This window comes from Billgrantia ethanolica (assembly GCF_021404305.1).
GTDB classification, from domain to species: Bacteria; Pseudomonadota; Gammaproteobacteria; order Pseudomonadales; family Halomonadaceae; genus Halomonas; species Halomonas ethanolica.
The window spans coordinates 1,765,751-1,823,421 of record NZ_JABFTX010000001.1; the positions used below are offsets into that span (position 1 = coordinate 1,765,751).

Annotated in this window: 47 protein-coding genes (2 of these 47 running past the window's edge); 16 read left to right on the top strand and 31 right to left on the bottom strand. The window is 64.2% G+C overall.

Annotation, left to right across the window (positions count from 1 at the left end):
• Window positions 1-350, top strand: partial view of a PDDEXK family nuclease gene (locus tag HOP53_RS08115; RefSeq protein WP_234269541.1) — the end only. Its footprint begins 901 nt before the window's first position; 350 of the gene's 1,251 nt are visible here — the last part of the coding sequence; its start codon lies off the left edge, out of view; its stop codon occupies window positions 348-350.
• A gap of 88 nt (window positions 351-438) precedes the next feature.
• Here the strand turns inward: HOP53_RS08115 and HOP53_RS08120 are convergent, their stop codons facing one another.
• Together HOP53_RS08120 and HOP53_RS08125 are read right to left on the bottom strand one after the other, a co-directional pair.
• Window positions 439-1,044, bottom strand: coding sequence for a porin family protein (locus HOP53_RS08120; RefSeq protein WP_234269542.1), 606 nt, complete (start codon window positions 1,042-1,044; stop codon window positions 439-441).
• 119 nt (window positions 1,045-1,163) lie between these two features.
• Window positions 1,164-2,099: a DMT family transporter gene (locus HOP53_RS08125; protein WP_234269543.1), complete on the bottom strand. Its 936-nt coding sequence runs from the start codon at window positions 2,097-2,099 to the stop codon at window positions 1,164-1,166.
• Window positions 2,100-2,259: 160 nt separating this feature from the next.
• Between HOP53_RS08125 and HOP53_RS08130 the strand changes: the two genes are divergently transcribed.
• Window positions 2,260-3,438: an acetate/propionate family kinase gene (locus HOP53_RS08130; RefSeq protein WP_234269544.1), complete on the top strand. Its 1,179-nt coding sequence runs from the start codon at window positions 2,260-2,262 to the stop codon at window positions 3,436-3,438.
• Complete coding sequence (gene pta / locus HOP53_RS08135) at window positions 3,435-5,609, top strand: phosphate acetyltransferase (RefSeq protein WP_234269545.1); 2,175 nt, start codon at window positions 3,435-3,437, stop codon at window positions 5,607-5,609. Before HOP53_RS08130 ends, pta begins: the two co-directional genes overlap by 4 nt.
• Here pta and thiO read toward each other — a convergent pair.
• The 5 genes from thiO to HOP53_RS08160 all read right to left on the bottom strand — a co-directional run bounded on the left by thiO (window position 5,535) and on the right by HOP53_RS08160 (window position 11,261).
• On the bottom strand, window positions 5,535-6,725 hold the full coding sequence (gene thiO / locus HOP53_RS08140; protein WP_234269546.1) for a glycine oxidase ThiO: 1,191 nt from the start codon (window positions 6,723-6,725) through the stop codon (window positions 5,535-5,537). The two genes, pta and thiO, sit on opposite strands and share 75 nt — an antisense overlap.
• A 109-nt stretch (window positions 6,726-6,834) precedes the next feature.
• Complete coding sequence (locus tag HOP53_RS08145) at window positions 6,835-7,659, bottom strand: ABC transporter permease (RefSeq protein WP_234269547.1); 825 nt, start codon at window positions 7,657-7,659, stop codon at window positions 6,835-6,837.
• 3 nt (window positions 7,660-7,662) lie between these two features.
• Window positions 7,663-8,928, bottom strand: a complete 1,266-nt coding sequence (locus tag HOP53_RS08150; protein ID WP_234269548.1) for an ABC transporter permease — start codon at window positions 8,926-8,928, stop codon at window positions 7,663-7,665.
• 100 nt (window positions 8,929-9,028) lie between these two features.
• Window positions 9,029-10,090 (bottom strand): ABC transporter substrate-binding protein, encoded by a 1,062-nt coding sequence (locus HOP53_RS08155; protein ID WP_234269549.1) that lies wholly within the window; start codon window positions 10,088-10,090, stop codon window positions 9,029-9,031.
• Window positions 10,091-10,142: 52 nt separating this feature from the next.
• Window positions 10,143-11,261, bottom strand: a complete 1,119-nt coding sequence (locus HOP53_RS08160; protein ID WP_234269550.1) for an ABC transporter ATP-binding protein — start codon at window positions 11,259-11,261, stop codon at window positions 10,143-10,145.
• Window positions 11,262-11,518: 257 nt separating this feature from the next.
• Between HOP53_RS08160 and HOP53_RS08165 the strand changes: the two genes are divergently transcribed.
• Together HOP53_RS08165 and HOP53_RS08170 are read left to right on the top strand one after the other, a co-directional pair.
• Window positions 11,519-12,121 (top strand): class I SAM-dependent methyltransferase, encoded by a 603-nt coding sequence (locus tag HOP53_RS08165; protein ID WP_234269551.1) that lies wholly within the window; start codon window positions 11,519-11,521, stop codon window positions 12,119-12,121.
• 228 nt (window positions 12,122-12,349) lie between these two features.
• Window positions 12,350-13,474, top strand: coding sequence for an aminotransferase class V-fold PLP-dependent enzyme (locus HOP53_RS08170; RefSeq protein WP_234269552.1), 1,125 nt, complete (start codon window positions 12,350-12,352; stop codon window positions 13,472-13,474).
• An 87-nt stretch (window positions 13,475-13,561) separates the two neighbouring features.
• Here HOP53_RS08170 and HOP53_RS08175 read toward each other — a convergent pair whose 3' ends face one another.
• From HOP53_RS08175 to HOP53_RS08185, 3 genes are all read right to left on the bottom strand, one after another.
• A complete protein-coding gene (locus HOP53_RS08175; protein WP_234269553.1) occupies window positions 13,562-14,257 on the bottom strand; it encodes a CBS domain-containing protein in 696 nt (231 codons plus the stop codon).
• A gap of 135 nt (window positions 14,258-14,392) precedes the next feature.
• Window positions 14,393-15,934: a hypothetical protein gene (locus tag HOP53_RS08180; protein WP_234269554.1), complete on the bottom strand. Its 1,542-nt coding sequence runs from the start codon at window positions 15,932-15,934 to the stop codon at window positions 14,393-14,395.
• Window positions 15,935-16,042: 108 nt separating this feature from the next.
• Complete coding sequence (locus HOP53_RS08185) at window positions 16,043-18,391, bottom strand: mechanosensitive ion channel domain-containing protein (protein ID WP_234269555.1); 2,349 nt, start codon at window positions 18,389-18,391, stop codon at window positions 16,043-16,045.
• A 128-nt stretch (window positions 18,392-18,519) separates the two neighbouring features.
• On the opposite strand from HOP53_RS08185, the gene HOP53_RS08190 reads away from it, so the two are divergent.
• Window positions 18,520-19,539 carry an amidoligase family protein gene (locus HOP53_RS08190; protein WP_234269556.1) on the top strand — a complete coding sequence of 340 codons (1,020 nt, stop codon included), beginning with the start codon at window positions 18,520-18,522 and terminating at the stop codon, window positions 19,537-19,539.
• Complete coding sequence (locus HOP53_RS08195; RefSeq protein ID WP_234269557.1) at window positions 19,536-20,207, top strand: gamma-glutamyl-gamma-aminobutyrate hydrolase family protein; 672 nt, start codon at window positions 19,536-19,538, stop codon at window positions 20,205-20,207. The genes HOP53_RS08190 and HOP53_RS08195 overlap by 4 nt, the downstream gene beginning before the upstream one ends.
• 56 nt (window positions 20,208-20,263) lie before the next feature.
• Here the strand turns inward: HOP53_RS08195 and HOP53_RS08200 are convergent, their stop codons facing one another.
• Window positions 20,264-20,695 (bottom strand): OsmC family protein, encoded by a 432-nt coding sequence (locus HOP53_RS08200; RefSeq protein ID WP_234269558.1) that lies wholly within the window; start codon window positions 20,693-20,695, stop codon window positions 20,264-20,266.
• A gap of 156 nt (window positions 20,696-20,851) precedes the next feature.
• On the opposite strand from HOP53_RS08200, the gene HOP53_RS08205 reads away from it, so the two are divergent.
• On the top strand, window positions 20,852-21,742 hold the full coding sequence (locus tag HOP53_RS08205) for an aldo/keto reductase (RefSeq protein ID WP_234269559.1): 891 nt from the start codon (window positions 20,852-20,854) through the stop codon (window positions 21,740-21,742).
• On the opposite strand, the gene HOP53_RS08210 is transcribed toward HOP53_RS08205, so the two are convergent.
• Together HOP53_RS08210 and nfi are read right to left on the bottom strand one after the other, a co-directional pair.
• Complete coding sequence (locus HOP53_RS08210; protein WP_234269560.1) at window positions 21,739-22,308, bottom strand: DUF1415 domain-containing protein; 570 nt, start codon at window positions 22,306-22,308, stop codon at window positions 21,739-21,741. The two genes, HOP53_RS08205 and HOP53_RS08210, sit on opposite strands and share 4 nt — an antisense overlap.
• A gap of 60 nt (window positions 22,309-22,368) precedes the next feature.
• Window positions 22,369-23,064 carry a deoxyribonuclease V gene (nfi, locus tag HOP53_RS08215; protein ID WP_234269561.1) on the bottom strand — a complete coding sequence of 232 codons (696 nt, stop codon included), beginning with the start codon at window positions 23,062-23,064 and terminating at the stop codon, window positions 22,369-22,371.
• 131 nt (window positions 23,065-23,195) lie between these two features.
• Here nfi and HOP53_RS08220 point away from each other — a divergent pair, with 131 nt between their 5' ends.
• From HOP53_RS08220 to HOP53_RS08245, 6 genes are all read left to right on the top strand, one after another.
• Window positions 23,196-24,530, top strand: coding sequence for an exonuclease SbcCD subunit D (locus HOP53_RS08220; protein ID WP_234269562.1), 1,335 nt, complete (start codon window positions 23,196-23,198; stop codon window positions 24,528-24,530).
• Complete coding sequence (locus tag HOP53_RS08225) at window positions 24,527-27,823, top strand: AAA family ATPase (RefSeq protein WP_234269563.1); 3,297 nt, start codon at window positions 24,527-24,529, stop codon at window positions 27,821-27,823. The genes HOP53_RS08220 and HOP53_RS08225 overlap by 4 nt, the downstream gene beginning before the upstream one ends.
• Window positions 27,824-27,904: 81 nt before the next feature.
• Window positions 27,905-28,273, top strand: coding sequence for a YciI family protein (locus HOP53_RS08230; RefSeq protein WP_234269564.1), 369 nt, complete (start codon window positions 27,905-27,907; stop codon window positions 28,271-28,273).
• Window positions 28,274-28,371: 98 nt separating this feature from the next.
• Window positions 28,372-29,250 carry an alpha/beta fold hydrolase gene (locus HOP53_RS08235; RefSeq protein WP_234269565.1) on the top strand — a complete coding sequence of 293 codons (879 nt, stop codon included), beginning with the start codon at window positions 28,372-28,374 and terminating at the stop codon, window positions 29,248-29,250.
• A gap of 98 nt (window positions 29,251-29,348) precedes the next feature.
• The gene (locus tag HOP53_RS08240; RefSeq protein ID WP_234269566.1) at window positions 29,349-29,603 is read left to right on the top strand and encodes a type II toxin-antitoxin system Phd/YefM family antitoxin; all 255 of its coding nucleotides are present in this window, start codon (window positions 29,349-29,351) and stop codon (window positions 29,601-29,603) included.
• Window positions 29,600-29,854 (top strand): Txe/YoeB family addiction module toxin, encoded by a 255-nt coding sequence (locus HOP53_RS08245; protein WP_234269567.1) that lies wholly within the window; start codon window positions 29,600-29,602, stop codon window positions 29,852-29,854. Before HOP53_RS08240 ends, HOP53_RS08245 begins: the two co-directional genes overlap by 4 nt.
• A gap of 17 nt (window positions 29,855-29,871) precedes the next feature.
• On the opposite strand, the gene mauJ is transcribed toward HOP53_RS08245, so the two are convergent.
• The 7 genes from mauJ to katG all read right to left on the bottom strand — a co-directional run bounded on the left by mauJ (window position 29,872) and on the right by katG (window position 43,544).
• A complete protein-coding gene (gene mauJ, locus HOP53_RS08250) occupies window positions 29,872-30,711 on the bottom strand; it encodes a methylamine utilization protein MauJ (RefSeq protein ID WP_234269568.1) in 840 nt (279 codons plus the stop codon).
• Entirely contained in the window at window positions 30,702-32,069 is a 1,368-nt protein-coding gene (locus HOP53_RS08255; protein ID WP_234269569.1) for a restriction endonuclease subunit S, read from the bottom strand. The genes mauJ and HOP53_RS08255 overlap by 10 nt, the downstream gene beginning before the upstream one ends.
• Entirely contained in the window at window positions 32,066-33,709 is a 1,644-nt protein-coding gene (locus tag HOP53_RS08260) for a class I SAM-dependent DNA methyltransferase (protein ID WP_234269570.1), read from the bottom strand. The genes HOP53_RS08255 and HOP53_RS08260 overlap by 4 nt, the downstream gene beginning before the upstream one ends.
• Entirely contained in the window at window positions 33,706-34,866 is a 1,161-nt protein-coding gene (locus tag HOP53_RS08265; RefSeq protein WP_234269571.1) for a Fic family protein, read from the bottom strand. The genes HOP53_RS08260 and HOP53_RS08265 overlap by 4 nt, the downstream gene beginning before the upstream one ends.
• Before the next feature lie 201 nt (window positions 34,867-35,067).
• Entirely contained in the window at window positions 35,068-38,586 is a 3,519-nt protein-coding gene (hsdR, locus tag HOP53_RS08270) for a type I restriction-modification system endonuclease (protein ID WP_234269572.1), read from the bottom strand.
• A gap of 100 nt (window positions 38,587-38,686) precedes the next feature.
• A complete protein-coding gene (locus tag HOP53_RS08275) occupies window positions 38,687-41,191 on the bottom strand; it encodes an EAL domain-containing protein (RefSeq protein WP_234269573.1) in 2,505 nt (834 codons plus the stop codon).
• A gap of 127 nt (window positions 41,192-41,318) precedes the next feature.
• Window positions 41,319-43,544 (bottom strand): catalase/peroxidase HPI, encoded by a 2,226-nt coding sequence (gene katG, locus HOP53_RS08280; RefSeq protein WP_267955223.1) that lies wholly within the window; start codon window positions 43,542-43,544, stop codon window positions 41,319-41,321.
• Between the two features lie 235 nt (window positions 43,545-43,779).
• Between katG and argE the strand changes: the two genes are divergently transcribed.
• Entirely contained in the window at window positions 43,780-44,931 is a 1,152-nt protein-coding gene (gene argE, locus HOP53_RS08285; protein ID WP_234269574.1) for an acetylornithine deacetylase, read from the top strand.
• 21 nt (window positions 44,932-44,952) lie between these two features.
• On the opposite strand, the gene HOP53_RS08290 is transcribed toward argE, so the two are convergent.
• The 9 genes from HOP53_RS08290 to HOP53_RS08330 form a co-directional block, all read right to left on the bottom strand.
• On the bottom strand, window positions 44,953-46,074 hold the full coding sequence (locus HOP53_RS08290; RefSeq protein WP_234269575.1) for an alkene reductase: 1,122 nt from the start codon (window positions 46,072-46,074) through the stop codon (window positions 44,953-44,955).
• 137 nt (window positions 46,075-46,211) lie between these two features.
• A complete protein-coding gene (locus HOP53_RS08295) occupies window positions 46,212-47,099 on the bottom strand; it encodes an SMP-30/gluconolactonase/LRE family protein (protein WP_234269576.1) in 888 nt (295 codons plus the stop codon).
• Window positions 47,100-47,174: 75 nt separating this feature from the next.
• Entirely contained in the window at window positions 47,175-48,068 is an 894-nt protein-coding gene (locus HOP53_RS08300; RefSeq protein WP_234269577.1) for an aldose 1-epimerase, read from the bottom strand.
• On the bottom strand, window positions 48,061-49,224 hold the full coding sequence (locus HOP53_RS08305; protein WP_234269578.1) for a Gfo/Idh/MocA family protein: 1,164 nt from the start codon (window positions 49,222-49,224) through the stop codon (window positions 48,061-48,063). The genes HOP53_RS08300 and HOP53_RS08305 overlap by 8 nt, the downstream gene beginning before the upstream one ends.
• Window positions 49,225-49,235: 11 nt before the next feature.
• Window positions 49,236-50,291 (bottom strand): sugar phosphate isomerase/epimerase family protein, encoded by a 1,056-nt coding sequence (locus tag HOP53_RS08310; protein ID WP_234269579.1) that lies wholly within the window; start codon window positions 50,289-50,291, stop codon window positions 49,236-49,238.
• A 63-nt stretch (window positions 50,292-50,354) separates the two neighbouring features.
• Window positions 50,355-51,305, bottom strand: coding sequence for an ABC transporter substrate-binding protein (locus HOP53_RS08315; RefSeq protein WP_103970294.1), 951 nt, complete (start codon window positions 51,303-51,305; stop codon window positions 50,355-50,357).
• 52 nt (window positions 51,306-51,357) lie between these two features.
• Complete coding sequence (locus HOP53_RS08320; protein ID WP_234269580.1) at window positions 51,358-52,371, bottom strand: ABC transporter permease; 1,014 nt, start codon at window positions 52,369-52,371, stop codon at window positions 51,358-51,360.
• A complete protein-coding gene (locus HOP53_RS08325; RefSeq protein ID WP_234269581.1) occupies window positions 52,352-53,881 on the bottom strand; it encodes a sugar ABC transporter ATP-binding protein in 1,530 nt (509 codons plus the stop codon). The genes HOP53_RS08320 and HOP53_RS08325 overlap by 20 nt, the downstream gene beginning before the upstream one ends.
• Window positions 53,881-54,651 (bottom strand): SDR family NAD(P)-dependent oxidoreductase, encoded by a 771-nt coding sequence (locus HOP53_RS08330; RefSeq protein ID WP_234269582.1) that lies wholly within the window; start codon window positions 54,649-54,651, stop codon window positions 53,881-53,883. Before HOP53_RS08330 ends, HOP53_RS08325 begins: the two co-directional genes overlap by 1 nt.
• A 323-nt stretch (window positions 54,652-54,974) precedes the next feature.
• Here HOP53_RS08330 and HOP53_RS08335 point away from each other — a divergent pair, with 323 nt between their 5' ends.
• On the top strand, window positions 54,975-56,174 hold the full coding sequence (locus HOP53_RS08335; protein ID WP_234269583.1) for an ROK family transcriptional regulator: 1,200 nt from the start codon (window positions 54,975-54,977) through the stop codon (window positions 56,172-56,174).
• 19 nt (window positions 56,175-56,193) lie between these two features.
• Here the strand turns inward: HOP53_RS08335 and HOP53_RS08340 are convergent, their stop codons facing one another.
• Entirely contained in the window at window positions 56,194-56,970 is a 777-nt protein-coding gene (locus HOP53_RS08340; RefSeq protein ID WP_234269584.1) for a FadR/GntR family transcriptional regulator, read from the bottom strand.
• Window position 56,971: 1 nt separating this feature from the next.
• A protein-coding gene (locus HOP53_RS08345; RefSeq protein WP_234269585.1) for an IlvD/Edd family dehydratase crosses the window boundary here: on the bottom strand, window positions 56,972-57,671 show its end. 1,103 nt of this gene lie beyond the right edge of the window; only the last 700 of its 1,803 coding nucleotides appear in the window; its start codon lies beyond the right edge, outside the window; it ends in the stop codon at window positions 56,972-56,974.

Here is a 57,671-nt window from a genome sequence, read left to right on the forward strand (position 1 = left end):
ACATACTCGACCTGAGCGTTCAACACAATCACGAGCCCGTGGTGTCGGACTGCCTGGCGGTCGAGCGCAACCAGCTCCTGTTCGTCGAATGGCTGATCGCCCGCCCTGGGGCAGAAGTCTGCCTCGAGCAGGGCCTGAAGCGGCTGCATGAAATCCTCGATCACTCCGCCGGGCTCTCGGCGACCCGCGTCCTGCTCGCCTGCGGCGAGTTCGACAAGGCCAAGCAGCGACTTACCGAACTGCAGCGCCGACAGGGCTTTCGGGTCGAGGTCGTGGAGGGCCCTGAGCTGAGGCAACTGCCCGCACTGCTGGCCAGGTGGAAGGAACATGGCAGGTGGATCGGCGGCTGAACCTGCGACCAGGCATGACGAACGACAGAAAGCGCCCCGGCCATTGGACCGGGGCGCTTGGCTATCACGACTTGCCTCAGATGGCGGCTTAGAAGCGGAACCGCAAACCGACGCTGGCCGCGTCGAAGGTGTGGTCGGAGCGATCCAGGTAACGCATGTAGTCGGCGCCGACGGAGAAGTTGGGCGCGATGTCGAACTCGGCACCGGCACCGTAGGAGAGGCCATCTTCGCGCCCCACATCGAAGTCGACCTCGGTAATACCGGCCAGGCCGTACAGGCGGAATTCATCGGAAAGCGGCAGGATACCCTTGCCGTAAGCCCCGATCAGGTGATCCAGCTCGACCGGACCGTCCGAGCCACCGGTACCCAAGTGCGCTTCGACACCGAAATAGTCGTTGAACTGAGCGCCGCCACGCAGACGCAGGCCGGCGGAATCGCCCGAGGGGCCGACATCGTTGCTGAGATCCCAGAACATGGCGTCTGCGCCGATATAGCCTTGCGGGTACATCGGCATATAGGCCTGCTGCTGGGTGCGCGGCTGAGCCTGCCCTTGAGCCTGAGTACGCTGCTGGGTCTGGGCTTGCGTCTGGGTTTGAGCTTGAGGTTGGGCCTGAGTCTGAGGCTGCTGAGCCTGGGCCGAGGAAATGAACGTACCTGCCATCAGTGCTGCAGCGGGAACGGCTAGCAGTTTCATATCTTCACCTCCATTAAGAAACGGTGTTTCCATACACCGGGTCCAGTGTGGTACAGGGTTTTCGACCATGCAAGTCGAATAAGCAGAAGATAGTTTCGATTCGTAACGAAGAGCCGCCTTCAGCGTGGAGACAGGCTCAGCGCCACGATGCCGCCCAGCACGATCGCCCCACCGACCAGTTGAGTGCCCGACAGCATCTGCCCCAACACCAGATAGCCGAGCAGCAGCGAGGCCACCGGCTCCACGTTCATCACCGGCGCATTGCGCGCCATCTCCAGCCGCGGCACGCTGATGAACAGCACCGAGAAAGCCACGCTGTAGAGCAGTGCCAGAGCAGCGAGCGCACCCCACCCCGTGGGAGTTGCTGGCATCGTCATGCCGCCCGGCACCAGTTGCAGTACGCCGGCGACGATCATCAATACCAGCACCGTGAGCATGGTCAGCAGGCTGCGCAGGGTGCTGCCCACCTCCCCCAGATGGTGCTCGGTGGTCCACAGCGCCACGGAAAAGGCCGCTGCCGCGCCCAGGCCGAAGGCGATGCCCGGCAGCCACTCCGGACCAAGGGCCTCGGGCGCAGCCAGCCAGGCAGGAATATCGAGCACTACCACCAGACCGACCAGAATCGCCGTCATGATCAGCGCCGCGCGCAGCGTCGGCCGCGGCCCGCCCAGCGCCCAGGTCAGCAGCGCCAGCTGAATGGGAAAGGTATTCATCAGCAGCAAGGCCACGACCACGGGGATGCGCGCCACCGCCGCATAGAGACACAGGCTCTGGATGGCCACCATCAGGCCGGCCAGCAGCTGCCAGCGCCCGGCACCGGCCGGAAAGGAGATGCGCTTGCGCTGCCAGAGAAACAGCACCACCAGCACGGCGAGCGCCGTTGCCGAGCGCACCAGCACGGCCAGCAACAAGCCGGTGCCTTCGTCGAAAGCCAGGCGCGCCGCGACGTGATTGCTGGCAAACAGCGTCGCGACGGCGACCAGGATGGCGATGGCGAGATGGCGGGGCAGCAGGCCAGGGTGGACGGCTGGACGGTCGGATAGCGCAGTGCTCATGACGGATTCTGGTCGGGGCGAAGCGCTCAGCATGCCAGCGTTCTCGTCCTGCCCCAACAGGTTGCCTCGAGATGACTTAACAATAAGCCTGCGAAGCAGGACATGGTAGACTAAAGTCTGACGTCTATGCTGTCCCTACAGCCTACCAACGGGAGAACGGATGGAGACTTCGGTTCTGGTCATCAACTGCGGTTCCTCTTCGATCAAGTACGCCCTCGTGCCCAAGGATCCTGACCGCCCGCGCCTGTCGGGGCTGGCCGAGCGCCTGGGTAGCAGCGATGCACGTTTGAAGGGAACCGACAGCCAGGGCGAGTCGTTCGAACAGCCGCTGGGGGCCGCCGACCATGCCGTGGCATTGGAAGCCATTCTCGCGCGCTTAGATGGGCGCCTGCCGGTGGCAGTCGGCCATCGCATCGTACACGGCGGCGAGCACTTTACCCGCGCCGCGCTGATCGACGACGACGTGGTGGCGGCAATCGAACATACCGCCGCCCTCGCCCCGCTGCACAATCCAGCCAACCTGGAGGGGGTCAAAGCCACTCGCCGCCTGTTTCCCGACCTGCCTCAGGTGGCCGTGTTCGATACCGCCTTCCACCAGAGCCTGCCACCGAGGGCCTACCGCTATGCCCTGCCCGAAGCGCTCTACCGCGACCATGCCATTCGCCGCTACGGCTTCCACGGCACCAGTCACGCCTACGTCAGCCGTCGCGCCGATGCGCTGAGCGGCCTCGAGGGGGGCGGCTGGCTAACCGCCCACCTGGGCAACGGCTGCTCTACCTGCGCCGTCTGGCACGGCCGGAGCCTCGACACCAGCATGGGCCTGACGCCCCTGGAAGGGGTGGTGATGGGCACCCGCAGCGGCGACGTCGACCCAGGCCTGCACGCTCACCTGTCGCGCCAGCTCGGCTGGACCATCGAGCGCATCGACGAGGTCCTCAACCGCGGCAGTGGCCTGCTGGGGCTATCGGGCCTGACCAATGACATGCGTGAACTGGAAGTCGCCGAGTCTGAGGGGCATGCGGGGGCTGCACTTGCCATCGAGGTGTTCTGCTATCGCATCGCCAAGTCGCTGGCGGCGCTCTCCTGCGCCCTGCCCCGTCTCGACGGCCTCGTCTTCACCGGGGGCATCGGGGAAAACTCCGCCATGGTCCGCGAACGGGTTAGCGCCCTGCTGCCGCACTTCGGCCTGCAGCTCAATCACACGGTCAACGCCGAGACGATCCGCGGCCGCGAGGGCCGCATCGATGCCGGTGGCCGCCAGCTGTGGGTCATTCCCACCGACGAAGAGGGGCAGATCGCCACCGAAACCCGCCAGCGACTGGAAGAGACCGCTGCATGACACCACACGATACACGTTCACACACCAAGGTACTGCTGATGGTTCCCACCTCAGTGGGAGTCGGGCTGACCTCCGCCTGCCTGGGGCTGATGCAGGCGCTGGATACCATCGGTCTGAAAACGGGTTTTCTCAAGCCGTTCCGCCAGGACGAGCTGAACGGCCCCGGCCCCGACCGCTCCACCGCCCTGGTAAGCAGCACCCTCGATCTGCGCCCGCCGGCCCCCATCGCCCAGGCCGACATGGAGCGCCTGCTGCGCCAGGACCGCCTCGACGTGCTGATGGAGCAGGTCATCGAGCTCTTCGACCAGGCCATGGACGGCCACGACGACACCACCCCCGATTTGATCGTGGTGGAAGGGGTGGTTCCCACCGCTCACGGCACCTACGCCACCCAGCTCAACGCCCAATTGGCCCATGCGCTCAATGCACGCGTCATTCTGGTCGGCAGCGGCGACGCCGCGGCCCCTGAAGCGCTGGCCGAACAGCTCGACATGCACGCCAGCGCCTTCGGCGGAGTGGGTTCGGCGCGTACCCTAGGCTGCATCCTGATGCGCATGCAGAACCTGCCCGGCGGCGAGGAGCCCACGCTGGCACCCGGTACCAGCAGCGTCATGCTCGACGACACCTTCCTGGACGAACTGCGCCGCCACTCACCGGCGCTGGCCACCGACCGTTTCCACCTGATCGGAGTGGTGCCCTACAACCCGGCACTGATCGCACCGCGGGTGATCGACGTGGCACGGGCGCTCGACGCCAGGTTCCTGCACGAGGGCGACGCCGCCAACCGCCGCGTACTCTCCACCAGCCTGTGCGCCCGCAGCGCCGCCAACGCCCTGCACGTGTTTCGCCCCGGCAGCCTGATCGTGACCTCCGGCGACCGCGACGACATCGTGCTGGCCTCGGCGCTAGCCACCATGAACGGCGTTCCCATGGCCGGCGTGCTGCTGACCAACGGCTTCATGCCCAACGACAACATGATCGAGATGTGCCGCCCGGCGCTGAAGACCGGCATGCCTGTACTGGCGGTAGACACCGACAGCTTCACCACCGCCAAGAACCTGGGCCGGATGGGCAACGACATCCCCATGGACGACCTGGAGCGCGCCGAGCAGGTGGCCCGCTTCGTGGCCGGACATCTGGATCTGCAATGGCTCAAGGACCATCTGAGCCGGGGCTTTGCCCGTCGGCTGTCACCCTCGGCGTTCCGCTATCAGTTGGTCAAGCTGGCTCAGCGCGCCAACCGGCGCATCATCCTGCCCGAGGGCAGCGAGCCGCGCACCGTTGAGGCCGCCGCCATCTGCCAGCGCCGCGGCATCGCCAACTGCGTGCTGCTGGCCCGCCGCGAAGAAGTGGAAGAGGTCGCCCGCAACCGCGGCATCGAACTGCCGGAAGGGCTCGAAATCCTCGACCCTGAGCACATTCGCAGCCGCTACGTGGCGCCCATGGTGGAGCGCCGGCGCGGCAAGGTGAACGAGCTGACCGCAGAGGATCAACTGCAGGACAACGTGGTGCTGGGCACCATGATGCTGCAGCTCGACGAGGTCGATGGCCTGGTATCCGGCGCCATTCACACCACCGCCAACACCGTGCGCCCCGCCTTCCAACTGATCAAGACCGCGCCCGACTATCGCCAGGTGTCGTCGATCTTCTTCATGCTGCTGCCGGAGCAGGTGGTGGTCTACGGCGACTGCGCGGTGAACCCGGATCCGGACGCCGAGGCGCTGGCCGAGATTGCCATTCAGAGCGCGCGCTCCGCCCAGGCCTTCGGCATCGAGCCGCGAGTCGCCATGATCAGCTATTCGACCGGCGAGTCCGGCAGCGGTGCCGACGTCGACAAGGTGCGCCAGGCCACGCGACTGGCCCGCGAGCTGGCACCCGATCTGTTGATCGACGGCCCGCTGCAGTACGACGCTGCCGCGATCGAGAGCGTGGGCCGCCAGAAGGCACCTGACTCGCCGGTGGCGGGCCGTGCCACGGTGTTCGTGTTCCCCGACCTCAACACCGGCAACACCACCTACAAGGCGGTGCAGCGCAGTGCGCGGGTGGTCAGCGTGGGGCCGATGCTGCAGGGGCTCAACAAGCCGGTCAACGACCTCTCACGTGGCGCCCTGGTCGACGACATCGTCTACACCATCGCGCTGACGGCGATCCAGGCCGCCCAGCGCAGCTGAGCCCGGCCGTCCGGAACGCCGTGCCGGACGATAGGGCGCGGGGTCGATGGCCGGTTCCCGCCCGAGCAGCAGATCGACCAGTAACCGGGTCGCCGCCGGCGCCAGTACCAGGCCGTTACGGTAGTGCCCGGCATTGACGAAGAGCCCCTCGATGCCGGGTACGGCGCCGATGAAGGGGATGCCGTCCGGTGCCGCCGGGCGCAGCCCGGCCCAGTGATGCTCGACTCGGCACTCGGCCAGTGCCGGCAGCATCGCCACGGCGCTGTGCCACAGCGACTCGCGTGCCTCCTCGGTGGTGCTCTTGTCGAAGTCGGTCTGCTCCAGGGTCGAACCGACCAGCACCCGGCCATCGCCGCGCGGAATCAGGTAGCGGCCATCGGCCAGCACCACCCGTTCCAGCAGCTGGCGCCCGCCCGGCATGGGCGGGGTGGCGAACAGCATCATCTGGCCTTTCACCGGGCGTACCGGCAGTGCCACGTCATGGTCGGCCAGCAGCACCCCGCTCCAGGCGCCGCTGCACAGGATCACCCGCCCGGCAGCGATGCGCTGCTGTCCGGCAACGGCTCCCAGCACCCGCCCCCGCTCGACGATCAGCCGCTCGACGTCCGCTTCTTCCACCACTCGGGCGTTGGGCAACATCTCCAGTCGCGCGCGCAGCGCCCGGCACAGCCGCGGGTTGCGCACGCTGCCGAGGCTGGGCATCCACAATCCTTCGCCCAGCCCCTCTACCAGCCAGGGCTCCTGGCGGTAGATGAAGTCGGCATCGACCCGCTCCAGCGGCCAGCCCTGACGCTGCGCCCAGTCGCGAGCGCGCTCGGCGTCGTCCACGCTCAGGTAGAGCAGCCCCTTCTGGCGGTATTCGATGTCGACGCCGGTGGCCTCCCGCAGCTGCGCCGCCATCTCGGCATAGCGCTCTCCCGCCCCCCGGGCAAGCTGCGATACCGGCTCGCTGTAGCGCCAGGGGTAGAGCGGCGAGACGATGCCACCGCCGGCCCAGGAGGCCTCCTGGCCGCAGCGGCCTCGCTCCAGCAGGGTAACGCCATGGCCGGCCTCGGCCAGCTGGCAGGCGGTCAGCATGCCGATGACACCACCGCCGACGATCAGGAAGTCGTTCACGCAATGCTCCGATACAGGGTCCCGCCACTGCGGGCGCCCAGGCCTCAGGACACGACTGCGCCCCGTCGAGACGGGGCGCAAAGGCGGCAAGTTGGCAGAATGAGGAGCGTCAGGCATTGCCCCTCAACCTCTCGCTGCGCCGTCGTAACAGTTCCATGGTAACCAATAGCAGCGTCGAGATCAGGATCAGAATGGTGGCCATGGCGGCAATGGCGGGGCTGATGTTCTCGCGAATGCCGGAGAACATCTGGATCGGCAGGGTGCGCTCGGTGGGGCTGGCGATGAACAATGCCACCACCACTTCGTCGAACGAGGTAGCGAAGGCGAACAGCCCACCCGATACCACGCCGGGCACGATCTGCGGCAGCACGATGGTGAAGAACACCCGCATGGGGTTGGCACCCAGGCTCGCCCCAGCGCGCACCTGATTGAAGTCGAAGCCCTGCAGGGTGGCGTTGACGGTGATCACCACGAAGGGTACGCCGAGCACCGTATGGGCCAGCACCAGCCCGGTGTAGGAGTTGAGCAGGCCAACCTGGGCGAAGAAGAAGTACATACCCACCGCGACGATCACCAGCGGTACCACCATCGGCGAGATCAGCAGCGCCACGATCAGCCCCTTGCCGGGAAACTCGGCGCGATTGAGCCCCACCGCCGCCAGGGTGCCGAAAATCATCGCCAGCAGCGTGGCCAGCGGCGCCACGATCAGACTGTTCTTGAGCGCCCCCATCCACGCCGCGGAGGTGAAGATCGCCTCGTACCAGCGCAGCGAGAAACCCGGCAGTGGGTAGGTCAGGAACGAGCCGCTGCTGAATGACAGCGGCACGATCACCAGCACCGGCGCGATCAGGAACAGCAGTATCAGGCCGCAGAAGATGCGAAAGACCCAGAACCACACTTTCTCTACCGGTGAGGCGTAGGGAGGTAGTGACATGGCTCAGCTCCTGATCAGCTGCTTGCGGTTCACCAGGCGGTGGTAAACCAGATAGAGCAGTAGCGTGACCACCAGCAGCAGGCTGCCCAGCGCCGCCGCCATGCCCCAGTTGTTGGTGGTGTTGGTGTAGTAGGCCACGTAGTAGCTCACCATCTGATCGGCCGGCCCGCCCACCAGCGCTGGGGTGATGTAGTAACCCAGTGCCATGATGAAGACCAGGATGGTGCCGGCCGCCACGCCGGAGATGGTCTGCGGCACGTAGACCTGCCAGAAGGCGGCGAAGGGGTGCGCCCCTAGCGATACCGCGGCGCGCTGGTAGCTCGGTGAGATGCCCTTCATCACGCTGTACAGCGGCAGCACCATGAACGGCAGCAGGATGTGCACCATGGCGAAGAACACCCCGATGCGGTTGAACACCAGTTGCAGCGGCGAGTCGATCAGCCCGGTGAAGAGCAGGCTCTGGTTCACCAGGCCGTTGGACTGCAGCAGGATGATCCACGCCGCGGTACGCACCAGCAGCGAGGTCCAGAACGGCAGCAGCACCAGAATCATCAGCATGTTGCTGGTCTTGGCCGGCAGCGTGGCCAGCAGATAGGCCAGCGGGAAGCCCAGTGCCAGGCAGATCAGGGTCACGCCCCCGGCAATCACCAGCGTGCGTTGGAACACGCTCAGGTAGAGGCGGTCGCGCTCGGCGACGCGCTGGATCTCTCCGTCGGCGCCACGCTGCAGATCGAGCGAGGCCAGCAGGTAGCGGTCGGTGGTGGTGGGCGCGGTACGCTGAATGCCGAGCCAGGTCTCGGTCTCGCCCCAGGCGGGATCGATCTCGGCCAGGGTCGCGACCCAATCGGTATCGGGGCCGACCGCATCCACCGTCGGCAGGCCACGCAGGGTATTCATCAGCAGGCTGCGATAGCGGGAGTCCTCGTAGTTGAGGCGCCGGCTGATGCGCCCCAGCCCACCGCCCTGACGTGAATCACGCAGCTCGGCGGCGAAGGCCGCCAGAGTAGCCTCGTCCGGCAGCCCGCTGCCGTCCCAGTGGCGCAGCCCCTCTGCCGTGAGCGGCATCACCGAATCAAGCTCGGTGTTATCGACGCTGCGCCACAACATGTTGCCAATGGGTACGACGAAAACGACGATCAGAAACAGCGCCAGCGGCGCCACCAGGCCGATGGCCTTGAGCTTGCGCAGCCGTTCGGCACGGCGTAGCTGCGCCTTGAGGTTACCGCCAGGCTTGGCTGGCGACATGGTGGCCGTCAGGTTCGCAGACATCGCCTTCCCCATGGATCAAGCGTGTCGGGCCAGCCCATGGCGGGCCCGACGTGGAAGCAGGGCTGGCGGCGACCTCGAGGCCGCCGCCGCTCGACGTCCCTCAGCGGGACGCCCAGGCGCTGAAGCGTTGCTCCAGCTCTTCGCCATGATCGACCCAGAAGCCGGTATCGATGGCCAGCGCCCCCACCATGTTCTCCTCGTAGGTGGGCATGCGTCGCGCCTGGGCCTCGTCCAGTTGGGCGATGGCTTCCGGGTGCACCGGACCGTAGGGAATCTGGCTGGAGTAGGCCGCCTGAGTCTCGGGCTGGCTGGCAAACTCGATGAAGGCATAGGCCTCGTCGACGTGCTCACTGCCGGCGACGATGGCCCAGTAGTCGAGGTCGTAGATGCTCTCGTTCCACACGATCTCGAGGTTACTGCCCTCCTCCTGAGCTGCGGCGATACGGCCGTTGTAGGCGGATGTCATCGCCACGTCGCCGGATACCAGCCACTGCGGCGGCTGGGCACCGGCCTCCCACCACTGGATGTGGCTCTTGATCTCGTCGAGCTTGGCAAAGGCGCGGTCGACCCCTTCGTCCGTGCGCAGCACCTCATAGACCTCATCGGCGGCCACGCCGTCGGCCATGAGCGCGAACTCTAGGGTGTACTTGGCGCCACGGCGCAGCCCGCGGGTGCCGGGGAACTGCTCGACATCCCAGAAATCGGCCCAGGAGGTCGGCGCGCTATCCAGCGCATCGGCGTTGTAGGCCAGCACCGTCGACCACACGAAGGTGCCCACGCCGCACTCGTCGAAGGCTGCATCGATCAATACGCTGCCCAGCCCCAGGCGCTGCCAGTCGATGGGCTCGAACAGGCCCTCGAAGCAGCCGCGCACCAGCTCGGGAGATTCCATTTCCACCAGATCCCAGCTGACGTTGCCGGTTTCCACCATGGCGCGGATGCGCGACAGCTCGCCGTTGTAGTCACCCGGTGTGAGGCGGATGCCCGTCTCCTCGGTAAAGGGGCCGTAGTAGGCCTGCTGCATGGCATCGCCGGAGGCGCCACCGAAGGAGATCACGGTCAGCGCCTGAGCGCTGGCGGAAACCGCCAGACCGAGGGTGACCAGGCCGCCGAGGGCGATGCCGCGGCTGATGCGGGACAATGGGAAGCGCTGTTGAGTCATGTCTATCTCCCGGCCAAAGGCCTTTGTTATTGAATTATTACGTTGTTGTGGATCAGGAGGCGTCGAGTGCGCGCACGTCCTCGTCTCGCCAGCCGAGTTCAATCACATCGCCCGGCTGCATGCTGCTTTCGAAGTCGTCCACCGGCACCCGCGCCATGAACTCGTCGTTTCCGGCCAGTTCGCAGCGGACTCTCAAGTGGTCGCCCAGGTAGATGAACTCACGGATGCGCGCCTGGAGCCGATTGGGCAGGCCCTGGGCGGAGCCGTTGAGCTTGACCCGCTCGGGGCGAATCGACAGCCGCGTGGCATCCCCCACCGCGAGCCCGTTGCCGATCAGCGCACCCGTGCTGAAACCGTCGCCGAAACTGACCCGGCAGTGACGACCTTCCACCGACTGAATGCGCCCTGCCAGGGTGTTGTTCTCGCCGATGAACTGGGCGACGAAGGCATTGGCGGGATGCTCGTAGAGGTTGGTCGGGGTGTCGATCTGCTGAATGACGCCATCGTTGAAGACCGCCACCCGGTCCGACATGGTCAGCGCTTCGCTCTGGTCGTGGGTGACGAAGACCACGGTGAGCCCAAGCCGCTCGTGGAGATGCTTGATCTCCAGCTGCATCTGCTCACGCAGCTGCTTGTCCAGCGCTCCCAGCGGCTCGTCCATCAACACCAGTTGCGGCTCGAAGACCAGCGAGCGGGCCAGCGCCACACGCTGCTGCTGGCCCCCGGAGAGCTGGGTGGGGCGACGCTTGGCAAAGTCGCGCAGCTGGATCATGTCGAGAATGTGAGCCACCTTGCGGTCAGCCTCGGCAGCCGGCATGCGGCGCGTCTTGAGCGGGTAGCGGATGTTCTCCTCTACCGTCATGTGGGGAAACAGGGCATAGTTCTGAAACACCATGCCGAAGTTGCGCTTGTGGGGCGGCACGCTGTTGAGCCGCTGCGCACGTAGGAAGATGTCACCGCTGGTTGGTACTTCGAAACCGGCCAGCATCATCAGACAGGTGGTCTTGCCGGAGCCGGATGGTCCCAGCAGCGTGACGAACTCCCCTTGGCGAATCGTCAGGTTGAGATCCTTGACCACCAGATGCTCGCCGTCGTAGGTCTTCTGGACGCCTGTGAACGTAATCAAGGGCGGCGGATGAAGGTGCGATTCGTTGGTCTTGTCGTGAGGCATCGTTTCACCCGTGGCGATTTCAGAGGGGTGCAGACGTCAAGAATAATGCAAGACGTTCACTGAAAGTTTCAACATTCAAGCTAAACATCGCCCAGATTATCGTCAAGTATATTCCACATCCTTCTTTAGCAGTAATTCAACGCTGAAGCTCGAGATCCGGCGCTTGGCCCACCCCGCCAGGCAAGCCACTCTTTCATGCAGCCCTCGGCTAGCCTAGAGTGGAGGCATATTCAGCTACAACTGAAGGAGGAATGCCCATGGCGGTTCAAGAGCGACCCCCGGTCCTGGCAGGCCCTGAACGACGAGCCCAGCTGACACTCTTTGCACGCAATTTCTTCAAGCATCCCCGCATGCTGGGCTCCATCATCCCCAGCTCGTCATTCCTCATTCGCCGGCTACTGGAGCCCGTGGACTGGGATCGAGCACGTGTGATCGTCGAATACGGGCCCGGCGTGGGCACCATCACCCACGAGATCCTGAGTCGCTTGCACCCCGACGCAACGCTGGTGGTCATCGAGACCAACGACGATTTCGTCGACTTTTTGAACCGCTCCATGACCGACCCCCGCCTCAAGGTGATAGCCGGCTCCGCGGAAAACATCGAGGAGGAACTCGAGCGCCTGGGCCTGCCGGCAGCCGATTACGTGGTTGCCGGCCTGCCTTTCAGTACCATGCCGGCCGACTGCCGCGAGCGTATTCTCCAGCAGAGTCAGAAAGCCCTGGCAACCGGTGGATCCATGCTGATCTATCAGTTCTCGCCCAAGGTCTCTTCCGACCTGCGCCAGATCTTCTCGCGCGTGGAGAGCACCTTCGAACCGATCAACATCCCTCCCGCCAAGGTCTATTTCTGCCACAAGTGATCGCCCCCGTTCTTCAACCGCAGGCTCGTCAGCCTGCGGTGGTTCGGAGCCCCTCGCTTGTCCGGCCCCACTCGCTTGACCGGCTCCGGTTGACAGCGCTGCTTTCCGCTCTCGGCATCGTCGATTCCAAGGTAACTTAGGCCTAGCGCTGGCCCGCCACCCGCAAACCACATATCCTTTCCGGTCCGATGACGCTTTCGCCACTCGCTTGAAAGAAGGGAGACTCCCATGCCCGGACTGCTGCCCGATGTCGACCCCGACGGCCTGCTCGAATACTCGGTGGTCTATACCGATCGTTCCCTCAACCACATGTCACAGCGCTTCCAAGGGGTGATGCGCGACGTCTCGGCGACTCTCAAGCGGGTCTACCGGGCCCATAGCGTGGCGATCGTGCCCGGTAGCGGCACCTTCGGCATGGAAGCCGTAGCCCGCCAGTTCGCCACCAACCGGCACTGCCTGATCGTGCGCAACGGCCAGTTCAGCTATCGCTGGTCGCAGATCCTGGAAATGGGCGCCATTGCCACCTCGACCACGGTGCTCAAGGCCCGTCGGGTCGACGCTCAGGACGAGCGCTCACCCTTCGCTCCTGCGCCCATCGAGGAGGTCGAACGCACCATCCGCGAAGAGCGTCCGGGCGTGGTGTTCGCGCCCCATGTGGAGACCTCGGCCGGACTGCTGCTGCCCGATGACTACCTGCGCCGGGTGGCGGCGGCGGTACATGAGGTCGGCGGCCTGTTCGTGCTCGACTGCATCGCTTCCGGCACGCTGTGGGTGGACATGCAGGAGATCGGCGTCGACGTGCTCGTCAGTGCCCCCCAGAAGGGCTGGAGCGGGCTACCCTGCTGCGGCATGGTGATGCTCTCCGAGCGGGCGCGGGCGCGTATCGAAGAGACCGTCAGCACCAGCTTCGCCTGCGACCTGCGCAAATGGCTGTGGATCATGGAGACCTACGAGAACGGCGGCCACGCATACTACGCCACCCTGCCGACCGATGGTCTGGCCCGGCTGCGCGACATCATGCACGAGACCGCCGAGTACGGCTTCGACAAGGTGCGCGAGGAGCAGTGGGCGCTGGGACGCGGCGTGCGTGAACTGCTGGCACGCTACGGCTACCGCAGCGTGGCGGCGCCGGGCTTCGAAGCGCCCGGCGTGGTGGTCTGCTACAGCGACGATCCGGGCATCGTGGCCAAGTTCGCCGCCGCCGGGGTGCAGGTAGCCGGCGGCGTGCCGCTGATGTGCGACGAGGGCGAGAACTACCAGGCGTTCCGCATCGGCCTGTTCGGCCTCGACAAGCTGCACGAGACCGAGCGCAGCCTGGCCAATCTGGAAGCGGCACTGAAGCAGGTCGGCTGAGCCGACCGGCTCGTCATTCGCGCAAGCGGGGCGGCCTCAGGGCCGCCCCGCTTGCGTTGGACGTTGACGATACGGCCCCCGTTACGGTTAGAAGTGACCGACCCCGCGGGGCAGCATGCCGAGGTTGTTCTCCACGGACTTCACGCCGGGGGTGTTCTCGACGGCGACCTGGACCGCCATCTTCTCCTCCTGGCTCTCGACCAGGCCCCAGACCTGCACCGCGCCCTCGGTTACGATCACGTTGATGCGATCGACCCAGACCCCGGTATTTTCCTCGACTTCCTTGAGAATGGCATCGCGGATCTCGCGGTCGTCGGTGGTAGCCGGCGTCGCAGCATCCGGTGCGGTCATCGAGAAGCCGCGCAGCAGATTGGCACGGCTGACGATACCCACCAGCTTGCCGTCACGTACCACCGGCACCCGCTTGATATGGTGCTTCTCGAGCAGCTTGGCCACGCGGTGCAGCGGCTCGTCCTCGCCGATGGTGACGGGATTGGGCGTCATGATCTCATGCGCCTTGCGGGCATGGGACTTGATGTACTCGCTGGCATTGTTGGCGCCGGCAAAGATGGACTTGAGCCACCAGGACTTGCGCCGTTCGGTGCCGTTCTCGACGCGGCGCATCAGATCGCCCTCACTGACGATGCCGAGGACCTTGCCTTCGTCATCCACCACGGGCAGAGCGCTGATGTTATGCTCGAGCAACAGGCGTGCGATTTCCCGAACGTCGGTCTCGGGTGACACGGTGATGACCCTTGGGGTCATGACATCGACAGCATGCATGGCGGGATTCTCCTGGCTGGTCCCTGCTTGAAATCTAGTCCGACTTTTTCGGCGTCACAATTTTCTACATTTCAGAAAGTAGCAGAGCGTGGCACCAGCCGACTTGACTTGCAGCAATCCCGACACGACAAATCCTCATATGCGATGAAGATTCAATGCTTCCTTGGCGAGAGCTTCCTTGGCGAGGGCTTCGCTGTCGGCCGTGCGCTTTTCCCCGCCCTCCTGATGCACCTTGACCACATCGACGATCCGCGAGCGGCTCATCACGATCTTCCAGCGCTGCAGAATCGGCTCGGCATGGGCGACCTCTTCACGTACCACCAGATTGAGCAGATGCCGCTTCTCCACCGACTCCCTGCTGACCTGACCGTCCTTGAGCCGGTAGACATGGTGACTGCCCTTGTCCATCAGGCGGGTGAGCTGAGAGAGGTCGAAGGAGAGCGTCTCGCGGGTCTGCTCATAGCCACTCAGGAAACGGGTCGGCGACATGCGTGAGCTGGAACGATAGTGCAGCACCACCTCCTCGCGCTGCGCCACGTTGCGTTGGCGCACGCGCTGGATCTGCTCGTCGAGCTTGCTGAAGCGCTTGTAATCGAACCATTCGAGCTGGCGCCCGACCATGGCATTGCTGGTGGCGTCGAAGTACTGCCGCCGCCACTTGGGGCGCCCCTTGCGCAGCCAGCGCCACAGCGTATTGCGCAGATCGTCCTTGAACACCTCACGCATGGCGTAGAGCACGGCCATGGCCAGCACGAACAGCGCGGTGATGTTGCCCCAGGCATCGCGCGCCTGGAGCAGCCCCAGCGAGACGAAGATCATGACCAGCCCGGTGGCGAGTCCTTTCACCGCCTTCTGCTCCGCGCTGCCCAGCTCCTGGCTCTTCTGCTTCAAGGTGACCGGGTATTCGATGAGACGCCGCAGCAGGCGCATCTTGTTGGACATCCGCGTCGGATCACGCGTCACCCGCGAGGCGTTGTATTCCTCCTGATCGCGGTATTCGCCCTCGACCTGAACGATCTCCAGCAGGCGCTCGCGGATGGCCCGGTAGTTGCGCCCACGCGGCAGGTGGGCCAGCAGCGCCAGCAACTGCTGCTCGGTGAACCAGGATAGGTAGTTATCGATATTGGCGTAGTACTTGAGCAGGTTGTCCTCACCGGGCCGGTTACGGCGCAGACGACGTAGAATGCCCTGGGCCAGCTCGCAGAGCTCCTCGAGGCGCTCCTCAAGCCCCACCGAGGTGGGATCGGAGAGCATCTCGCGATTCTCCTCCTCGCGGCCCTTGCTCTCCTCGGAGCCGGATTCGCCCGCTTCATCCCGCTCCTCCCCCTCGGCCTTCTTTACCTTGCGTGCGGTGTCGAGCAGGCTCTGGGTCGCCCGCTCCAACGCCACCACGTACTGGTAGGCATAGAGGCTCAGGCTCAGACGATACTGTTCGGTGCTGAGCTTGCCGCGGCTGGCCAGGCGGCTGAGCACCAGCGGCAGGTGGTGCTTGTCACTGTAGTAGGTGCGCTTGACGTGAATGCCGCTGTAGTAAAAAGCATCCTCGGAGATGACGTGCTCGTTGAGCCCAAGCTCGCCGGGAACGAACAGGAACAGATCGAGCCGGTGCGAGGTTTCCTCCTGCAGCACGCGGGAAATCTTGAGGTGAAAGCTGTCCTTGCGTTCGACGGTGATCACGTCGCCCCGTCTCCTCGTGCCAGAGGCCTGGATGAGGCCGTATGACGTTCATAGTACGGGGAAAACCGGCCCGCACGCCAATGCAGACCGGCCCATGCCCGCACAGCGCTATGAAGAGTCGGGCGAGGCGCGTTGTGGATTGGTCGTCCCCTCGGGGTCGGCGATGCCGGCCTCGCCCGGCGACCGCCCCTTGGCATCGCGCAAGGTGGTCGCGTTGCCATCGTCCGGTGCCGGCTCGTCCGTCATGGGGTCGCCCGGCTGGCCCTCCATGCTGACGCTCAGCCGCGGCAGGCCAAGATCGATGCCCTGAGCCTCCATGCGCTGCTTGAGCAGCAGGTTGAAGGCACGCGCCACGTCCCACTGCATCACCGGTGCGGTGCGGAACCGCATGCGCAGCACGGCGGCCCCCTCGTCGAAGCGGTCGATGCCCTGCATCTCCAGCGGCGACCAGATGTGATGTCGCATCATCGGGTCCTGGCGCAGCTCCTGGGCGGTCTCCTGCATCAGGGTGATGGCGTCGTCGATCTTCATGGTGTGGGGGATGCGGATGCGCATCAAGGCGATGCCGAAATGGCGCGACATGTTGTGGATCGACTGGATGGCGCTGAAGGTGATGATGTGCAGGATGCCGTCCAGGTCTCGCAGCCGCACGGTGCGCAGGGTCAGCCCCTCGACGGTGCCCATGTGGCCGTTGATCTGCACGAAGTCGTCCACCGCCAGCGAATCCTCGATGATGATGAAGATGCCGGTGATCAGATCCTGCACCAGGGTCTGGGCGCCAAAGCCCACCGCCAGGCCGATCACGCCGGCACCGGCCAGCAGCGGCGTGACGTTCACGCCGAGGTTGGCCAGGCCCACGATGGCGGCGATGATCACGATGGTGGCGAACATCACGTTGCGGATCATCGGCGTGATGGTCTGGGCCCGCGCCTGATTGACTCGCCGCCCCCGCGAGCGGGCGGAAGACATCAGGGCGCGCTGAATGGCGGTATCGGCAAAGATCCAAGCCAGCCAGGCCAGCAGCACCGTGAAGCCCAGCGCCAGCAGCGCCTGGCCGATACGCACCCCGGCCACGCCCTCGCGGCCCAGGCCGAACAGCGAACCGCCCCACACCTGCAGCGACAGCTCGGCGAAGACGATCCACGCCACCACATGGGAGAGCGCGTAGCCGAAGCGCTCCAGGCGCCGGCGATATTCGCTGAGGCGGCGACGCTTGCCGCGGCGCTCGCCGTGACGTTGAATCAACCCGGTGATCACCAACGTCAGTACCAGCAGTGCCGCGGAGACGATCGAACGCGCCAAGGCACCCCCCACGTCGCCCACGGTAACGAAGATGGCCAGCAGCGACCCCACAACGACCAGCAGCGCCGGCACGTGCCACAGCTCCCCGACGATGCGCGCCAGCTCGATGCCGCTGCCGCCCTCACGGCGTACGCGCCAGGAGCGGTTGCGGATGAGGTGCCGGATCGGACGCTTGAACTTGAAGATGAAGCGGATGCTGAGCAGTGCGGCCAGCATGTTGGTCAGCACCGAGCCCAGCGCTGCCAGCTCCTCGCCGACAATGAGCGACAGGCGTGCGGCATTGAGCGCATCGCCAAGGGCGATCAGGGCACCGATCACGAACAGCATCCTGAGTGACTTGCGCTGCAGGATCAGCACCGCAGGGAAGCGATGGCCGCGAGTGAAGACCGAGACCACGCACTCCACCACCACCGAGAGCGTGCGGCCGCACAGCGCCAGATAGGCCACGATCAGGGCCAGAGTGCGTCCCGGGCTAGGCGGCAGCACCTGCACCAGCCCCATCACCAGCAGGAACGCAAGCGCCCAGGGCAGCATGCGCCGCAGGAAGTGCAGCGCCAGCAGCCAGCCACGCGGCTCGCGCGGCAGGTCGAGCGGCAGTTCGCGTCGCTTGAACAGAAGCCTGCCCAAGGCAATCAGGATCACCAGCAGGCCTGCCCAGATGCCGAGCATCACGGCGCTGTCGATGGCGAAACGCACCAGCGTGTTGGTGCCGGTATCCACCATCAGCTCGCTGAGCTCCGCCCAGCCCTGCTCCAGCTGACGCTGCCAGTCGTCGATCGGCGACTCGCCCGCCTCGGCCTGCTCACCGAACTCGCTGATCGTTTCGGCCAAGGCCCCGAGCAATCCCTGACGCTGAATCGCACCGTCGTCCGCAGCGTGCTCACCGTGGGCCTGCTGAATGTCACGCAGCTCGCCCAGCAGCGCGCCGCGACGCTCCTCGTCCTCCAGTGTCGCAATCACTTCGTTGAGCGACTGCTGAAACGACTCGGCATCGTGGGTCTCCTCCGGGGCCTGCTCTTCCTGGCCCAGCCCGCCGAAGGACAGTGTCTGAGCATGCAGCGCTCCCGCCGCAAGCAGCAGACCCAACAACAGCCCGAGCCGAATCATGGCCGGCACAACGCCGGCGAGTCCCGCTCGGATGAAACCAACTGGCATCGCTTACACTCCCTCGTCCGTTGTGCCAAGCCTTGGGACAACAGTAGAGCAAGGTTCGGTCCCTGACGGCTTTTCGCCGCTCTGTGCTAGGCTGGCGTTCAGACTCTCGAGTCGCACAGGATGCCTTCATGCTGCCGCAATCACCACCCGAGCCGCTGAACGTTCAGGGTAGAACCCGCCGGATCGGTGTCGAAATCGAGTTTGCCGGACTCCCACCCCAGCAGACGGGCGAACTGGTGCGCGACCTGTTCGGCGGTGAGCTCCAGCAGGTCAGCCCTCATCGTCTCAAGGTGGTGAATACCCATTGGGGCGAGTTCGTCATCGAACTCGATACCCAGTATGCCCATCCCGACAGCCGAGTGACCAAGCAGGCCCCACACAGCGATACCGAGTGGGAGCGACAGCGGCATCAGATGCGCATGGAGTTCCATCACAAGACCCGCGAACTGATCGGCGACGTGGTCATGGGTCTGGTGCCGACCGAGATCGTCTGTCCGCCGGTGCCATGGAACGAACTGGACAAGCTCGACAACCTGTTCACGGCGCTGCATGCCCATGGCGCCAAGGGCACCGACGCCAGCCTGCTGTATGGCTTCGGCCTGCACCTCAACCCCGAGGTGGCAAGCCTGGAGACCGACTACCTGCTGCGTCAGCTGCAGGCCTATCTGCTGATGGCCGCCTGGCTGCGCAAGGAGATCGACATCGACATCACCCGTGAGGTGCTGCCGCATGCCAATCCTTTTCCCAAGCACTACGCCATCCAGGTGCTGTCTCCGGACTACGCCCCCGATCTGGATACGCTGATCGCGGATTACATCGGCTTCAACCCGACGCGCAATCGTGAGCTGGACCTCTACCCGCTGTTCGCCTATCTGCGTCCCGATTACCCCGACCCACTGATTCACAACACCCTGATCAAGCCCAGGCCGACCTTTCACTATCGATTGCCCAACGCCCAGCTCTCGCAGCGCGGCTGGGGAGCGGTGGTGGAGTGGAACCGCTGGGTCGCCGTCGAACGGCTCGCCGCCGACCGCAGGGAACTCCATGAGCGAGCCACTCGATTCGTCAGACTCAACACCCAGTCGCTGATGACGCGCATGGCAGGCAAGCTGCGCAACTGGATCAAGGAGGTCCGCTCTCCCTCATGACACGCCCCCTCATCGGCATCACCACGTCGGACTACAAGAGTCGTATCGCCTGGTGGTTCGATTGGTTCGCCGTGTGGCGACACGGCGGGCGGCCACTGCGACTCTCTCCATCACGACCGCTTCCGGCAGCTCTGGATGGCCTGATCATCGGTGGCGGCGACGACATCCAGGCCCATCTCTATGGTGGTGAGGTGCAGCTCGACGTGCGCCTCGACCCTCAGCGCGACGAGCTGGAGCTGGAACTGATGGAGCGCTTCATTCCTCAGGGCAAGCCGGTGCTGGGCATCTGCCGCGGCGCCCAGATGCTCAACGTCCACCTGGGCGGCACTCTGGACCCCGACATCTACACCACCCACGAGGGCCTCAAGCGCCGTCGCACCGTGCTGCCGCGCAAGACTGTGGACATCGTGGCCGACACGCAGCTGCGCCGCATCCTCAAGGTGAGCTGGTGCCGCATCAACAGTCTGCATCACCAGGCCGTGCAGGAGGCGGGGCGCGGTATCGAGATCGTCGCCCGCGACCGCGACGGCCTGGTGCAGGGCATCGAATCGAGCGAGCACGAATTCCTGATCGGCGTGCAGTGGCATCCCGAGTGGCTGATCTTCAACCGCCCCCAGCAGCGGCTGGTTCGCGCCCTGGTCGATGCCGCGCGGCGCGGTATGCCCTGAACATGACAGCGGCCACCCTTGGGTGGCCGCAGGCAGCACGAAGCACGAAGCACGACTCAACTTTCCAATGAAGCGTCCAGCGTGATCTCGGCCTTGAACAGCTTGGAGACCGGGCACCCCTCCTTGGCCTTGTTGGCCGCGTCCTGGAACGCCTGCTCATCGGCGCCCGGGCTGCGTACCCGGGTGGTGAGGTGGATCTTGCTGATGCTGAAGCCGCTGTCGTCCTGCGCGAGGGTGACGGCAGCCTCGGTGGCAATGCGCTCGGGAGTCAGCCCCGCCTCGCCCATGATCATGGAGAGCGCCATGGAGTAGCAGCTGGCGTGTGCAGCGCCGATCAGCTCCTCCGGGTTGGAGCCGGCTTCACCTTCGAAACGCTTGGCGAAACTGTAGGGCACGTCATCTAGCACACCGCTCTCGGTGGAGACCTGACCCTTTCCCTCTTTCAAGCTACCCTGCCACACAGCGCTTCCGGTTTTCTTGATGCTCATGTCAGTCGACTCCTTGCGATGGGAGAACAGGCAATAGATACGCCGACAGCGTCATGGACGCTGTCACTCCCTCACCATAGCGCATCGACTTGTCTTCGCCATCTCTTTGGCGAATAATTTTGAAAATATTTTCCAAAATATACTTGCAGGCCAGCAATGACCGACCACCGCACACCACACGTGACCCTGCCCGCCACCGCTCATGCTCCCGTTCTCGATTTGCCCGCCATCGGCCAGGGGACCTGGTACATGGGCGAGGGTCTGGCACCGCGAAGCGACGAGGTGCGCGCTCTGCAGCAGGGCCTGGAGCTGGGCCTCACGCTGATCGACACCGCCGAGATGTATGCCGATGGCGGCGCCGAGGAAGTCGTCGGCGAAGCCTTGGTCGGTCGTCGCGACCAGGCCTTCCTGGTCTCCAAGGTCTACCCCTGGAACGCCGGACGCGACAGCGCCATCACCGCCTGCGAGCGCAGCCTGAAGCGCCTGGGCACCGACCATCTCGACCTATATCTGCTCCACTGGCCCGGCAGCATTCCGCTGGAGGAGACGCTGGAAGCCTTCGAGCGCCTGCGTGAGCAAGGCAAGATCCGCCGCTACGGGGTTTCCAACTTCGACGTGGACGAGCTCGACTCGCTGGTGGCACTCCCCGGCGGCAAAGAGTGTGCGGTGAACCAGGTGCTCTATCATCTCGGCTCGCGCGGCATCGAACATGCCCTTCGCCCGCAGATGCAGCGCCTCGACATGCCGCTGATGGCCTACTGCCCGCTGGCCCAAGCCGGCCAGCTGCGCCAGGACCTGTTCGGCCATCCGGTAGTGAGAGAAGTGGCCGACGGGCTCGGCATGAGCCCCGCTCAGCTGCTGCTGGCCTGGGCCATTCGCCCGCTGAACGACCGACGCGACGTCATCGCCATCCCCAAGGCGGTGCAGCCGCGGCACGTCGAACAGAATGCCGCCGCCCTCCAGGTCGAACTCAGCGACGAGGCCCTGGCCCGGCTCGACGCGGCGTTTCCGGCGCCTGGGCGCAAGGTGCCGCTGGATATCGTCTAGTCTCGGTCCGGGTGGACCCGGTTACGCAGAGCCGTCAACTCGGCGGCCAGACGTTCGCTGCCGAGCTGCCGCATGCGTTCGATGTTGCGTTCGGGAATCGCCTCGGGGTTCGGGTAGTGGGCCAGGGCATGCTCGAGCCCCGCCTCACGCAGCAGGTGCAGCATGGGCCAGGGCGAGCGGTTGGTGAAGTTGGCCGGGTCGTCCTGTTCGGCGCCGTCGAAGCAGTAGTCGGGATGGAAGCTGGCTAACTGGTAAATGCCTTCATAGCCCTGCTCGACCAGCAGCGCCTCTGCCACGGCGAGGAAATCGAGATAGTCATCGAAGTCCTCGAGGCCCGGGCGCAGCACCAGCAGCGTCGTCTCGATGGCGGCCGAGGCGTCGAGCCGGCGGCACTCTGCGATGAGCGTCTCAAGGGCGGGCTCCCATTCGCTTGCCGCCTCCTCGACGAAACGGATGCTCTCCGCCAGCAGCTCGCGGCGGGCGAAGGGGCAGACGTTGTGGGCCACGACGAAGCCCTCGACCCAGTCACGAGTGGCAGCGCAGGCGGGCGTCAGGGTGTCGGGCATGATGGGCCTCGTCGGCAAAAAAAGGTCAGGCAGTATACCCGAGCCAGCGAGCAGCGGGGCTCAATCCGCCGGTCGCGGCATGTGCCCGCGCCGCGAGGCGAGCCTGTCGGCCAGCCGCGTGGGCTCCGGCAGCTTGGTGCGGCCCAGGCACTTCACCACCCAGTCGAGCGAGGTCGCGAGGCTGATGCGGTGCCCCAGCGAGACGAACACCGGCTTGACGCCCACCCGGGTACGCAGCACCGCGCCGATCGTCTCGCCGCGATGCCGCAGCGGCGTCCATTCGCCGCGCGCCTCCGGCACCTCGTCGTGCACCCCACAGAGGCGCGACTTGGCCACGCCAATGGTGGGCAGGTCGAGCCACAGCCCCAGGTGCGAGGCCACGCCGAGACGACGTGGATGAGCGATGCCCTGGCCGTCGACCATCACCAGCTCGGGCCGTGTGGCGAGTCTACCGAAGGCCGCCAGCGCCGCGGGAATCTCACGAAAGGAGAGCAACCCCGGAATATAGGGCATGCGGGTCGGTTCGCGGTGCACCACCTGCTCCACCACCTCGAAACCGACCATGGGATCGCCGGGCCAGGCCAGCACCACCACCGCCGCCCGGGTGATCTCGCCATTCTGCTCGAAGCCGATGTCGACCCCGGCGATATGGCGCACCGGTGCCAGGCGGTCCTCGCGCTCGATGCGTGGAGCCAGCTCGCGCTGCAGCGCGATGGCCTTCTCCGGCGTGGGGGTCCATTCATGCAGTGGCGTCATCCTTGGCATCCTTGCAACATAAACTGTTCCGCAGTGTAGGCGGTCACAGGTCACTTCCCAAGACCAGGCGGTACGACGGCGCGGCGATGGCTTCGTGTATCATCGGCGCAGAACCGACAACGAGGGATACCGTGCTCAAGCTGATCCATACCGCCGACTGGCATCTGGGCCAGACCTTTCACGGCCAGGAGCGCCACGCCGAACACCGTCTCTTTCTCGACTGGCTGCTCGACACCCTCGTCGAACGCGAGGCCGACGCCCTGCTCGTCGCCGGCGACGTCTTCGACGTGGTCAATCCCTCGCTGCAGGCTCAAGCGCTGCTCTACGACTTCATCGTCAGTGCCCACGAGCGCCTGCCGGCACTCGACATCGTGTTGATCGCCGGCAACCACGACAGTGGCAATCGCATCGAGCTGCCGGCGCCGCTGATGCGCCGGCTGCGCACTCACGCTCTGGGACGGGTGAGCTGGCTCGACGACGGCAGCCTCGACGCCGAGCGCCTGCTGCTGCCGCTCACCGACGCCAGCGGCGAGACCCGCGCCTGGTGCCTGGCGCTGCCCTTCCTGCGCCCCGCCGAGGTCACCGGCCGCGGCCTGGCCCGCGATACTGAAAGCGAGGCGGAGCACGGTGCTCCGCATGACGACAGCGCCCGTAACGACAGCCCTCGTAACGGCAGCTCACATAATGACTACGTGGCCGGCATCTCCCGCGTTCACCAGCAGCTGATCGACGCCGCCCGCAAGCGGCGCGCACCCGGCCAGGCGCTGGTGGCCATGAGCCACGCCCACCTGCACGGCGCCGCCGTTTCCGAGGCCAGCGAGCGGCCCATCGTCATCGGCGGCGAGGAGTCGATCTCCGCCGGGCTCTTTCCCGCCGACATCGCCTACGTGGCACTGGGCCACCTGCACCGCGCCCAGCAGGTGGGCGAGGCGCGCATCCGCTACAGCGGCAGTCCCCTGCCGCTGGACTTCAGCGAGGTGAATTACCCGCATCAGGTGGTGGAAGCGGTGCTGGATGGTGAAACCCTGGCCACCACGGAAGCGATCCCCGTGCCGCGCCCCGTGGCCATGCAGCGTGTCGGCCCCGGCGAACTCGACGCGGTGCTGGCGGAGCTCGAGGGGCTGCCCCACGACCCCGCCGTGCCACGGGAACAATGGCCCTGGCTGGAAGTGCGCGTCACCCTCACCGCCCCCGTACCCGACCTGCGCGCCCGGGTGGAAACGGCCCTCGACAGCAAGGCCGTGCGCCTGCTGCGCCTGGAGCGGCGCCTGCCTCAGCAGGCAGCCGATGGCAGGCCGGAGCGAGTCGATCTGCAGCAGCTGGGGCCGAGAAAGCTGTTTCAGCGCATCTGGGAGAAACAGTGGGGCGAGCCCCCCGGCGACGACGTGCTGGCCGACTTCGACCAGCTGCTGCAGGACGTGCTCGACACCCACGAAGAGCAGCACAGCGGGGAGCGCCACCCATGAAGATTCTCGCCCTGCGCCTGGCCAACCTCGCCTCCCTGCCCGGCCCGCTGGAGCTCGACTTCACCGTGCCACCGCTCAGTGATGCCGGCCTGTTCGCCATCACCGGCCCCACCGGCGCCGGCAAGAGCACCCTGCTCGACGCCCTGTGCCTGGCTCTCTACGGCAGCACGCCGCGGCTACGTCATGCGCCCAGCCAGAACGCGCCGCTGCCCGACGTGGAAGGCGAGACGGTGAGCACCGCCGACCCGCGCACCCTGCTGCGCCGCGGCACCGCCGGCGGCTACGCCGAAGTCGACTTTCTCGGTCGCGACGGGCGTCGTTACCGCGCCCGCTGGGCCGTGCGCCGCGCCCGCGAGAAGGCCAGCGGGCGCCTGCAGGCGGTCGAGCAGTCGCTCACCGATCTCGACGACGAACGCCTGCTCACCGCGCAGAAGCGCGAGTTCGCCGAGCTGTTGCCGGAGCGCCTGGGGCTGACCTTCGATCAGTTCACCCGCGCCGTGCTGCTGGCCCAGAGCGAGTTCGCCGCCTTCCTCAAGGCCGATGACAATGAGCGCAGCGACCTGCTGGAACGGCTCACCGGCACCGCCGAGTATTCGCGCATCTCCGAAGCCGCCTACCGGCGGGCCATCACGGCGAAGCGACAGGTCGATGCCCTGCAGACGAAGCTTGCCGACGACCTGCCCGCCGAGCCCGAGGCCCGCAGCGCGCTGGAACACCAAGCCGAAACCGCCGAGCAGGCCCTGGCCGACCTGCAGCAACAGGCCAGGGAGCTCGACACCCAGCGACAGTGGCATAGCGCCGACGAACGGCTGCGCCAGGCCTATCACGATGGCGTTCGCCAGCAGCACGAGGCCGATACACGCTGGCAGGCGCTGGCCGCAGCCCGCGCCGACCGCGACTGTCGCCGCCTGCTTGCGCCCCAGCGCCACCACCTGCTGCGCCAGGCCGCGCTGCCGGACGAAGTCGCCGCGCTGGAGCAGGCACATCTCCGGACTCGAGAGGCTCTCGAGCAGGCCCGCGTCCTGCAAACCGAGGCCGAGCAGGCCCGGGACCAGGCCACCCGCCAACTGGAAGCCGCCAGCCAGACCCGCCAGCAGGCCGAACCGAGCCTGCGCGAGGCGCGGGAACACGCCCAGGCGCTGGCCAGCCTGGAGCGTCAGCTGGCCGAGCTCGAATCCCGTCATCAGAGCTGCCGCCAGCAGGCAGAGACTCTCGTCCAGCAGCATCGGGTCACTGCGGCCAGGCTGCACGAACTGCAACGCCGGCGCGACGAATGGCAGACCACCCTGCGCCAACTGATGGGCAGCCATGAGCGGCTCGATGCCGCCCGCCAGGCGGCACAGCAGACCCATGACCGCGCCGCCCGCCGCGGCCTGGCGCTGGAGGAACTGGCCAGCCGCTGGCAGGAGCTTCTGCACACCGAGCTGGCCCAGCGTCAGCTGAGCGAACGCTTGGCCGGGGATGAGAAGCGACAGGCCGAACTGACCGTTCAGGGCAAGGCCGCCCGTGAGCGGCTCGACGACAGCGACCGGCGCTACGCCACCCTGCGCGATTTCGTTGAGCGCAGCCGTGCCGCCCGCAGCGAGAGCGTGGCACGGCTGCGCGAAACCCTGCGGGAAGGCGAGCCCTGCCCGGTTTGCGGCGGCCACGACCACCCCTTCCGTCACCGACCGCCGGCCACCCCGGAGGCAGCCCAACTGGCCGCCCAACAGGAGCAGGAAGAGGCACAGTTGGCCGAGGCCAGACAGACCTTTGAGCAGGCCCAACTGGCACGCAGCGAACTCGAGGGCGAGTACCGCGCCGCGCTGGCGTCGATCACACGCGAACGGCAGGAGCTGCAGCAGACCGAGGAGAGACTGGCTCAGGCCCGGCACGCCTTGAGCGGGCACCCCCTGCACGCGGAGCTGGCCACTATTACACCAGAGGAGCACGAGGCCTGGCTCGCTCACCAGCGCCAGCACAGCGCCGCCGAGCGTGAACGGGCCGAGCGTACGCTGCAGGAGCTGGCCCGCGCCGAGGCGGCGCTGAGCCCGCTGGAAGAGGCCCTGCGCCAGGTCGAGCTCGAACGCGCCCAGCATGAGGCCCGGCGTGCCTCGCTGGCGGAAACCCAGACCCAGCTCGACGCCCAGCTACCGCCCCTGCGTCAGGAGCGTCAGTCACTTGCCGAACGGCTCCAGGCCCTGCTCGGCGAGTACGCCTCGGCCGACGCCTGGCAGCAACGGCTGGAAGCCAGCCAGGAGTCCGCCCGCCGTGAGCGCGACCAGGCCATCGAGCGCTGCCACGGCGCCGAGCGCGAGCAGGCCCGGCTCACCCAGCAGGCCGGTCACGAGGCCGAGCGTATCGAAGGGCTCCGTCAGGAGCGGGTCACACTGGATGCTCGACTGACCGAGTGGCGCCACGCGCATCCGCAGTTGGATGACACCACCCTGGCGCGGCTGTTGGCGCAATCCGAGGACGAGGCCGCCCGCCAGGAGCGTGAGCTTGCCGATGCCGACGAGGCGCGCCAACGCACCGAAGCCAGCCTCGCCGAGCGCCGTCATGCCCTGCTCGAGCACCGTCGCGAGCGGGCGCTGGCCGACAGCGAGACCGAACTGCTGAGCGAAGCGGTCGAAGCCCGGATCGCCAGCCTCCGGGAGGCGCTGGATGCCCAGCAGGCGGCGCTACAGCCCAAACTGGCGGAAGCCCAGCAGGTTCGTGACGATGCCGTTCACGCCCTGCGCGACGACGACCGTCGGCGCCTGCGCCAGCAACAGGGCCAGACCGAGCTGGAATCCGCCCGTGCCGAACAGGTCCGCTGGGGGCGCATCAGCGAGCTGATCGGCTCCGCCGACGGCAAGACATTTCGCCGCATCGCCCAGGCCTACAACCTGGAGCAGCTGCTGGAGCACGCCAACGCCCATCTGGCCAATCTCAGCCGCCGCTACCGGCTGGCCCGTGGCGGCAGCGAGCTGGGCCTGCTGGTGGTGGACCACGACATGGGCGACGAGCGCCGCTCGGTGCACTCGCTCTCCGGTGGCGAGACCTTCCTCGTCTCGCTGGCGCTGGCGCTGGGGCTCGCCTCCATGGCCTCGGGCGAGCTCGTCATCGAATCGCTGTTCATCGATGAAGGCTTCGGCAGCCTCGACCCGCAGTCGCTGGCGCTGGCCATGGAAGCGCTCGACGGCCTGCAGGCCCTCGGCCGCCGCGTCGGGGTGATCTCCCACGTGCAGGAAATGCACGAAAGAATCCCGGTGCAGATCCAGGTCGAGCCGCTGGGCAATGGCACCAGCCGGGCTAGGTTGGTCAGCCTTTGAGTTCTCGTCGTCCTTCCATTGCGCCGGTCCATCCTGTGCGCCATCTTCTACGGGTCGGCATTCCAAACGCGAGGGTCTCCCATGAAGTACCTCTGTCTCGCCTATGAGGAAGAGCAAATATTCAGCGAAATGACGGAAGCCCAGTGGCATGAGCTACTACAGGAAACCCTAGATTATGTGGACGACCTGCAGAAACGAGGCAAGCTGGTCCTGACCAACGCCTTGCAGAGCGCTACCAAGGCTCACACTCTGAGAGTTCGTCATGACGAACTCACCATGACCGATGGGCCCTTTGCCGAGACCAAGGAGCAGCTAGGCGGTTTCTTCCTGATCGAGGTCGCGTCAGAAGAGGAAGCCCTGGAGATTGCTGCCGGCTGGCCGTCAGCGCGACTTGGCACCATCGAGGTGAGGCCCGTCGAGGAGGAATTGAGACTCGCAAGCCGCTACTGAGCGGGTGGTTGGTGAGTGTCTAGCCGCTCGAAGAGACGTCGATAGGCGGCCTGGCTCGGCTATGCTGCATGAGTCATGGAGCGATTGAAGGAGGCAGCATGAAGGAGTTGGCACTGCACGGTATGCGTTACCTGGGCCTGACGCTGCTGCTGGCGCTGGCGGGCCAGGCGCTGGCAGCCGAAGTGAACTGGCCGCGAATGACCGAATCGGCAGACGGCGTACCGATCGCCTATGAGGTTCACGGCAGCGGCGAACCCACGCTGGTGTTCATCCACGGCTGGAGCTGCGACGGACGCTACTGGCGCGGGCAGGTGCCGTACTTCTCGCAGCAACATCGGGTGGTGACCATCGATCTCGCCGGTCACGGCCATTCCGGCCAGGAGCGTGAAGACTTCACCATGCCGGCCTTCGGCGAGGACGTCAAAGCGGTGCTGGAGGAGTTGGACGTGGAACAGGCCCTGCTGATCGGGCACTCCATGGGCGGAACGGTCGCCGTGGAAGCGGCACGCCTCATGCCGGAGCGCGTCATCGGGATCGTGGGCGTCGACACCTTCCACAACGTGGCGGAGGAAATCACCGAGGCCCAGATCGACGAAATGCTGGGGCCGATCCAGCAGGATTTCGTCCCGGCCACCCGCCACTTCGTCGCCTCGATGTTCGTGGAAGAGACCGATGCCAGCCTGCGCGACTGGATCGTGCAGGACATGGCGGCAGCGCCGCCTCAGGTGGCTACCAGCGCCATGCAGGACATGTTTACCCGACATGTCGAGGGCGAAGCAGCGCAGCACTTCGAGGAGCTGACGGTACCGGTAGTCGCCATCAACGCCGACCTGTGGCCAACCGACGTCGAAGCCAACCGGCAGCTGCTGCCCGAATTCGACGCCGTGATCGTGGAAGGCAGCGACCACTTCCTGCACATGGCCCGGCCCGCGGCATTCAACCGGGAGCTGGACCGGGTAATCGGCACGCCGCCATGACAGGAAAGGTCTGAACTGGCCGGCTGGCAGAGTGGCATTGCGCCGCCCCCATAGGTACAATTTCCTGTACGTACCAATTTCTGTACAGGAGAATGCGAATGGAAGCCATCAGCTACACGGCCGCCCGCACCCATCTGGCCAAGACCATGCAGCAGGTCTGTGATGACCATGCTCCGGTGATCATCACCCGCAGCAAGGCCGACTCCGTAGTGATGATGTCATTGGAGGACTACGAAGCCCTTCAGGAAACCGCTTACCTGCTGCGTTCGCCGAAGAATGCCCGCCGCCTGCTCGAGTCCATTGCCCAACTGGAAGATGACCAGGGCCAAGAGCGGGAGCTCATCGAGGAATGAAGCTGACATTCTCCGAGCAAGCCTGGGAGGAGTATCTCTACTGGCAGAAGACCGACAAGAAGGTACTCCGCAGGATCAATCAGCTCATCAAGGAGATCCAACGCTCCCCCTTCGAAGGAATCGGCAAGCCGGAACCCCTCAAGCACGGCCTGGCAGGCTACTGGTCACGGCGAATCAATGACGAGCACCGTATCGTTTATAAGGTGACGGAGAATGCGCTGCTGATTGCGCAACTGCGGTATCACTATTGATAAAATTGAGATGCAGCTCATCCAGCGCAATTGCCAGATTGAGCAACAAAGTGACGTGCCAACTCACGTGTTAGACAAACTGTCTGCTTGAAGCTTGGCGCGAATTGCTCAAGTGAATATGGTGGTATTCCCATCTCGTCTTTTCGTCCATACCCACCAGCATGGACGACAGGATTTCTTAGCACTTCGTAAATTACCTCGCCGAGCTTACCACGATCTATTTTTCCTTTTAGACTTTTCAGTCCATAGACATCATCACCTTCAGGAAAGGCCGTGCAATATGCTTGATGCAATAACTCATGTGGCAGCGACTTTACATCCATTAATAAATTTTTTAATGCAGCAAGATCACTACCTCTCCCTAACCCGTGGCGACGGGCCTCGTATTCTAACACTTGATAGAATCCCAATGCTTGTGCATGTGGGCGCTCCGCCTCAAGTGCGCGGCGGTAAAGGGAGTCATGAACCCACGAGCAGCCACCATCGGAATTGACGTAGTGATCAGCACGCTCCTCTTGATAATTTGGCATAGACCCCCGGGCGCGGAGCCTGGACTCGACATTATCTTTATTCCATTTAAACACATAGGCGTCAGCCTGCTGCAGCAAGAACGCCCCTATGCTCTCTCTACCCAATCGTTTTATTCGACTCTCGGACACAAATAAGTAAATTGCTTTGGGGAGCTCCTTAAACGAATAGATGGCCTGACGAGTAAGCTGAGGGCGAAGGCTCCCGAGATTAGGTGCAATCACTCCATAAGACTCAAGCCCATAACAAAAAACAAGCCCCTCCAAAACCTCAACTCCCCCAAGAGGCAAACGAAAGAGGATTAAATCTTCTCCTACTTTCAGCCCCACACCGTTTCCTCCTGACTAATAAGCAGTTTTTTATTTCCTTTTTGGGATAACTGGATTTGCTTGAGAAGCGCCTCGGCGGAATTCTCACCGCTGAACAGTTCGGGGTTGGCCGCGCGCCACTCAGCGGTCAGCTCTCCGCGAAAGGCCTTGGCGAGAATGGACTGGGTGAGCTTGTCAACGCGGGCCTGGGCGTTCTTAACCTGCTGCTCTATCTGGTCGGCGAAGGCAAAGAGCTGATCAACGCGGCGGACGATTTCGGCCTGTTCCTCCAATGGCGGCAAATTAATGGGCATTTTCTTCATTGAACCAACATTGAAATGCTGTTGCGCCACTCCAACCTTATTAACCAAAATATTTCTCTGTGCAATCTCAGAATTCATGAAGATACAGCCAAAATCGGAGATCAGCTCACTTGATGGCCTTGCTATCACCAGATCTGAACAGTTTGCAATGCCAAGTGACTCTGGAATCACACAAGTTGTCCCTGGTGCGCCAGATCGAACGATTGCGAGATCGCCAGGCTCTAATCTCGACTTATAGATTTCCCTGTGAAACCCCTCGGATATATAAAGCAGGTTTACTGGAGAAAACCGAAAAGCCCTAACATTCTGCGAGCGAAGAAATGGTATGCCGTTATCCTCGTAACGATCAGCCATTCGCCCTACATAGCCAACAGTAATTTCCTTGCAAATCTTTGAAAAAACGATTTCCCTCCATGAGCTAAGACCACCCCCAAGTTTTGTTCGCCACTCCTCCGTCAGCTTCCCACTCACCGCCGCTGCCAGCACCGACTCCCGAAACCGCTTGAGGATAGCGGGGATGGCATCCAGGCGAGCTTTCAGATTATTGACCTGAGCCAGTAGCTCATCCAGCTTATCAGCGATGATCTTTTGCTCTTCCTGAGGTGCGAGAACAAACAGGGCGGCTTTTCCTTCCTTGGTTCCCAAGCGAGGCATGTTGACGCCATACCCCACTTCATTGACATAGGAGAGGAAGTCCAACGACTTCAGCCAGTAGAAAAGGTATCGATTATCCAGGTGAGGGCGTGCGTCAAGCGGTACGATTTCGGTAGTGCAAACTCCATCCCGGTCAGCAATCACGACCTTTTCAAGGTAGGGACGCAGCTTGCCATAGAGAACATCCCCCTTCTTGAAGCGGTTCTTGGTGCTCTTGAACTGGCGCTCGCTGAAATTCAGGCGCTGTATAATTCTCGAGGAGGATTTCTCGATATCCTCCAGTTCGAGCACCCAGGTATCGTCACCAACCTGCTCACGGGTCGCCTTTTCCGCCTTGCCATACTCCACAACCTGACCAAGCGTGGTTTCCACCCACCCCTCCGGCAACACCCGCTCGCTCATGCCTTCACCTCTTCGCTTGCGGCGTCATCCCCAAGCCCCAGCGCGTCGGCCAGCAGCCGCTTCTGTGCTGCGGCCTCGTCCTGGCTGCCGAGGGCGGCCATCAGTCCGTCAAGTTCGCGCAGCGCTTCAGTCAGCTCGCTCATGGCCTCGGCGGCGAGCACGTCGGGTTCGGGCAGGTTCTCGGCGGCGAGGCTGTCGGCGTCCTTGAGCCAGGTGATATCCAGCGAGTCGCCCTTGGTGTCGCGGATCCACTCGCGGCTGAACTTGCGCCAGCGGGAGGTCTGCAACTTATTGTCTACTCCAGCGTTCGCATCATCGGTGCCGGCAGCCCGGTCGGCTTCTATCTCCTCGGCGCCGAAGCTCCAGTCGCCCTCCTCCCGCGCAGCGAGCTGCTCGGCCAAGGTATCGCTGCCCGCCGGGTTGTAGCACTGTTCGAAGGGCTTGAGGTGGGCCTCGGTAAAGGGGGTGCGCTTGCCGAAGCTCGGCATGTTGGTGCGCAGATCAAAGACCCATACGCTGTCGGTGCAGCCCTCGTCCTGATGCGGGTTCTCGGCGGTACCACGAGTGAAGAAGAGCACGTTGGTCTTCACGCCCTGGGCGTAGAAGATGCCGGTGGGCAGGCGCAGGATGGTGTGCAGGTGGCACTTCTCCATCAGGTCGCGACGAATCTCGGTGCCCTGCCCCGCCTCGAACAGCACGTTGTCGGGCAACACTACGGCAGCGCGGCCGCCGGGCTTGAGCCCGCGGTAGATATGCTGCAGGAAGGCGAGCTGCTTGTTGCTGGTGCGGAACGTGAGGTCGTCGCGGGTGATGCTGGCCTCGCCGCCCTTGGCGGTGCCGAAGGGCGGATTGGCGAGGATCACGTCGGCGCGGGGCAGCGCCTTGCCGGCCTCGCCCAGGGCGTTGCCCAGGTGCACCACGCCTTCGTCGTCACCTTCCATGCCGTGCAGCAAACAGTTCATCAGCGCCAGCCGCCGAGTGCCCGGCACCAGTTCGATGCCGACGAAGGCCTTGAGCTTCTGGAAAGCCTGGGCCTTGGCGTCGAGGTCGAAGTGATCATCTGTCTGCTGCTTGATATAGGCGTCGGCGGCAATCAGGAAGCCTGCCGTACCGGCGGCAGGGTCCTGTATCGTCTCGCCATGCCGGGGACGGATGCAGCGCACCATGGCGTTGATCAGCGCCCGGGGCGTGAAGTACTGGCCGGCACCGGACTTGGTCTCGTTGGCGTTCTTTTCCAGCAGCCCTTCGTAGAGATCACCCAGGCCGTCCCGCTGGGCGCTGAACCAGTCGATGCGGTCCAGGTCGCGGATCAGCTGTTCCAGGTGACGCGGCTCCCTCAGCCGGGTCTGGGCATCCGTGTAGATGGCGGCAATCAGCCGGTCTTCGCTCTTCGAGAGGTCGAGCAGCATCTGCTTATAGTAGTTGAGCAGCTCCAGGCCCGAGCGGCTGGTCAGCTGCGGCCATCGGGCCCACTCCGGCAGCGCATGGGCGTTGAGCAGCCCGGCCTGGGTGTTCTCGTACTCCATCTTGATGAACAGCAGCAACACCAGCTCGGTGACGTAGTCGGAGTAGTTGATGCCGTCGTCGCGCAGTACGTCGCAGAGGTTCCACAGCTTCTGGACGATGTCATTCTGGGTCATGAGGGGTCCTGATTGAGAATATCGATATAGGCACGGTAGGCGTAGATTCGATTACGCTTTTGCCCGGTAAGCTCATTGACGATCCCGAGCTCTTTTTCCAAGGCGTTGAGCAGCTTGCCGACCGTCGCGGGTGTCAGGCCCGTGCGCTGACATAAATGACTGATGTTGGCGATGGGCTGCTGGAATAACGCATCCAGCAAGAGGCCTGCCGAGCCGGCCTGGCGGCCAAGCCCTGCCAGGCGGGCCTTGTCCTGCTCCCGCAGTTGGTTGAGCTGCTGGGCGGTAGCCACTGCCTGAGTGGCCGTATGGGCAACGGCATCCACGAAGAAAAGCAGCCAGGCCTCCCAGTCGCCGGTTACTCGTACCTGCTGTAGCCGCTCGTAGTAGGTCTGCCGATGCTGCTTGAAGAATACCGAGAGATAAAGCAGTGGCTCCTTGAGAATGCCGGCCTCTACCAGAATCAACGGAATCAGCAGGCGCCCCAGGCGCCCATTGCCATCCATGAAGGGATGGATGGTCACGAACTGCACATGGGTCAGGGCGGCCTTGACCAGCGGGTCCGTCGCCTCGGGAATGTCGTTGATGAAGCGCTCGAGCGCCGCCCAGCATTCGGCAAGATGCTGAGGCGGCGGCGGAACGAAAACCGCCTCATCTGGGCGATGCCCCCCCAGCCACACCTGGTTGCTGCGAAACGCTCCCGGCCCCCGGTGTATACCGCGCCCCGAGGTCATGAGTGCGGTGTGCATCTCCATGACCAGTCGATGGCTGATGGGAAATCCCTCACGTATGCGCTGCACGCCGAGCGTCAGCGCATTCACGTAGCAGGAGACTTCCTGCACATCATCCATGGGCACGCCCGGCATGCCCTCCATCTCGTAGAGCATCAGGTCGCTGAGAGAGGACTGGGTGCCCTCGATTTGCGACGACATGACAGCTTCCTTGCGCACATAGCTGTAGAGGAACAGCGAGGCTTCAGGCAGTAGGGTGCTGATGGCATCAAGGCGTCCAAGCGAGAGCATGGCGTGGTTGATGCGCTGCTGTAGCTTGCCATCCAGCGTCAGGGGCGGCTGGGGTGGAAGCGGATCAGGCAAGAACGCCTGGCAGCGCACCCCACCAGCAATGCTGTCTACATAGTGGCCTGTCAGCCCGCGATCCATGGATTCACCTGGGGTTCGATTAAAATAAGGATGCGGCTTATTTTAATTTGTAGCTGAAAATAAAATAAGACCCTGCGCTATTTTACTTTCGCGCTCTCCTTGCCTGCCGATATGTCGACACCATCGACACGTTCCGGGAACATGTCGAAAAAATCGCGTTTCGTGAACATGTCACGGCGACATGTCGATGGCATGGACACGTCAGCTCGCTTCCCATAGCGAGTCGTTGAGGGCATCCAGCACCTCATCGAGATGGTTGCCGAGCACGGCGTCGAGCTGCTTCAGGCCACCGTGATCGGCGAAGCGCTGGTTGATGAAGGCCCGGTCGAGCACCACTTCATGAGTGAGCTGCCTGGCCAGGCGGTCGAGCCATTTGCGCTGGCTGGGCGTCCAGGGATGCAGTGCATAGATGCGCTGCATGGCCTCGCGTACCCGCTGCTCGAAAGGAATCAGCGCCTCGCCCAGGGCGGCACGGCGGATGTGACCGACGATGCTGGCCGCGATCTCCTGGTTGGTTGCGTTGCGCCAGGCGCTTTCCAGAGCGGCTTCACTGTAGCCGGCGCCGTCCAGCAGCAGGCGCACTTCCTTGAGGGTTTCGCGAGTGAGGTCACGGGGACGATTGACCACCACACTCAGCGCCACTGATTCGTTCAACTGGTTCTTGATGAAGTCATCGAAGCTCTCCAGATAGTCGGCGGGTTTCTCGTGTACACCGTAGCTCTGGCTACGCTCGAGCAGTTCGTCCTTGCCCTCGTAGACCAAAGGCATGCGCTCGCTGCCGATCAGCTGCTTCACCTCAACTACCTGGGCCAGCAGTCCGGCATGTTGGCGCAGGAAGTCGGCAGCGGGCTTGGGGCCGAGTTCGTGCAGGTGCTTATGCAGTTTCTGCGGCGCCACGCCCCAGCTCTCTTCGAGCTGCTCCAGAAGTTGGCGAACGTCCTCACGGCTCTCGGCACGCTTGCCGGCCTTGCGCATCACCCGCATCAGCTTCTGGCTGAGCTGATCGAGCAGATCGTCGGCGTGGCTGAACCCTTCCCGTTCGCCAGGCACTTCCAGAGCGCGCTCCAGTTGCTCAGGATCGATGAGTTCATCGTGAAGCTGCTCCAGCGTGATACCGGGATCCTTCACCAGCGGCTGCATGGTGTTGACGGCTGCCAGCGCGGCGTAGATATCCACCGGGTCATAGATGAAGAACACGGTTTTGCCAATCTCGTCGCAGCGGCGCGTGGCGCGGCCGATCATCTGCTCGTAGAGGATGCGCGACTTCACCCGGCGCAGGAACACCAGATGACAGATTGGCGGCACGTCGATGCCGGTGGTGAGAAGGTCTACGGTAATGGCAATGTTGGGGTACTTGTCGTTTTTATAGCGGCGGATCAACTCATCCACCTTGTCGGCCTTGCCGGTGATCTTGGCCACCGCTGCCTGCTTGTAGGCGTCGCCGTACTTGGCGTAAAACGCTTCGTCCAGCAGCCGCTTGACCATGTCGGCATGCAGGTCGGTAGCGCAGAAGATCAGTGACTTCTCTTCGCCAAAGGGGTCGAGCTCCTCGGCGAGCTGCGCACAGATGACCTCATTGAAACCCGGGGTGATCACACGACGGTTGAAGGCCTCGACCTCGAAATCGAGTTCATCCTCGAGTTCGGCACTTTCCACCTCGCCGGTACGTGCATCGACGACACTCACCGCTTCACCCTTGGCAAAGTGGATGCCGTGGCGACTGAGCAACGTCTCGTAACGGATCGGCGGCTCGTGATCGATCAGCCAGTCGTCCGCCACCGCCTCGCGATAGGAGTAGGTGAATACCGGGCGGCCGAAGATCTCGCTGGTATGCTTCGCCGGGGTCGCGGTGAGCCCGATGCGCACGGCATCGAAGTGCTCCAGAACCTGACGGTATCGCGAGAGGTACTGGCCGGTGTCACGGGTTGCAAGCTCGCCTTCGGTCATTTCCTGATCCAGGGTATAGCCGCGGTGAGCCTCATCGACGATGATGCAATCGAAGGTGTCCACTGGTGGCGGCTCATCGGCCATGAAGAGGCGTCGTGACATGGCTTGCACGGTAGCCACTTGCACGCGAGTCTCGGCCTCGGCGGCCATGTCGCCAAGCGTGGCCACGTTGTAGATCTGCGAGAGTGTGTGGTTCTGCTCCAGAGGCGCCTCGTCGAAGGCATCCATCGCCTGCTTGCCCAGGGCGTTGCGGTCGACCAGGAACAGGATTCTGCGGAAACGTTCAGTCTTGAGGAAACGGTAAATCAGACCAATGACGGTACGGGTCTTGCCGGTCCCGGTGGCCATGGCCAGCAGGGCTCGCTGCTCTCCTTCCTGCAAAGCTCCTTCCACGGCGTGAATGGCCCGCTCCTGATAATCTCGCAGCCGCAGGTAGCCAAAACCCTCTTCGCGCAGCCGCTGCTCTGCCTGGGCGCGACTTCGCTTCAGGCGGTCGAGCAGACCTTCGGGACTATGAAAATGCGGTAGCGCCCGCGCCAGATTGCCAGCCTCACGCACGTCGCGAAACCAGATGCCTGATTTCTCGGCAAGCTGCGGCAGGTAAGGTCGGCCGTTGCAGGAGAAAACGAAGGGCACGTAAAAGTGGCCATCCCCCTCATCAGGCCACGCAATAGTGCGCCCTTCCCGCTCCCAGGCCGGCTCGAACGCCCCCTTCGGCGTAAAAGCCCCGGTGAAGCCTCGTGAATAGCGCTCGGCTTGCCCTAACTTGCCGGCTACATCGATGTTCTGGCGCTTGGCCTCCACTACGCCGATGGGGACTAGGCCATGGAACAGCACATAATCGGCACGCTGGCCGTTGGGAAGTTCCCACTCGGCGATGGCCAGGTAACGATTCGCTTCGGGGCGCACGCCCTTCTTCCAGGACAGCACCTGCGTATCGGCTTCCCAGCCGGACTCCCGAAGCTGCTGGTCGATCAGTAGACGAGTTAGCTCTTCATCCAGCCCCAACTGGACGTTGAGCGCCCGGTTCGCCTGGCCGATGCGGCGGCGCATCGCCTTGGGTGGTTCACTCTCGGCTCCCTCTCGGGCCTGTTCAGCCAGGCGCCGCTGAAACTCCCGCTCGCGTCGCTCTAGTTCGGTCTGATGGGCTCGTGACTGCTCAGCCAAGGCCCGTGCTTCCTCGTCCATGGCCTCGGCCAGCTCGGCGTACTCCCGCTTTTCCCGGGCTTCCAGCTCGGCTAACTTGCGCTGAGCATCAGCCTGCTCAGTAGCACTGGCCAATTCGCCTTGCAGGCGCTCCATTTCGGCCTGAAGCTCACGTAACTCTGCACTGGGGTCTGCTGGTGGCGTGAAGGCGCCAGGTTTGAAGTCGGGGTCGGCGAAAGCGCGGTGGAACCATACGGCAAGATTACGAGCGATCTTGAGCCCCTGGATTGCCTCGCGGTGCTGGGTGCGAAACTGGTGAGTCGCCTTGTTACCCTCGATACGCAGGGTATGAAAGAGTTCGCGCACCGTGGGGTCGAGTCCCAGCGCGGTATCTATGCGGTAAAGCAGATCGCGCTGGCTCACGCGCTCATCTAGTTCGAGACCAAGACGAGCCGCAATATCCTGGGCCATGGCTTCGCCGAGCTGGCGCAGCTTGATCAGGGTGGTATTGGGATCATGGCTGAAAGCACGCTCTGCGCTGGCCGCAAGCTCCAGGAAGATTGGGTCGTGCTCACCGAGAAAGTAAAAATTTCCGCCACTATGGCTGCGCGTATCTTGTCCCTGCATGCGTATCCCCGATCCCGTGCCATAGCCTGCTCTACCGGCAGCTTGTTACTGGCTCTTTACGTAGACTGCCATCAATTCGGCTTAGGAACCAGTGCCACTACTACGCGGCCGGCGGCGCTTCGCTCTGAGCAACCAGAGTAGGTTGGAACTCCTCGACCGGCACCGGTCGGCCGAACAGGTAGCCCTGGTACTGGTGGCATCCCAACCCGGCAAGCAGGTCACGCTGCATCTCGGTCTCGACGCCCTCGGCGATGACGCCCAGCTCCAGACTCTGTGCCAGGGCGACGATGGCGGCGGCAATAGGGGTGGATTGGGTGTCACGGCTAAGGTCACGGACGAAGGCAATGTCGATCTTCAAGGTGTCCAGCGGCAGCGCCTTGAGATAAACCATGGAAGAGTAGCCGGTGCCGAAGTCGTCCAGTGCGAAGCTGACGCCGATGCGCCGCAGCAGCGACATCTTCTCGATAGTACCTTCCGGGTCCTTGAGCAGCAGCGACTCGGTGAGCTCGAGGGTCAGCCTGCCCGGCGCCACCGCGTGTCGATAGAACGCCGAGAGCACCTGGTCGACGAAGTCAGGCTGCTGGAACTGGCGCACGCTGACGTTCAAGGAGAGCTTGAGATCGCTGAATTCGGAACGGTGCCGCCACTCCCCCAACAGACGGCAGCCCTCCTGGAGGACCCAACTGCCCAAGGGCAGGATCAACCCGCTCTCTTCCGCCAGCGGAATGAACTCCCCTGGCGAGACGAAACCCCGAACAGGATGCTGCCACCGCACCAACGCTTCTGCACCGATGACGTGCCGGTCGGCATTGACCTGGGGCTGAAGGTGCAATCGCAACTCACCGTTGTCGATGGCATGTCGCAGCTCACGCTCGAGCGATAGCCTCGCCTCCCGCTCCTGCTCCAGTTCCGGGCGAAACAGCTGAGGAACCGCATCGCGCTGCCGCTTGGCCTCGAGGAGCGCCAGACCGGCACGCTTGAACAGCATTGCTGGTGTATTGCCATCGTGAGGATTGAACACCAGCATGCCGACACTGAATCGGCAGGGGTAGGTATGGCCGTGCAAAAGGTAGTCGGCTGAGAGCGACGCCAGCACACGTTCGGTAATCCCGCGTGCTTCACGACCGGCGGCAGATCTGTGGGTGGCATTCAAGCGCGCCAGGAGAGCGAATTCGTTACCGTCCAGGCGAGCGACATGAAGATCGTCATTAGCCCAATGGCGCAGACGTGTCGCCAATTGGCGCAGCAGCTCATCGCCAATATCCTGCCCCAAGCTGTCGTTGAGGATCTTGAATCGGTCGATGTCGAACAACACCAGCAGCGACAAGGCCGTTGCGCTATCCGGATGACGTTCACACCCATTCAACCGCTCCTGAAGCGCACGCCGATTGGGTAACTCGGTCAGGGTGTCATGGTAGGCGAGGTAGCGTATCCGTTGTTGAGCCTCCTGCTCAGCGGAGCGATCGGAGATCAACGCAACATAATCCCGCTCATCGCTATCGGCATAGGTCACTCGGCTGACGCTGAGCCAGGCTGGGAAGCGCCTTCCATTGCTGTGCAGGGCTTCGATCATGCCACTCCACTCCCCTTTCTCCGAGAGCTCCCTGAGCAGCGTTTCCTTGAATACCTCGCTGTTGGCGGCAAAGACGAGCTTCCACGCCGACTGATCCATAGCCCGTGCCATGTCCCAGCCAAGCATTTTCTCGAGAGCGGCGTTGCTGAGCCGAATGCGCGCCTGATCGTCCAGTAGCGCAACGCCGTCGTGAAGTGCGGACAGGACCTCGACGAGCCGTCGTCGTGTCATGTGCTCGTGCTGCTCGCTGACATGAAGCCGCCGCTGTGCCTGCGCTGCCACCACGGTGAGCAAGGCAACCAGAACGACACAGCCCCCAATGAGATAAATGAGCCAGTGCGATTCCGCTGTTGGCGGTGGCAAAGCCGCACCTGGATGAGGGACGAACCAGGCAGCGCGCATAGCCACGTAGTGCATGCTGCAAATGGCCAGGGAAACGAACAAGGCGCTGATCAGGGCGCAGGTCTTGGCCCGCCGCATGCCCCACTCCCGATGGCATAGGCGATACGCATAAGCGGTAGCGACACCAAGACCGACTGCCACGAAAAGCGAGAGGAGAAACAGCCAGAACTCGTGATAGAGCGAAGCCGGCATGCGCATGGCGGCCATGCCGGTGTAGTGCATCGTGCCGATCCCCAGCCCCAGGCTGGTGCCGGCCAGTATCAGTCCTCGGTGAGTTGAGGTCTCACGCGAGAGTAGCAAGATGGCCACCAGACTCCCCGCCACGGCGGGCACGATGGATAAGAGCGTCAGGATCGGGTCATGCTGCACGGGGAAGGCAAGCCGATAGGCATGCATACCGGTAAAGTGCATGCTCCATACACCCAACCCCATGATGCCGGCCCCAGCGACCAGCCAAAGCCTGCGCCACCCAGCGTGCTTGGCCTTGCTGACCAGCTTGATGAGATCCAGGCCGGCATAGGAGGCCGCCAGCGCGATCGCCAAGGACACCAGCACAAGAGGGAGATGATGCTCCCCTTGCACAGCGTCCAGGGCATGCGGATCAAAGAAAAGGTTGGGCAGTATGGTCATGAACTCTTCTTCGGCATGGTGGTGGCCTTCTTGAGGGTGTCAGCGAGTTCACGTTGAAAAAATGTTTATCTACCAACCAAAAAAGGCGCCCCTCTGCCGGGGCGCCTTTTTACTACGCTTGACCCAATCACGCCAGGTCGAAACGATCCGCGTTCATCACCTTGTTCCAGGCGGCGACGAAGTCGCTGACGAACTTCTCCTTGGCGTCGTCCTGGGCGTAGACCTCGGCGATGGCGCGCAGCTGCGAGTTGGAGCCGAATACCAGGTCGACTCGGGTACCGGTCCACTTCACTTCACCGCTCTTGCGGTCGCGGCCCTCGAACACGTCGGCATCCACCGAGGCGGGCTGCCACTGGGTGCCCATGTCGACCAGATTGACGAAGAAGTCATTGGTCAACGTCCCGGGGCGCTCGGTGAACACGCCGTGGCGCGAGTTACCGTAGTTGGCCTCGAGCACCCGCAGGCCGCCCACCAGTACGCTCATCTCCGGTGCGCTGAGTCCCAGCAGTTGGGCCTTGTCAATCAGCATCTCCTCGTCTGAGACGGTGAAGCGAGCGCGGCGGTAGTTACGGAAGCCGTCGGCCTCGGGGCGCAGCCACGCGAAGGAGTCGGCATCGGTCTGCTCGGCGCTGGCGTCGGTGCGGCCCGGCGTGAACGGCACCTCGATGTCATGGCCGGCACCCCTGGCCGCCTTCTCGATCGCGGCGGCACCACCCAGCACGATCAGATCGGCAAGCGATACCTTCTTGTTGCCTGATTGGGTGGCGTTGAAGTCGTTCTGAATGCTCTCCAGTGTCTTCACCACCTTGGCCAGCTGCTCCGGCTGATTGGCTTCCCAATCCTTCTGCGGCGCCAGGCGAATGCGCGCCCCGTTGGCTCCGCCGCGCATGTCGGAGCCGCGGTAGGTGGAAGCCGACGACCAGGCGGTGTAGACCAGCTCGGCAACGCTCAGACCCGAACCGAGGATCTTGCGCTTGAGGCTGGCGACGTCCTGGGCATCGACCAGCTCGTGGTCCACGGCGGGCACCGGATCCTGCCAGATCAGCTCTTCGGCAGGCACTTCCGGGCCGAGGTAGCGCGCCTTCGGCCCCATGTCGCGATGGGTCAGCTTGAACCAGGCGCGGGCGAAGGCATCGGCGAACTCCTCCGGGTTGTTGTGGAAGTGCTCGGAGATCTTGCGGTATTCAGGATCCTCGCGCATGGCCATGTCGGCGGTGGACATCATGATGCCCACACGCTTAGTGGCATCCTCGGCATCCGGCGCGTGGTCCTTGTCGGCAAGCCCCTTCGGAGCCCACTGCTTGGCGCCCGCCGGGCTCGTGGTCAGCTCCCACTCGTAGCCGAACAGCACGTCGAAGTAACTCATGTCCCACTTCGTCGGCGTCGGCGTCCAGGCGCCTTCCAGACCGCTGGTGATGGTGTCGCGGCCCTTGCCACTCTTGTAGCCGCTCTTCCAGCCAAAGCCCATCTCCTCCATGGGCGCGGCCTCCGGCTCGGGGCCAACGTTGACCGGGTCGCCGGCGCCATGGGCCTTGCCGAAGGTGTGGCCGCCGGCGGTCAGGGCCACCGTCTCATAGTCGTTCATCGCCATGCGGGCGAAGGTTTCGCGGATATCCTTGGCCGAGGCCAGCGGATCGGGGTTGCCGTCCGGCCCTTCCGGGTTGACGTAGATCAGGCCCATCTGCACCGCGGCCAGCGGGTTCTCCAGGTCACGTTCACCTGAGTAACGGCTCTTGGCGTGTTCGCTGGTGGCCAGCCATTCGTCCTCGGCGCCCCAGTAAATATCCTCTTCCGGCTGGTAGACGTCCTCACGCCCGCCAGCGAAGCCGAAGGTCTTGAAGCCCATGGACTCCAGCGCGACGTTGCCCGCCAGGATGTACAGGTCGGCCCAGGAGAGCTTGTTGCCGTACTTGCGCTTGATCGGCCACAGCAGGCGCCGCGCCTTGTCCAGGTTGCCGTTGTCGGGCCAACTGTTGAGCGGCGCGAAGCGCTGGGTGCCGGTACCGGCGCCACCGCGGCCGTCGCCCACCCGGTAGCTACCGGCACTATGCCAGGCCATGCGGATGAACAGCGGACCGTAATGGCCGTAGTCCGCCGGCCACCACTCCTGGGAGTCGGTCATCAGCGCTTCGAGGTCTTGCTTTACGGCGGCAAGATCGAGGGACTTGAATGCCTCGGCGTAGTCGAATGCCTCGCCCAGCGGATTGGACTTCGGCGCATGCTGGTGAAGAATGTTCAGGTTGAGCTGGTTGGGCCACCAGTCCTGGTTGGAGTTGCCGGTATCGCCCTTCTTGGTGCGCGCCCCGTGCATGACGGGACACTTGCCTGCGCTGCTGTCGACTTTCTGGTCCATGACGCTCTCCCTACGGTGACGTGTTGTCGTGCAATGTGGCTGTCTCGTAAGAATAGGTATATCAGCGGAACCGAAAGAGAGAGACTTGTTTTTTCACAACGCGGCAATAGACAATTTCAATAACACTGCAAAATGCAATTGAACAAGACTTTCGTCATGCCGATCCTGAGATGACCATCCGCTGCGATGGATGCAGGCGTGATAGGCTTCAGGCAATGCCCCGAAGGAGAGAATCATGACCGCCGCCGAGATGCTCGAACGCCTGGTAGGCTTTGCCACCGTTTCCCGCGATTCCAACCTGGACTTGATTGCCTTCGTCGAGGGCTACCTCGACGAGCACGGTGTCGAGCATTGGCGGGTGGAAAGCGACGACGGCAGGAAGGCCAACCTGCTGGCGCGCATCGGGCCTGATGTAGAGGGCGGCGTGGTGCTCTCGGGGCATACCGACGTGGTGCCGGTCGACGGCCAACCCTGGTCCACCGATCCGTTCACTCTGATCGACAAGGGCGACGGCAAGCTCTATGGACGCGGCACCTGCGACATGAAGGGCTTCATTGCCTGCGCCCTGGCCGAGCTGCCCGAGTGGCTGAAGCGCGGCCTGGACAAGCCGATCTACCTGGCGCTTTCCTACGACGAGGAAGTGGGCTGCATCGGCGCGCCGCGCATGATCGAGCGGCTGATGGCCGACCACCCGCGCCCTGCGGCGGTGATCGTCGGCGAGCCGACCCTGATGCAACCGGTGGTGGCTCACAAGGGCGCCACCAACCTGCGCACCACCGTGACCGGTCGCGCCTCGCACTCCAGCCAGATCGACCAGGGCGTGTCGGCGATCCACGTGGCCGCACGGCTGGTGACGAAGATCGAAGATGTCATGGCCGAACTGCGCGCCGAGGAACGCGTCGACGAGGCCTTCAACGTCGCCCACTCCAGCCTGCACGTGGGCAAGATCGCCGGTGGCACCGCGATCAACATCATGGCGCGGGAGTGCACCTTCGAGTGGGAGATTCGCCACCTGCCCAGCGACCGCTTCGAGGAGCTGTTCGAGCGGGTGAATGCCTATGCCGCCGAACTCGAGGACGAGATGCAGCGCCGTGCCCCCGAGGCGAGCATCGTCACCGAGGCGCTCAATCTCACGGTGCCGGCGCTGGCCGATGACAACAATGCCGAGGTGCTCGACCTGTGCCGCGAGCTGCTCGGCGAGCAGCCCAGCGGCGCGGTGGCTTACGCCACCGAAGCCGGGCAGTTCCAGCGCGTGGGGCTGCCCACGGTGATCTGCGGCCCCGGCAGCATTCGCCAGGCGCACCAGCCCGACGAGTACATCGAGATCGAACAGCTCGCGGCAGGCACTCGCTTTATGCAGGCACTGGGGCGGCGGCTAGGCCAGTAGCGCCAGAGCCACCGCCTATGCTCATTCGCCCAGGCGGTCGTGGCCGTTATTCAGGAAGGGATAGTCGGTGTAGCCCTTTTCGGCACCGCCGTAGAAGGTACTCGAATCGGGCTCATTGAGCTTGGCACCCACACGCAGCCGCTCGGGCAGGTCGGGGTTGGCGAGGAAGGGGCGGCCGAAGGCCACGGCGTCGGCAGTACCGTCTTCCAGGCGCCGGCGTGCACGCTCGCCATCGTAGTTGCCGCAGTAGATCAACGCACCGCGGAAGCGCTGACGCATCCCCTGACGGAAGCCCTCGGGGAAGGTAATACTGCCACCGGCCCAGTTGGGCTCGTTGAGGTGGACGTAGGCCAGACCACGCTTGGAGAACTGCTCAGCCAGGTAGTAGGCCATCTCCTCTGGCTCATCGTCGGTAAGGCCGAACAACTCGATGAACGGGGTGAGGCGAACGCCGACGCGTGCAGGGCCGAACACTTCGGCAACCGCATCGATCACCTCCAGCGGGAAACGCGCTCGGTTTTCGAGGGAACCACCGTACTGATCGGTACGCCGATTGGTACCGGTCGCCAGGAACTGGTTCAGCAGGTAGGCGTTGGCAGCATGCACTTCGACCATGTCGAACCCGGCGCGCTTGGCACGCACGGCGGCCTGGCGGTAGTCCTCGACGATGCCGGGGATCTCGTCGGTCTCCAGCGCCCGCGGCGTGCTGGTGGGGTGGGGGCCTGCGCTGCCGTCCTCGAACTCGACGAAGCACTCGGCGCCTTCTCCCTTTAGGGCGCTGGGCGCCACGGGCGGCTGGCCGTCCGGCTGCACCATTTCGTGGGACACACGCCCCACATGCCACAGCTGCAGCGCGATGCGTCCACCCTTAGCATGCACGGCCTCGACCACGCCCTTCCAGCCGGCCTCCTGCTCGTCGGTCCAGATGCCCGGCGTATAGACGTAGCCGCGAGCGGTGGGGGAAATATTGGTGGCCTCGCTGATGATCAGCCCCGAACCGGCACGCTGGCCGTAGTAGATCTGCTGCAACTTACCGGGCACGCTGTCCGGGGTGCGCGAACGGGTCAGCGGAGCCATGATCACGCGATTGGGGAGATTCAGGCCACCCAGCTGAAGCGGGGTGAATAGCGTGGTTTGCGACATTTGCCGACTCCTTTGGCGAACGAAATTGACCTTCCCTGCCTTTATGAGGACGCTAACGATCTTCTCCAACCCCGCTGACACAAATTGCAACAAAGCGCCGACCACTCGCACGCGAAGTTATCGCAGCCGGTGAGGGACTACCCCTTGAAGCCGGGCTCGGCAAGCCCCGCCACGCCGGTTCTCATCTGCAGCAGGCTGCCGGCATGCGGCCAGCGCGCCTTGCCCTCGGCGTCCAGATGCTGGGTCGCGGTGGTGATGTAGAGCGTGCGCAGATCGGCCCCGCCGAAGGCCACCATGGTCGGGTGCGGGCACGGCACCGGGTGCTCCGCCACCAGCTCGCCCTCGGGCGAAAAACGCACGATGCGCCCGCCGTCGTAGAGCGCGCTCCAGTAGCAGCCCTCGCTGTCCACCGCTGCGCCGTCGGGCACGCCGGGCAGGCCCAGCCTTTCCAGGTCGACCCAGGTCTCGCCCTCGCCCAAGGTGCCGCTTTCGACGTCGAAGGGGTAGCGCAGGATGCGCCGGCTCAGCGAGTCGGTGTGGTAGAGCCAGCGCCGGTCGGGGCTGAAGGCCAGGCCGTTGGAGATACCCAGGCCCGTCAGCCGCGGCGTCAGCTCACCCTCGTCGAGACAGTAGAGCGCCGCGCTGGGGCTCGATTCGTCGGCATCGATGGTGCCCACCCACAGGCGCCCGGCGGCGTCGCAGCGACCGTCGTTGAAGCGGTTGCCCTGCCCTTCCTGGCCCCACTCCGGATTGTCGGCCAGCCGCTCGGGCTCGCCGTTTTCGGGCAGGCGCAGGATGCCCGAGGCCGCAGCGGCCACCAGCCCTGTCTCGGCGAGCGCCACGCAGCCCACCTTCTCGCCCAGCTCGGTACGCGTCGGCGCCCCATCCTGCTGCGGGCGCCAGGCATAGACGTGGCCGTTGTTGATATCGGCCCAATACAGCGTCTGGCGCTCAACCGACCACACCGGGCTCTCGCCCAGGCTCATGTCGAGCTTCACCGCCACTTCGATCACACCGTCTTGCATCGCTCGTCTCCGTTCGCGTTCAGGGACGCAACCTTGCCATCATGGCAGCCACGCAATTGGCCTCGGCCTGCCGCTTCAGAGCAGGCCGGGGATGGTCGAATACCGAAAGCGACAGTGCAGCTCGTGGCTCTCTCCGCTTGCCAGCACCACCAACCCATGGCCAGACGGATCGTCGTAGTGGTGGGCATCAACGCAATGAGAGACCGGCTCGAAGCAGAAGAAGTCCGCTTGCGCATCGGGTGAGAAGACCAGATAGCGCGAGGCACTGCTTGTCACCGACAACGCCACGCCACGCCGGGGCCAACACAGCGTGGCCTGGCCGCTCCAGCCGGTGAACAGGTTGTCGATCTTGCGTTCGGGAAGCGCATTTCCGTGCGCGAAATCCCACGCTTCGCCGGGCGAGATGCGACGCCAGGTGGTGGGCAATTGCTGGGCATCGACCTCCCAGACCCCTTCTGCTGCTGCCTCGAGGCACACATCGGCTGTGCGCGGAAACCAAGGATGCAGCCCGACGCCGTAAGGCGCCGGTGTATCACCCAGGTGGGTCACGGCCAGCGTCACCGCAAGCCCATCGTCCACCAGCCGATACGTCAGCTCTGCCCGGTAATCGAAAGGGGGTTGCTGCCAGGAGCGCAGGCTCAAGCGCAGCTCCGATTCATGCTGCGCCTCTATCTGCCAAGCCCGCTGCCAGCCGTCGCCATGAATCGGCAACGGCTCGCCAGGCAGATTGGCCGCAAGCGGGTAGTGCCGGCCACGCCACTCGAAGCCCTCCTCGGCGATACGATTCGACCACGGCACCAACGGATACATGGCGAGCCGATTGGGATCACTCTCGCCCGCACCACCGGGACGCATCAACGCCACAGGCCCCGCCGGCGTCAGGGCATCGAAGCGCACTACACTGGCGCCGACAGCGGGCGCCACCACCACACGTAGCCGGCCATTATCGAGGGTCAGCGTCTCATGCATTCACCCACACGCCCCCTGACGCGGAAGACTCCAGCGCACGCGTGATGAATCTCAGGCCATCGACACCATCGCTCACCCCCGGCGTGCCCAGGGTCAAGGCGTCTGCCGAACGGCCGGCCTGGCGGGCCCGGATCTGCTCGGCAAAATCACCATACAGCTGGGCGAAGGCCTCGAGATAACCCTCCGGATGCCCCGGCGGTATGCGCGCCGCGGCCAGGGCCGCTTCCCCCAAGCCAGGACCGTTGCGCGTCAGAATGCGTGACGGCTCGCCCAGCGGCGAATGCAGCAGCCGATTGGGCTCCTCCTGACTCCACTCGAGGCCGCCACGGCTACCGTAGACCCGCAGCCGCAGGCCGTTCTCGTTGCCCGGCGATACCTGGCTCGACCACAGCATGCCCCGCGCACCGCCCTTGAAGCGCAGCATCATGTGCACGTTGTCGTCGAGGGCACGACCCTCGACGAAGGTGTGCAGGTCCGCCGCCAGCGACTCCAGCTCGAGCCCGGTGACGAAGCGTGCCAGGTGATAGGCATGGGTGCCGATGTCGCCCAGACAGCCGGCAGGTCCGCTGCGCTGTGGGTCGGTGCGCCACTCAGCCTGCTTGACGCCGCTCTCCTCCAGGCGGGTGGAGAGCCAATCCTGGGGGTATTCGACCTGCACCACCCTGAGTTCGCCCAGCTCACCGGCGGCGACCATGTCGCGGGCCTGGCGCACCAGGGGATGGCCGGAGTAGTTGTGGGTCAAGCCGAAAAACAGCCCGCTGTGCTCGACCAATTCAGCCAGTGACTGGGCATCCTCCAGGTTGGTGGTCATCGGCTTGTCGCAGATCACATGGATGCCAGCCTCGAGAAAGGTACGCGCCACGTCGAAGTGCAAATGGTTGGGGGTGACGATGGCGACCACGTCGATACCGTCCTGGCGCAGGCGCTCGGCCTCGGCCATGGTGCGGTAGTCGGGATAGGCACGCTCTTCGGCCACATGCAGCTCGGTGGCAGCCGCGCGACTACGCTCGGGGTCGGAGGCGAAAGCGCCGGCAACCAGCTCATAGTGGTCGTCGAGCCTGGCGGCAATACGGTGCACGCCGCCGATGAAAGCGCCCTGCCCGCCGCCGACCATGCCCAGGCGCAGCCGGCGAGGAGTGTCGTGTTGTTGGCTCATGTCGTTTTCCCTCAGTCGAGACCCAGCAGGCGACGGTTGGCCGCCTCATCGGCACCGCCATCGGCGAAGTCGTCGAAGGCACGCTCGGTGACTTCGATGATATGGTCGCGAATGAAGGCTGCACCTTCCCGCGCCCCAGCCTCGGGATGCTTGAGGCAGCACTCCCACTCGAGCACTGCCCAGCCGTGATAGTCGTTGGCCGCCATCCAGGAAAAGATGTGCTTGAAGTCCACCTGGCCGTCGCCCAGCGAGCGAAAACGGCCGGCGCGCTCGACCCAGCTCTGGTAGCCGGAGTAGACACCCTGCCTCGGGCTGGGGGTGAATTCGGCGTCTTTCACATGGAACATCTGGATGTGCTCGCGGTAGACGTCCAGGAACCCGCGGTAATCGAGCTGCTGCAGAACGAAGTGGCTGGGATCATAGAGAATATGACAGCGTGGATGATGGCCAACCCGCTCCAGAAACATCTCGAAGGTGATGCCGTCATGCAGATCCTCGCCGGGGTGGATCTCGTAACAGAGATTGACCCCGACTTCGTCGAATGCATCGAGAATGGGCCGCCAACGCCTGGCCAGCTCGTCGAAGGCGGTATCGATCAGGCCGGCCGGACGCTGTGGCCACGGGTAGACATAGGGCCAGGCCAAGGCGCCGGAAAAGGTGCCGTGATCGGTCAGCCCCAGGTTGCGTGAAGCGCGTGCGGCAAAATGCAGCTGCTCCACCGCCCAGGCCTGGCGCGCCCGTGGATTTCCCCTCACTTCAGGCGCGGCAAAACCGTCGAACATCTCGTCATAGGCCGGATGTACGGCAACCAGTTGGCCCTGCAGGTGGGTGGAGAGTTCGGTCAGTGCCAAACCGTGCTCGGCCAGGGTGCCCTTGATCTCGTCGCAGTAGGTCTGGCTCTCGGCGGCACGTTTCAGATCGATCAGACGCGCATCCCAGCTGGGAAGCTGAACTCCCTTGTAGCCCAGGTTCGCCGCCCAGGCGGCGATGCTGTCCAGGCTATTGAAGGGTGCGTCGTCTCCGGCGAACTGAGCAAGGAAGATCGCCGGTCCTTTGATTGTGTTCATGATGGCTCTCCGATGATGATCGACAGGTGAACCGAGCGGGCGCCGAGCGCCCGCTCGGATCGATCAGAACGGTGAATCGGGGAAGTAGTATTGCTCGGCATTCTCCTGAGTGATCAGCGGGGAGCCGAGAATGTACTGACCGACCACCGGACCATTGGAGACGAAATGCTGCACCGTCAGGTCCATGGCGGTGGCGATCATCGCCGGCGGATAGAGCACGTCGACCGGCACGAGCCGATCGCCTTCCATGACTCGCCTGATGATGTCCTTCATTCCAGCGCCGCCGACGATGAAGAGCTCGTCTTCGCGCCCGGCCTGACGTACCGCTTCGATCACCCCGATGGCAATATCGTCGTCCTGGGCCCACACCGCATCGATGCGATCGAAACGCGCCAGGAAATCCTGCATCACTTCGAAGCCGTCGTCACGGTTCCAGTTGGCGTGCTGCATGTCGAGGATGTTGATCTCGGAGCCCTCGATGGCCTCCTGGAAGCCCTGCACGCGCTCGTCGTCGATCACCGTGGGGATCCCGCGCAGCACCACGATGTCGCCCTGGCCATCGAGTTGCTCACGAATGTACTCACCGGAGACACGTCCCAGCTCGTGGTTGTTACCGGCGACGTAGAGATCCTCGATACCCTCCTGCTCGAGGCCGCGGTCGACCACGGTAACGAACACGCCGGCATCCTTGACCCGCCGCACCGGGTCGGTCAGCGGGCCCGATTCGAAGGGCAGCACCACCAGCGCATCGATGTTGCGCTGTGAGACCAGGTCCTCGAGATCGTTGGCCTGGCCACCCGGATCGCTCGCCGTGGTGATGGTGATGGAAATCTCGGGATAGAGCGACTCGAGGCGCTCTTTCGCCTGTTGAGCATGGAAGTTGACCCCGCCGGTCCAGCCATGGGTGGCGGCAGGAATGGAGACGCCGATCGTATACTCCTGAGCGGCGGCGAAAGTGGGCAGTCCCAACGCTGCAGCGGCAGCGAAGGCTGCTAGGGTCCTCTTGGTTGGCATGCTGATGCTCCTTAGCTGTTTGTGCTTGTTATCGTGCTGCTACAAGAGCGCCTCATGGCGCCGACTTCCTCCACGATGCGCGCTGCAGGTACACCGCGACGATGATGATGATTCCCTGCACCGTACCGTTGAGATAGTTGGAGATGGCATCGGTCAGATTGAGAATGTTGCCGATCATGGTCAGCATGATCGCTCCCACTACCGTGCCCCAGATGCGGCCGTGCCCGCCCTTGAGCACGGTGCCGCCGATGATCACCGCCGCGATCGCCTCGAGTTCCCACAGCACCCCGGTGGCGCCAGAGGCAGAGCCCAGCCGCGGCACGTAGATGATGGTCGCCAGCGCCACGCATACGCCCTGCAGCATGTAGGTCATGGTCTTGATGCGATCGACATGGATGGCGCTGTATTCGGCCACCTTCTCGTTGGAACCGATGGCAAAGCAGTAGCGGCCGAAGCGGGTATGGTTGAGCAGAATGTAGCCGGCCACTGCCACCATCAGGAACACCAACACCGGAATCGGAATGCCCATCAGATGGCCGTAGTAGACCGGCCGATAGATGTCACGCACCCCCCAGTCCAACGACAGGGTTCCGCCATCGGCCAGGTAGGTCACCAGCGAGCGATAGATGCCCATGGTGCCGAGGGTGACGATGAAGGCCTCGATCTTGCCTTTGGTGGTCACCATGCCGTTGATGAAACCGGCACATAGACCCAGCAGCAACGAGGCGCCGATGCCCAGCAATATGGTGGTGAGACCCGGGCCGAACTGATCGACCAGGCTGTTCATGAGGATGATCATCACCCCGGCGATGAATGCCGCCATCGAGCCCACCGAGAGGTCCAGCCCACCGGCAGTGATCACGAAGGTGGCGCCGATGGCGATGATCCCGATGAAGGCGCTGCGGGTGAGCATGTTGGAGAGGTTGTCCAGCCCCAGGAAGGCAGGATTGATCAACACGCCCAGCACCGCCAGGGCCATCAAGGCGATGAAAGGCCCCCATGTCTTGAGGTCGACGGAGACCCTGCTCTGCGTGAGCGATTTGTTGTCAGGCACGGCGTTGTTCATCGACTTCCACCCCCTTGATACCGGATGCGTACTGCATGATTTCTTGTTCGTTGATCTGCTCGCCCTCAAGCACGCCTGTCAGTACCCCGGCGCACATCACCGCCACCCGGTGCGATAGGCCGATCAGCTCGGCCATCTCCGAGGAGACCAGAATCACCGAGCGTCCGGCCTCGGTAAGCTCCCGCACGAAGTGATAGATCTGGTGCTTGGTGCCAACATCGATGCCACGGGTCGGCTCGTTGATGACGACGATCTCGGGATCGATGGACATGACCTTGGCCAGCAGCAGCTTCTGCTGATTGCCACCGGAGAGCTCGGCGGCAGTCGCCGCCTGGGTGCGCAAGCGAATGTCGAAGCGCTCGACGGCCTCCTTGAAGGCCTGCTCCTCGCGGCGACGGTCGATCAGCGGGCGGCAGTAGGCGCGCAGGTTGAGTAGGGTGAGATTGGGGCGCAGCCCCATGTTGAGCACCAGGCCCTTGCCCTTGCGGTCTTCGGTGAGATAGGCGATGCGCTGGCGCACCGCATCGCGCAGGTGGCGCAGTGCCACCGGTTGGCCGTTGCGCAACACCTCACCGCCACTGCGGGCACGCAGTCCCAGCACCGCTTCGATCAGTGCCGTGCGCCCGGCCCCCACCACTCCACCGAAGCCCAGCACCTCACCGCGGCGCAGGGTGAAGCTCGCCTGTTTCACGGCACCGGGGACGACGATGTCGCGGGCCTCCAGCACCACCTCCGCGTCGCTCGCCAGCGCGGTACGCTCGGGGTACATGTCGCTGATCTCGCGACCCACCATCAGCCGTGCCAACTCCTCCTTGCTGCGCCCGGCCATCGGTGCACTGTCGATCAGCCGGCCGTCGCGCAGCACCGTGACCCTGTCAGCGATCCGCTCGATCTCGCGCAGCTTGTGAGAGATGTAGAGGATCGCCACGCCGCGCTCGCGCAGCCTTGCGATCAGGGCGAACAGCACCTCAACTTCATGCTCGGTGAGGGCCGCCGTGGGCTCGTCCATGATCAGCACGCGCACGTCGCGCGTGATCGCCTTGGCGATTTCCACCATCTGCTGATCGGACGTGCTGAGGTTCTTGACCCTGGTACGCGGGTCGACCCGGGTTTCGAGCTCGGCCAGCGCCGCACGGCAGCGCTCGCGCATGGCCCGATGGTCGAGGAAGGGGCCGCGTCGAATCTCGCGACCCAGAAAGACGTTCTCCTCCACGGTCAGCTGCTCGGCCAAGGCCAGCTCCTGGTGAATCATCACCACGCCATCGGCTTCGGCATCGCCGCTGCTGCGGTAGCGGCGCAGTTCGCCCTCGAGGCGGATCTCACCTTCGCTGGGACTCAGATAGCCCGCAAGAATGCGCACCAGCGTCGACTTGCCTGCGCCATTCTCACCCAGCAGCGCATGGACCTCGCCCGGCACCAGCTCGAGATCGATGTCGAACAGCACCTGGTTCTGGCCAAACGAGCGGCAGATCCGGCGAGCCGACAGCAGCGGATGATTCCGTGTGTGCATCAGCCCCACCCCGCATCGACGGTGAACTCATGGCCGGTCAGCTGGGCACCGTCGTCCGCCGCCAGGAAAAGGACCATGGGGGCCACATGATCGGGCAACAGGCGAACCTTGAGGCACTGATGCTCACGGATGCGCGCCTCGTCATCGGGACCGATCCACTTGTCGAGCTGACGCTGGGTCATGATGCATCCCGGGACCACGGTGTTGACGCGGATATTGCGCTCGCCCAGGTCCCGCGCCAGGCTGCGCGTCAGCCCATGCACCGCCGCCTTGGCCGTGACGTAGGCCGCCAGCCGGGGAATGGCCGTCTTGACGCTGATGGAGCCGAAGTTGATGATCGCCCCGCCGCCGGCTTCGATCATCTGATGTGCCGCCGCCTGGGCGGCAAAGAACATCGGACGCAGATTGAGCGCCATACGGTCGTCCCAATAGGCCACGTCGATATCCTGCCAATCATGGCGATCGTCATTGGCGGCGTTGTTGACCAGGGTATGAATGGGGCCCAATTCGCGGCCCACGGTGGCAATCGTTGCCTGCAGCGCCGCCACGTCACGGATATCGCAGCGGTGGTAATGCGGAGCTCGGCCGGTCGTTGCCTGCAGCTCCTCCACCAGCGCATGGCTGGCGGCATCGTCGATATCGACGAAGGCGACTCTGGCCCCCTGGCGGTGAAAGGCCCGGGTCATCGCAGCGCCGATGCCGCTGCCGCCACCAGTAATGAAGACCACCTGCTGCTCGAGGCTTGGGTATCGTGCCGCGCGGTTGCTCATGCTCGCCCCACTTAGTATTTTGTTTTTACTAACTTGAGAATGGTCACCGTTCCAAGAGCCAACAATACGACTTTGGTCTAACTATTCATTTTTTCAATTTCAATCAGCGAATTATAAGTTAAACACAACGCAAGAAACGCTTGCCTGGAAAGGGAGACGAAAAACCATTAGTTTAATATCAATACTAATTCGTGGCATTCGTGCCTCCCCCGGGAGCCCTCGCGTGCCTCACCATTGAGTGGCATCATCGATGCGCGAAGCGTCACACTCGGCTTTCCTTTATCTGCGGCGCTAGAGATACGCCGACTGCGGGACCCAACTCCATGCCAACCAGCAACCAACACAAGGCGGGCGATCTCCACTTTCTCAAGCGGCTCAATCGCAGCGCCATTCTCGAGCTGGTACGCCGTAGCCCCGGCCTTACCCGTGCCGACATCGCTACCGAAGCGCAGTTGACCAAGGCCACCGTGGGCGTCTGCATTCAATCGCTACTGGAGCAAGGCTGGCTACGCGAAGGGGAGCTACAAAAAAGCAGCGGCGGTCGCCCAGGTCGCGCCCTGCATCTCAACGAAGAGCGTCATGTTCTATTCGGCGCCGAGGTAGGTGTACATGGCCTGCGCCTGGTGGCCTGTACGTTGGCAGGCCACGTACTTGCCTCGCACCACGAGCACCTTGTCCCTACCACCCCCGAGGTCACTGCCGAACTGCTTGGAGAGCTGCTACGTCGACTGATGAGCGAAGTCAGGGTCAAGGACCGTCTTTGCCTGGGGCTCGGCGTCGCACTACCCGGCCCCATCGCCCCCGACAAGCCCGTGCTGCGCCTGGCACCCAACCTGGGTTGGCGGGACATACGCTTCCTCGAACTGCTGCGCCCCCATCTCCCACAGCTCGAGGGTGTCTGGCTGATGGACAACGAGGCCAAAGCGGCGGCCTTCGGTGAGCACTACTTCCGCACCGGACACGTTCCCGAGTCGCTGATCTATGTCAGCGCCGGCACGGGGATCGGCAGCGGCATGGTCGTGGGCAGCCATCCACCCCTGCTAACCCGCGGCGTGCAGGGGCTGGCCGGCGAGATCGGCCACACCATCCTGCAACCCGGTGGGCTCTACTGCCATTGCGGCAACCGTGGCTGCGCCGAAACCCTGGTCAGCGGCTGGACGATTCGCGCTGCGCTGAGCATCGCCGAGGAAGAGGACCTCATCGCCACCCTGCTGCCTCGCCTGGAAGAACCCGAGGTCCAGGTCGCCCTGCGCAGGGCCGGTGAGGCACTGGGGGTGCTGCTCCTTAACCTGCACCATACACAGAACCCCGCCGAGATCGTGCTCGGCGGCTCTCTGACCCAACTGGGCGACCCTCTACTCGCTCCCGCCCTCGACTTCTTCAAGTCCAATCAGAGCCGTTTGCTCGGCACCACCCAACAGGTGCCGCTGCGGGTCATCCAGGACTCCACCTTCATCGCTGCCCGTGGCGCTGCCGCTCAGGTGCTTGCCAGCCTCATACATGGCTCCAACGACCTGATCTGATTCTGCCTTCGCTGATTGGTCAGCCCTCCAAATCCACCTGGCTTTTTGCCTCGACCAGGGCAGATCCACCCAGCGACCCAGCGCCAGGCTCCAGTCCCAGCGCATCGGCGGTGCCGGCGAGCACCGCCTGGGCAGCCAGAAATGCCTCGCGCGGGCGTCGCATACGAATGCTCTCCATCAACTGGCGGTGGCGCTCGAGGCTCTCTTCCGGGTCGCTGGCACTCTCGTTGGACATCGACACCAGCAGATGGATGGAGGGGCGCAGGATATGCGACAGCTGGGCCCAGACGATGTTGTGGGTGGCCTTGAAGATCGCCACGTGAAAGGCCACATCGCACTCGCTGTGCAGGCGTCGCTCCTCGGCACAGCTGGCGCTACGCAGGTTCTGACCCAACCCTTCGAAAGCCTCTTCGATGGCGACCAGGTCGCGGGCCTTGGCGCGTCGGGCGGCGGTCATCGCCACATAGGGTTCGACATCCAGCCGAAAGGTCAGGATTTCGCGTTGAATCTGTGGGTTGGGCGCTGCGTAGCGGGCCATCCAGTCGGTGACCTGGGGGTCGAGGATGTGCCACTCGCTATACTCACGCACCTTGGAGCCGTGGCCGGAGATACGCTCAATGATGCCGACATCGACCAGTTGGCGCAGGTCACTGCGCACCGCCGAACGGTTGATGGCAAAGCGCTCGCAGAGATCCAGCTCGCGAGGCACGAGCTCGCCGGGCTGATAGCGCCCGGAAAAGATCGCCTCGGCGAGGTGCTCTGCAATGCTGAGTCGCGTCGCTGGCTTGGCCACCATGTCAGTGATTGTCCCGCGGGGGGCTCTGGCGCGCCACGTCACGGTACTTGGTGGCCCCCTCCAGCGTCATGCCGCGGTCGAGCGGTTCGACCAAGGTGCGCTGGATCTCCTGCCACGGCGTCTGGTGGCCGGGATAGCGATAGCCGCCCTGCTGCGCCAGTCGCTCGCGGCGCGCCTCGATCTCGGCGTCTTCAATTAGCAGCCGCACTTCACCGCGATTCAGATCGACGCGCAGGTAATCGCCATCCTCGAGCAGCGCCAGGCCGCCGCCAGTAGCCGCCTCGGGTGCAGCATTCAGGATCGAGGGCGAGCCGGAGGTGCCCGACTGACGCCCGTCGCCCAGGCACGGCAGCGATTCGATGCCGCGTTTGATCAGCGCTTCGGGGGGCTGCATATTGACTACCTCGGCGCCGCCGGGATGGCCCACCGGACCCGCCCCGCGCATCACCAGGATGGTGCGCTCGTCGATGTCGAGGGCCGGGTCGTCGATGCGCGCGTGGTAGTCCTCCGAGCCGTCGAACACCACCACCTTGCCCTCGAAGGCGTTGGGGTCGTCGGGATTGGATAGGAAGCGCGCGCGGAAGTCCGCGGAGATCACGCTGGTCTTCATCAGCGCCGAATCGAAGAGGTTGCCCTTGAGGTTGAGGAAGCCGGCCTGCTCGACCAGCGGATTGTCGTAGCGGCGGATCACCTCGGGGTCG

What these genes read in the sequence shown, in the direction of transcription:
- HOP53_RS08120 (WP_234269542.1), bottom strand. Translation starts at nt 1,044, where the DNA reads ATGAAACTGCTAGCCGTTCCCGCTGCAGCACTGATGGCAGGTACGTTC.
- HOP53_RS08125 (WP_234269543.1), bottom strand. Translation starts at nt 2,099, where the DNA reads ATGAGCACTGCGCTATCCGACCGTCCAGCCGTCCACCCTGGCCTGCTG.
- HOP53_RS08130 (WP_234269544.1), top strand. Translation starts at nt 2,260, where the DNA reads ATGGAGACTTCGGTTCTGGTCATCAACTGCGGTTCCTCTTCGATCAAG.
- pta (WP_234269545.1), top strand. Translation starts at nt 3,435, where the DNA reads ATGACACCACACGATACACGTTCACACACCAAGGTACTGCTGATGGTT.
- HOP53_RS08145 (WP_234269547.1), bottom strand. Translation starts at nt 7,659, where the DNA reads ATGTCACTACCTCCCTACGCCTCACCGGTAGAGAAAGTGTGGTTCTGG.
- HOP53_RS08150 (WP_234269548.1), bottom strand. Translation starts at nt 8,928, where the DNA reads ATGTCTGCGAACCTGACGGCCACCATGTCGCCAGCCAAGCCTGGCGGT.
- HOP53_RS08155 (WP_234269549.1), bottom strand. Translation starts at nt 10,090, where the DNA reads ATGACTCAACAGCGCTTCCCATTGTCCCGCATCAGCCGCGGCATCGCC.
- HOP53_RS08160 (WP_234269550.1), bottom strand. Translation starts at nt 11,261, where the DNA reads ATGCCTCACGACAAGACCAACGAATCGCACCTTCATCCGCCGCCCTTG.
- HOP53_RS08165 (WP_234269551.1), top strand. Translation starts at nt 11,519, where the DNA reads ATGGCGGTTCAAGAGCGACCCCCGGTCCTGGCAGGCCCTGAACGACGA.
- HOP53_RS08170 (WP_234269552.1), top strand. Translation starts at nt 12,350, where the DNA reads ATGCCCGGACTGCTGCCCGATGTCGACCCCGACGGCCTGCTCGAATAC.
- HOP53_RS08175 (WP_234269553.1), bottom strand. Translation starts at nt 14,257, where the DNA reads ATGCATGCTGTCGATGTCATGACCCCAAGGGTCATCACCGTGTCACCC.
- HOP53_RS08185 (WP_234269555.1), bottom strand. Translation starts at nt 18,391, where the DNA reads ATGCCAGTTGGTTTCATCCGAGCGGGACTCGCCGGCGTTGTGCCGGCC.
- HOP53_RS08190 (WP_234269556.1), top strand. Translation starts at nt 18,520, where the DNA reads ATGCTGCCGCAATCACCACCCGAGCCGCTGAACGTTCAGGGTAGAACC.
- HOP53_RS08195 (WP_234269557.1), top strand. Translation starts at nt 19,536, where the DNA reads ATGACACGCCCCCTCATCGGCATCACCACGTCGGACTACAAGAGTCGT.
- HOP53_RS08200 (WP_234269558.1), bottom strand. Translation starts at nt 20,695, where the DNA reads ATGAGCATCAAGAAAACCGGAAGCGCTGTGTGGCAGGGTAGCTTGAAA.
- HOP53_RS08205 (WP_234269559.1), top strand. Translation starts at nt 20,852, where the DNA reads ATGACCGACCACCGCACACCACACGTGACCCTGCCCGCCACCGCTCAT.
- HOP53_RS08210 (WP_234269560.1), bottom strand. Translation starts at nt 22,308, where the DNA reads ATGCCCGACACCCTGACGCCCGCCTGCGCTGCCACTCGTGACTGGGTC.
- nfi (WP_234269561.1), bottom strand. Translation starts at nt 23,064, where the DNA reads ATGACGCCACTGCATGAATGGACCCCCACGCCGGAGAAGGCCATCGCG.
- HOP53_RS08225 (WP_234269563.1), top strand. Translation starts at nt 24,527, where the DNA reads ATGAAGATTCTCGCCCTGCGCCTGGCCAACCTCGCCTCCCTGCCCGGC.
- HOP53_RS08230 (WP_234269564.1), top strand. Translation starts at nt 27,905, where the DNA reads ATGAAGTACCTCTGTCTCGCCTATGAGGAAGAGCAAATATTCAGCGAA.
- HOP53_RS08235 (WP_234269565.1), top strand. Translation starts at nt 28,372, where the DNA reads ATGAAGGAGTTGGCACTGCACGGTATGCGTTACCTGGGCCTGACGCTG.
- HOP53_RS08240 (WP_234269566.1), top strand. Translation starts at nt 29,349, where the DNA reads ATGGAAGCCATCAGCTACACGGCCGCCCGCACCCATCTGGCCAAGACC.
- HOP53_RS08245 (WP_234269567.1), top strand. Translation starts at nt 29,600, where the DNA reads ATGAAGCTGACATTCTCCGAGCAAGCCTGGGAGGAGTATCTCTACTGG.
- HOP53_RS08255 (WP_234269569.1), bottom strand. Translation starts at nt 32,069, where the DNA reads ATGAGCGAGCGGGTGTTGCCGGAGGGGTGGGTGGAAACCACGCTTGGT.
- HOP53_RS08260 (WP_234269570.1), bottom strand. Translation starts at nt 33,709, where the DNA reads ATGACCCAGAATGACATCGTCCAGAAGCTGTGGAACCTCTGCGACGTA.
- HOP53_RS08265 (WP_234269571.1), bottom strand. Translation starts at nt 34,866, where the DNA reads ATGGATCGCGGGCTGACAGGCCACTATGTAGACAGCATTGCTGGTGGG.
- hsdR (WP_234269572.1), bottom strand. Translation starts at nt 38,586, where the DNA reads ATGCAGGGACAAGATACGCGCAGCCATAGTGGCGGAAATTTTTACTTT.
- HOP53_RS08275 (WP_234269573.1), bottom strand. Translation starts at nt 41,191, where the DNA reads ATGACCATACTGCCCAACCTTTTCTTTGATCCGCATGCCCTGGACGCT.
- katG (WP_267955223.1), bottom strand. Translation starts at nt 43,544, where the DNA reads ATGGACCAGAAAGTCGACAGCAGCGCAGGCAAGTGTCCCGTCATGCAC.
- argE (WP_234269574.1), top strand. Translation starts at nt 43,780, where the DNA reads ATGACCGCCGCCGAGATGCTCGAACGCCTGGTAGGCTTTGCCACCGTT.
- HOP53_RS08290 (WP_234269575.1), bottom strand. Translation starts at nt 46,074, where the DNA reads ATGTCGCAAACCACGCTATTCACCCCGCTTCAGCTGGGTGGCCTGAAT.
- HOP53_RS08295 (WP_234269576.1), bottom strand. Translation starts at nt 47,099, where the DNA reads ATGCAAGACGGTGTGATCGAAGTGGCGGTGAAGCTCGACATGAGCCTG.
- HOP53_RS08300 (WP_234269577.1), bottom strand. Translation starts at nt 48,068, where the DNA reads ATGCATGAGACGCTGACCCTCGATAATGGCCGGCTACGTGTGGTGGTG.
- HOP53_RS08305 (WP_234269578.1), bottom strand. Translation starts at nt 49,224, where the DNA reads ATGAGCCAACAACACGACACTCCTCGCCGGCTGCGCCTGGGCATGGTC.
- HOP53_RS08310 (WP_234269579.1), bottom strand. Translation starts at nt 50,291, where the DNA reads ATGAACACAATCAAAGGACCGGCGATCTTCCTTGCTCAGTTCGCCGGA.
- HOP53_RS08315 (WP_103970294.1), bottom strand. Translation starts at nt 51,305, where the DNA reads ATGCCAACCAAGAGGACCCTAGCAGCCTTCGCTGCCGCTGCAGCGTTG.
- HOP53_RS08320 (WP_234269580.1), bottom strand. Translation starts at nt 52,371, where the DNA reads ATGAACAACGCCGTGCCTGACAACAAATCGCTCACGCAGAGCAGGGTC.
- HOP53_RS08325 (WP_234269581.1), bottom strand. Translation starts at nt 53,881, where the DNA reads ATGCACACACGGAATCATCCGCTGCTGTCGGCTCGCCGGATCTGCCGC.
- HOP53_RS08330 (WP_234269582.1), bottom strand. Translation starts at nt 54,651, where the DNA reads ATGAGCAACCGCGCGGCACGATACCCAAGCCTCGAGCAGCAGGTGGTC.
- HOP53_RS08335 (WP_234269583.1), top strand. Translation starts at nt 54,975, where the DNA reads ATGCCAACCAGCAACCAACACAAGGCGGGCGATCTCCACTTTCTCAAG.
- HOP53_RS08340 (WP_234269584.1), bottom strand. Translation starts at nt 56,970, where the DNA reads ATGGTGGCCAAGCCAGCGACGCGACTCAGCATTGCAGAGCACCTCGCC.